The following is a 55,454-nucleotide window of genomic DNA, read 5'->3' as shown; positions in this document are numbered from 1 at the left end:
ATCGACCATCGGCTTATTTCCTTATCAGGTTATATGTTTCGCGCTGGTGTTTCTGTGTGTAAATAAACTACAGAAAATTAGCAGGGAATCTCGGATCTGTTCAGCCTTTAAACCCGCGATAAACGTGTTCGGGCAGTCTCGGGAGGAAGTTAATTAAGCTGATAAATCTAATCTTCAGTAGTGCTTATCATTCTGCAACCATTGTAAGTCAGGATGTTTCACTGGGTATGTGGCGAGAAGGGAGGCAGGCGCTCATATTCGCCCGGCAGTATTTGTGGCAGTAATTTCTCATGATAATTTACCTTATAGGATAAATCTTAAACACAATCTAACAAAACGTTTCTGGGTGAACTATGCGCTGTGCCAGCTTTTTCAGGCGGACAACTGTCGGCCTGACCACCGCTTTTGTCATATTTTGTTCTGTGCCAGTCGCCTTCGCGCTGTCAAACGGCTGCGCCGCGGTAAATGCCCTCTCGGGCTCCTCCATCCTTGACTTCAGCACAAACCGCTACCCGGCTTCTGACTTTGCGACCGGTGATGCCCTGACGCTGAGCTTTACCGACAGCGGTGGGGCATACGGTGGAAGCGCGGCGATGGCTGACAGCGTCAGCATTGCGCGTTACAACCTCAGCAGTTTCCAGACCTACAATGCCGCCAGCTCTCCCAGTAGCTCGCCTCACACCGAGACTATCACCGTGCCCTCAGGCAGCCTTGAGGCAAACGGCGTCGCCCTACGCGCCAAGACGTCGAACGGTCAGATAAGCAATCTGGTGTTCAGCTGCACCAGCGCCTCCGTCATCTCCGCCGACGCCACGCTTTCCGATCTGAAGCTTTCGTCAGGCACGTTGTCACCATCCTTCAGCGTCGCAACCAGCAGTTACAGCGCCTCGGTCGCCAGCAGCGTGTCATCCGTCACTGTCACCCCCGTTGTTACCGAGAGCCACGCCACCGTGACAGTAGACGGCACCGCCGTCGCATCCGGCTCGGCGTCCCAGTCCGTCAGCCTGACATCCGGCAGCACAACCAGCATTTCCGTCGTCGTCACGGCGCAGGACGGTACGACCCGGGCGTATACGCTCAGCGTCACTCGCGCGGAAGCCGCCCCGGTTTCGTCAGGCAGCGCCGCTACCGTAGCCGCTGACAGCACGAACAACGTCATACCGCTCTCCCTGAGCGGCGGAACGGCGAGCTCAGTGACGCTGGTCTCCTCACCGGCGCACGGCAGCGCGACGGTCAGCGGGACCTCGGTGATTTACACGCCCGGAGCCGGCTATTCAGGCAGCGACAGCTTTATCTGGAATGCGTCTAACAGCGGCGGCACCTCTTCCGATGCCACCGTATCTCTGACGGTTACCCCTCCGGTACTAAAGGTGACGCCGGCATCAGGCGCGCTGACCGCTGCCATTGTGGGGAACGCGTGGTCACAGAATCTGACGGTTTCCGGCGGCACCTCTCCCTGGACCTGGTCCGCCACCGCACTGCCCGCCGGGATCACGCTCGACGCATCGGTCGGCACGCTGTCCGGAACGCCCTCTGCCGCAGGCAGCTACAGCCTCCAGGTCACCGCAACGGATGCGAACGGTGCGACCGGCAGCGCCAGCTATACGCTGGTCGTCAGCGCCGCCTCACCGGTGGCCAGCGACAGCACGGCAACCGTGGCCGCCAACAGCAGCAGCAATCCGGTCACGCTCAGTCTCTCCGGCGGAACGGCCAGCTCGCTCAGCATTGTGAGCCCGCCGGCTCACGGCAGCCTGGCCGTTTCGGGTCTGACGGTGTCCTATACGCCTGCCACAGGGTATGCGGGCAGCGACGGCTTTACCTATACTGCCTCCAACAGCAGCGGCACTTCCGCCAGCGCCCGCGTGTCGCTGACCGTGACGCCGGTGCTGCTGACGTTGTCACCGGGCAGCGGCGCTCTGCCTCCGGCCACGTCGGGCAGCAGCTGGAGCCAGACGCTGACGGCTTCGGGCGGCAGCACACCCTATACTTTCAGCGCCACCACCCTGCCCGCCGGCGTCATGCTGAACGCGGCAACGGGGGCGCTGGCCGGAACGCCGACCGCGTCCGGTACTTACCGCTTCCAGGTTACTGCCACTGACAGCCTGGGCAACAGCGGCACGGCCAGCTACTCGCTGGCGGTCAGTGCCGCCGTATCCGCGGCCCTGCAGCTTCAGCCCGCGGGCGGCACCCTGCCAGAGGGAAAAGCCGGGCAGGCATACTCTCAGGCTCTCAGTGTCACGGGCGGCACCGCTCCCTATCGCTGGCAGCTGAGCGGCGCCCTGCCGCGTGGACTGACGTTTAGTGACGGCCAGCTGTCGGGTACTCCGCAAGTTTCCGGGAGAAGCACGTTCAGCGTTCTGGTGACCGATGCCACCGGCAGGGCTCACCAGGCGGGATATTCGCTGGACATTGGCGCGGCGGCATCGTCCGCGGCTGACCATACCGCCATGGTGGCCGCCGGGCAGTCGGTCACCGTCAGCCTGACCGGCGGGGCGACCGGCGGTCCGTTCACCGGCGCACGGTTGCAGGAGCAGCCAGACACCAGTCTGGGTAAGGCTTCAATCCAGGCTTCTGGTGACGGCTATCAGCTACTGTTCACCGCCGCCGCGCAGGCCAGCGGCACCCTCACACTCCGCTATGTACTGACCAGCGCGGTCGGGACCACTTCGCCAGCGCTTATTACCCTGACCATTACCGCGCGCCCTGACCCGTCCAGGGATGCTGACGTCATCGGGCTGGTGAGCGCGCAGTATCAGGCCGCACAGAATTTTGCCCGCGCTCAGTTGCGCAACTTCAGCGACCGCCTGGAGCAGCTGCACCGCGGGACCGACCTGCCTACTGACATGGCCGGCATCCACTTTTCCATGCCCTCCTCCGGGCCTGAGCGCGACGCAGACCGGAATATGTGGACGACGGCCTGGCAGCAGCAGAAACCGGGCCTGACGGACGTGCAGCGCCAGCCTGTCGCTCCGGGACTGCCTTTCGCCAGCGAACAGCAGGCGCGGAGGCTGTCATACTGGACCGGAGGGTATGTTGATTTTGGTGGAGACAATGCGGACGGGGTGCGCTTCAGTCACACCACCGTGGGCGTGACTACCGGGGCCGACTACCGCTTTAGCGGAACCTTTACCGGCGGAGCGGGCATTGGCTTCGGCCGCGACGTCAGCGACGTTGGCGACAACAGCACCCGGACAAACGGTCGCGCGCTCAGCGCCGCCCTCTACGGCAGCTATCATCCGGGGTCCTTCTTTGTGGACGGTTTGCTGGGACACGGCACGCTGAGCTTTGACAGCCGCCGTGCGGTCACGGATTCCGACGCCGTGGCCCGCGGTTCACGGTCGGGACATCAGGTCTTTACGTCGCTGACCTCGGGGTATGAATTCCGTGCGCCCGACGGCTTGGTTTCACCCTATGCCCGTCTGCAGTACACCCGCACGTGGCTGGACGGCTTCAGCGAGTCGGGCGCCGGTGCGTTCGGCTTGGCTTACGCGCCACAGACGGTTGCGCAGGTCTTGACGTCCGCCGGATTGCGTGGAGAACGCACCGTACCGGCCCGCTGGGGCATCCTGCGCCTGCTGGGGCGCATTGAATATGCACAGACTCTCAGCGACGCTGGTACCGCGCGGGTCGGATACGCGGACACCGCTGACGACACCTGGCGCGTGGCGCTGGCGGAGACCAGCCGGCAGGCGATGACGGTCGGCACCGGGATTGATTTTCTTCTGCCGTACAACATCACGCCGGCTATTACCTATCAGGGCACGCTGGGGCTGGACGCGCAGCGCACGCGCGAGCAGATGGTGATGATCCGGTTCAACATTGATTTCTGACGACAGAATAAGCAGGTTCCCACGGGGCCTGCATCACGCAGTTTCATCACTTCCAGAAGGAGTTCAGCACGATGGTGCCGGAAAACGACAGCAGTGACGGAGAAAGCGGTAAGCCACATATCACAGCTTACATGCCGCATAAAGACAGTCATGGCAGAACCCCAGAGGAGAGGCTGGCCAGGCTACAAAACAGTGATGAGATGATAAAGCTCAGCAAAGCGGAGAGAGACGCGGAAGAACGCTATAAGGCTGACGAAAGAGAGGCAGCTGACAGGCGGTCTGCGCTAATGAGTGCTGTCCGGGTCAGCACGCCCGATCTGAGTACGAAACTGTTTGAGGAAATGAAGGCGCTGGCCTCACGAGACAGAAATTTTTCCAGCCGGGATGCAATTGCCCTGATAAATGCCACGGGCGTAACCCTGAACCCCGTGCACGATTTTTACGACCTGAATACCGCGCAGCGAAATGACCTGCTGGATCGCATCGGATTTTACCGGGGAGTGGTGGTTGACCAGACCTCGGCAAATACCGTGGAGTCAGGGTTTCGTGAAGTTCTCAGGCGCCCTGACGCCCAGTTGTCCGGGACTGATGAAGACAGCGAGAGCCTTCCCGCTACACTGTTTTACCGCCGACCTAACTTCTCTGGTTATTTTGAAAGTAACCATACCAGCAATGAATCCGTCCATCAGATGCAGAAAAACGGGGTGACCAATCTCACCTTATCGCTGAACGTCGCGATGGGGTCAATTAAAAGCGCTGCGATTGGAACCGAGTACGGATCGTCAAGCCAGAGTCGGGTCACAGCGGGAGGAATAAACAGGACGCTGTACACGACAGCCAGTTTTTATCTGCCCATGATCGAATTATCCTTTGATGATTCAGAAGTGTGCGCCAGCCAGGCATTTATCCGGGCCTGCCGGACCGCGCTCACAATCCCCCTTCCAGCTTCAGAGGAGCCCGCTAAAGACGATGCGCCAGCAGAAACAGACGCAGATCTGACGGTTCGGCAGGCCAGCGAGGCGCTGAAAGCACGGTTCAGGCGGCTGAAAAAGGTGCTCGATACGTTCGGTCATTTTGTGCCAGTCAGTACCCGGGTGGGCGGGCGCCTGTATGCGACCGAGGAAAAGCAGCTGACGACGAAGGAACAGAGCACCGACCTAACCGAGCGCTTTGCGGTCGCTGTCAAAGCCAGTTTCTCTCACCCGGCTGCCAGCGTCGACGCAGGTATGAAATATGAAAACTCGGTTCAGACGTCCTCGTCAGAGGAGACAGCAAGAGAAGCTCAGCGCCTTATTTTTCAGGCGGTCGGCGGGGAGGGATCTGCAGTTCAGAATGCCAGCCTGTGGGCAGATTCTCTGGCAGATTATCGCCGCTGGTCTGCCATTCAGCGTGAAAATTTAGTGCCTACCGTCAACCTGCTGCCGGAGGCGCTCAGAAATGAGGCGTGGCGCGTGCTGGAACAGTTTTCGCACGTCAGTGATAAGCGTTCTCTTCTGAATGATGAGGATGCCTCGTTTTTATTCTTCGGAGAATATGGAGAAAGAGCGGGTTCAAAAGCGCGGGAAATTTATTTCAGTATTCAGAACCTCGCCAGGCCGGCCGCGGTATCGCTGGGGCTGACTCCTCCGCGGCAGTGGGATGCAGCCGTGCTGTCACACCCTGCCCTCAGTCAGGCGCAGATGTGGCATCTCACTGCCGACGGGCAAATCATCAGCTATATCAGGGTCAAACCCGGGGCAACAGGCAGGCGTGAAGACATCGCTTTTGCCCTGACCGCAGGAGCGGGAAATAAGGACTCGGTCTATGACGTCCTGCTCAGTAAAGCAGGATCCTCCTCGCTTCAGCAATGGCTATGCACAGAGGCGGGTGAGATTATTAATACCGCCTTATCTGATGCTGCTAACCGGTTTGTTCTGACTGCAGGCAACAGTGAGAAACTGACACTGACAAAACAGACGCCAGGGTCGGATCTGACCCAGCTGTGGACTCTACAGGAATTATCGGAGAAAGAGGTCACTGACAGCAAGCCACCGGTTGTTGCTGAACGCAGGGTCCGGTTCACCTGTAAGGACAATAAACTGGCGCTGTCGGTGCTGGAAGGTGCATACCAGAAAGAGCTCACAGACGGGAAACATTACACTGTCTGCGCGCAGCCCTACACAGGCGGGCCACATCAGCTCTGGCAGCAAGACGCGGCGGGGAATATTACCTCCTGTCTGAAAACGAGCACAGGAAAAGACGTCTACCTGTCTTCCACGGACAATGCCGGGGCACCTTATCCTGTCGCCACGACGTATGATGCATTACTGACCCAGCGCTGGAAAAACAACGTCAACGGCCATCTGATGCCAGCGAGCGGCCCACTGACAGACAAGATGCTGTCAGTGGGCGTCGAGTCTGACGGAAGCCAGCCCGTATTTTTGTCCGGGCAGAAAACAGATGTCGATACCGCATGGAAAATGGAGGAGATCTCAGAAAACGAGAGAGCCAGCGAAGCTGAGTATTCCTTGCTGGCCGGTCAGGCATTTGAAGAGAGAGAGGAGGTGTTTACGGTGGACTCAAGGGAGCTGGTGATTAACGGATATATCCGTGAAATCAGTCTGTACGCTGTTGACCGTAAAACGTACAACGTGTCGTTATTCCCAGGTGGACCGGGGATAGGATTCGGCGAGGGCTGGGCCTTACAGATGCGGTTGAAAACGCAGAGAACTGGCGGCGGAGAAGAAATCATTCAACATAAGGGCGCCCCCAACAGTGATAATCAGCTGTTTGAGGACCTGTCACCGGTATACGTTGAGACCGCCATGGTTTTCCTGCCCGACTGGCCCATTTACTCGCTGCGCCTGTCCATCCGGCGAGGCGTGAAAAACGTCCTCTGCTTCGAATATAAATCGAGGAAAGAAAGCGACTGGGTCGGAGCATACTCGGATGGAAGCACCCTCACAGAATGGCAGCCGGGCTATGTGGAGGTAGGCAAAGAGGTAATGAAAAGCAGTGGGACTGGCATCGCCGGTCTCAGCCTTCATTATGAAGGAAATAAAGCCGGTAATGCAGCGCGCATTGCACCTAAAGTGCTAATGAAAAAATAATCATTCTGGTGACAGCTCTCTGGCTGTCACCAGAATGATGTGAAGGTAGAGGCCAGCAGCCATGCTTGAACCAATAATTTACAAATTTATAAAAAATGAATTTGGAATGGATAACCAGCCAGATCAGCAATTTACCGAAATAGAAAGGAAAGGATACCTTAACAAGCTTGCTTTTTTTTTCGAAGAAAAAAAAACGATGTCGTTATGCCCATACTGCAATGAGCCCATCGATCCTGAACATGCTGCTGTCGACCACATTATTCCGTTCAAAACCTATGCGCGCTATCAGTTTCTGACAGACAGCAAAAAGTCTGTTTATACAGTGCTCGATGAGGATGTATTTAACGATGAGAACTTCTGCCTTTGTTGCAATGGGTGTAATACATCGAAAGGAAACAGGCTCGATAAGGATATAATCAGAAACGCCATCACTAATTGTGAGGCCAGAGGAGTTGACACAACAAATTTCATCAACTCCCTGAAGATAGCTGAAGACATCATACATAAACTTCCGATTTATATATCCCTGTACTGTACGGTGGGATGTTACTGGGAAATAGTTTCCGGCGCTGTCAGCCCGGAAGCTGTAGTTGCTAAACTTATTGATAACCCAACCTATACGAGTTTTCGGGAGCGTACAGAAGATGTCGATATCACCGAGGTCGTTCAGTGGCTGTCACAAATCCGTTGCATACCAGGCACAGATGAGATTCAGGGTAGAGGTATGCAAACCGGCTTGACAAAATTTGAGCATCTGTGGACTTACCGTACACCTCCGCAGCCTAAAATCAAAGGCATACCAGTCTATGTATTTAACAATCCCGAGAATAAAGAATCGGGAAAATACATTGAGCCGGTAATTTTTTATGAAAACAGTTTGTTAAATGTGTTAAATAACTTTCATAAAATACTTGAACTCACGCAAAAAAAACAAGAGATTTTTTATTCGGATAGCACTCCTGAAAGGGTAGGCAAGGATGATTTATCATCTGTTGAAGCGCATTTACGTGACAGAATTTTTCCCGACTCATTCAGTGTAGAAGATGACAGACTCAAGGAAGCTTATGAATATCCACACGAAAGTAAAAGCACCAGAGAAAAAATCTCTAAGTCACTGACGAAGGCTACAGCTGAAAAAAACAGGGCTAACGTTAAACAGAATAGATTGATGGGTGGAAAAGATCTGAGAAAGTATCTCGCAACCAGGCAGGGATTTACTGAAGATGGAGTATTGCTGTATCACTGCTGCTACTACTGCCTCGGCTTTTATCCTGCGCAGTCCTTTCAAATTGACCATATTGACCCCACGATTAAGAAAAAAAAGTTCCACGAAAGCATTAACCTTCTGGCGGTATGTCAGGGCTGCAATAACAGTAAGCGTGCTAACAAACTTAATTTGGATTTTCTGGATGATCGTGTTGAACGCAGGCTAAAGAGGACTAATGTTTCAGGTCTTGAAGACCTGATTATAACCTCTTCGTTGTGTAAGAATTCTAAGATTGATATTGTCAAAGGAATTCAGGCTTATGTACTTAAGAAACATATTGTAGTTCAAGAGGGCACTGGACCTTTTGCTGTAAATAAAAGAATAAAGCATTTTCTATCTTCCTTGGATTTTTTATTTAATGAAGGTGAGCTCAAGTCTACTTTAAAAGCCATTGGACTGGAAATGAATGGTGTCTGATTTATTGACAATGACGATTATTATATAATTTTCGGTCAGATCGGGATGTTTCAAATATACATTCAGGCAGCAAAGTTTTCTTAAAGATAACCGGAGCGCTGCATACATTTACCTTAAGCTTCCGGTTAATCTCGCGGCGGCTGTAACTTTTCTTAGCCGGTCTTCGAGCATCAGGTCCGGTACACGCGTGAATTCCCACATGTTACTGGTCACCATACTAGCGCCTGCAACCTTCGCGCGACCGGCGATGCCCGTGTCGCTCTGGCTGATCGGCTTGCCGGCCAGCCTCAGAGCCACTTTGATATGAGCGATGGCGTACACCGCGGGGCGGTCTCACACAAGGATGGCGTCGGGGTGCGTACTACGCCTCAATCAGCTGCGCGTGGCCTGGTGAGGCCCTGAGTCGGCAAATCGCATTTCAGCATTTGTGGTGGCTGAGACCACCACGCGTTTGTTGCGCGGCACCGTCTGCTTCAGGCGTTTATCACACTCTCCGACTGCTCGAGCATGATGAATGAGCAGATACAGGTGTCCAGCATATACGTTTTGTTCACAGGTCAAATCGTCCTTCGTCGCTGACAACGTCCTCGCGCTCCGCCATAAAATCCGGTTCGGCTTTTTCAGGCTCCAGGGGTAGACCAGCAGACATAGCACCGTATTTCTGGCTGGTAAACATCAGACATGCAGCGAAGTATTTATTGGTTCCCCGCGTGACTTTCTGTGACCACGGCGTTTCATGGATATTTATACTGTACGCTGATCGGCTATGCTTTAATCTGTAGGGACGTCAGCACAGCACCTGCTGCGGCAATCTGGCCTGAAAGCTAAGCCTTTCAGGCTGTCCACGGGTAGGGTTATGACACCCCTACCCCTCTGGCAGAAAAGCCTCTGCTTCAGAGAAAATGGCGGCTCTTTTAAGCTGAAAGTGAAGCCAGGGGATTACCACTCCTTCACGAACGGCTCAACGGGCATCAGTCTGACAGCGGCTGAGTATGGGGGCGGGTATTTACTTATGGTCTCAGGAATTTTCATCCTGTTTACCACGATGGCGGTGACAGGCTATCTGAAACGTCAGCAGGCGTAGTGAGATTACCTGCCCTTACGCTGCTGTCTCTGCCCGCAGGTAAATATTTAGCACCGCAGTAAATATCAGTGCCCGAAATCAGGTGTAAAAATCCCTGTACCTGACGGAGGATTAATTAATCCGGCCCAGCTGCCGCATACGGCAGACTCCCTGACTTGCATCAGGATGCAGTAAGGCTCTGAGCAGGATAATCCGGTCACTGAACGAATCTATTCATACCATGCACAAGTCAGCCACATCCTTTTTCGATGTCAGACGGGGCAGGTCTGGTGCGAATTATTTCTGCTGCTTTAATCCGGAGTAAATATGCATTCACGCATGTCCTGCGTTTCAGCAATCCTCGCTCTGGGCATTGCCACCATGCTGGCCGGAGCCACCTTTACCTGGTTTCAGGTCATGCAGTCTGATCTCGACAATACAGACCTGGCAGCCAGAAAGGCTGTCCAGGCGAATGAGCAACTGATTGATGAAGCCCGAAGTGCAGCAACGCTTGCCAGGCCCTATCTGTCACATGCCTGTACTCAGGAAGTCCGGACAGAACTGGGCAGGCTGACGATTGGCATTGCGCATATCCGGGTCATAAGCCTTTTTAAACGCGGCGAGATGACCTGCTCATCATGGAGCGGAGCCCTGGCCGTAAAAGAGGATTTTCCCGCCGGAGCCGGCCACACCCTGATGTTGCTGAACGATGACTACATCACGCCTGGCGTGGGGGTGATGGTACTGCGTACGGATTTTCCCGAAGGGGTGATAACGACCAGCATGGCCACGCAGCCGGCTGCTGAAGCGTTACGACTTCTCAGCATCCATCGCTCACTGTCGCTGCGTGCTGGCGGCATGATCCTCACTGCAGATAACCGGCTACACCCCATCGTCACAGAGAATAAAAGATCCCATGCCGTCAGCTCAGGCCGTTATCCGCTGCGTGTGGAATATGACGGAAGTCGTGCCGTCCCGGTTACCAGGATTATACGTGAGGGCTACGCCTCCCTGGTCATGTCAGCACTGCTGGGGAGCCTGGCTGCGGCAGGACTCTGGCTGTCCGCATTCCGGCGCAGGACACCTTATGAGGAACTGGCCGTTGCGATTGAAAAAGGTGAGCTTGTGCCCTGGTACCAGCCTGTCATTGACTCTCAGGCAGGCACAATTACAGGGGTGGAGGTGCTTGCCAGGATTGTTAAACCTGATGGCACAGTAATAACCCCTGACCGTTTCATTCCCCTGGCTGAGAGTTCAGATCTGATTATCCCCCTCACGCGGAGTCTGATGGTACAGGCAGCCCGTGAACTGTCTGTGTTACTGCAGCCCACAGAGCTCCGCTGGCATGTCGGTATTAACGTGACTCAGGCACATGTACTTGCGGCAGGATTTATCGCTGAATGTCAGGCCTTCGTGAAGGCCTTTGGGCCGGACAGGATCATGCTGACGGTAGAGCTGACTGAGCGGGAACCCTTTAACAACGGTACGGATATGCAGAGAAAAATCAGAGAGTTGCACGACAATGGCATTGCGATTGCGCTGGACGACTTTGGTACGGGTTACGCGAATCTGGAGTACATCAGCGAAGTCAGCGTGGATATTATCAAGATTGACCGGACCTTTGTCAGGCGGATTGGAGAGGGTCAGGCTGGCGAGCGGCTTCTGGCCAGTGTGATTGAAATGGCCAGTGCACTAAATTTACAGATTGTGGCAGAAGGCATTGAGACGAAGGAGCAGGCAGCATGGCTGACCGCCCGGGGGATAATGTGGCAACAGGGTTATCTCTATTCTCCCCCTGTTGACTTTCATCATCTTGTGCCTCTGATCAGAAACTGAAAACTGCCGTTACGTTCACTTTCAGGGCAGGCCGTCAGTGATGAGCCTGCCGCTCATTACCATCAGTCAGGAGAGAAATGTCGGGACGGTGCTGCCAGCCAGAGGCAGGCAGAGTACGTCTGGATGTCGGGCGCCGTGAAGATGACTGAAAACAGGCAACGTCCGCTATGATTGAAAACAGGACCATTCACATCCGGTAGATAGAGGAAAGTTTCATATCTTGACCTGAAGTGTACTTAAGGTTTTAGAGTAAAGCTTTTGGCTATGAATAGGTAAATCAGAGATATGAAAGAGATAGATGTTGGTTTTACGCACGTTGCTTTTGTCGTAAGAGAATTAGATAAAAGTATTGCGTTTTATGAGCGCTATGCCGGTTTGTCTGTTGTCCACCGGCGCGAACCCGATGTTCCGGATGCCCGTAAAGTGGCATGGCTAAGCGATCACACCCGCCCATTTGCGCTGGTTTTAGTTCAGGCAGACAAAGTGACTGATACCCCGTTGGGTCATTTCGGTCATCTGGGCGTTGCCTGTGCCGACCGCGAAGAAATTGACAGGAAAACATGTATGGCCCGGGCTGAGGGCGTGTTACGCAAAGACCCTGAAGATGCCGGAGAACCTGTGGGTTATTACGTTTTCTTCGCAGACCCTGATGGTAATACTCTGGAGCTTTCTTATGGACAGCAGGTTGGTCTTGAAGCAATCCGACGTCGTGCTTTCACATAACACATCGGCCCTGGAATAATTTTTCCTTCACCCCAGCGAATGGTGTGTTGTTTGTTACCTGAGCGCACATCAGAAATTAGACGGGAGACGATCTCGAGGTTCTGCACTGATTGCTCTCCTTTTCACCAGCTATGACCCAGATGTACCATATCTGAGTCGCAAATTTACACAGCGCCTGCAGCTGGCGTTCCCTGATGAAAAACCAGAGTCCAGTCACCATTATCCGAATACAGCCAGCAGGAAGAACGCAATGCAGGACGACTGCCGTCAGCATAAAACGTCCGGTAGTGAAGTATGACGCAACCTTCCCCCATTTCTGTGAGGCGAAAATCGCTGCTGATAATAAGCGATGCAGTTTTCTCGTTTAATATCGACGCGATCGTCTCTGAACGGTCAACCATAACGCCTGAACGTGTTATTTCCAGGAATTCAGGATGGAGAAGCCGCTCAAGCCACTCCCGATTGTTTCGCCTTTCACCGTGAAGGCTGCATTCCAGCAACCTGAGCTTTTCCAGAAGCATTCTGCTTATCCTCAAGTGATCTTAATGAATGCTTTCTTCTAACATAAAAGTGATGCACTGGACCACAGCAGGTCCTCAGTGCGGCTGGAACCCAGAGGCAATTTTGAGTGAAGAGGGAAAGTTAAAAACCCATACTTATCACGAAGTGTCCTGAGCAATGAGCATCCCGGACTCAGATAAGCGGTTAATTCATCATATAACGGCACACAACGGGCATTCGCGCTCATTTCGGCGGACGTAACCACAGAACAGAGGAAACCGCGCACTGCCTCAGCAATTAATGTTTATGATTTGCAGAGCCATGTGTTGTTGAAATTGTGTTATAGTAAATGCGCTCATGTTACTGACGCTTAAAGATAGATCACTATCGGGAAGCATGGGTTATTGCGAGCCGCGCGTCTGGGCATAACTTACTTTCTGGAGATAAGTCATGCCTGATTACGTACATTTTCTTACGTTTGGCCTGGTTGCGTTAGGAATGGTATTAACTCCCGGCCCAAACATGATCTATTTAATTTCTCGCTCCATTTGCCAGGGGAAACGTGCCGGGCTTATTTCCCTGAGTGGAATTGCGCTTGGCTTTGTATTTTATATGCTTTGCGCCGCACTGGGCATAACGGCATTTGTGCTTGCTATTCCTTATGCCTACGACTTACTTCGTTTTGGCGGCGCCGCTTACCTTCTTTATCTCGCCTGGTATGCTTTAAGGCCCGGTGGAAAATCCGCTTTTTGCGTTAAAGATTTGCCGATTGATACCCCTACCAAATTGTTCATGATGGGCTTCATTACTAACGTCGCTAATCCTAAAATCGCCATCATGTATTTGTCATTGCTTCCGCAGTTTATTCAACCGGGTCACGGCAGCCTTCTTGGTCAATCACTGGCGCTTGGATGTGTCCAGATAGCTATAAGCCTGATGGTAAATGGCATGATTGTCATGGTGGCAGGTTCAATAGCTGGTTTCCTTTCAGGTCGTCCTGCATGGATAAAAATACAACGTTGGTTAATGGGGACTGTACTGGCAGGGTTAGCCCTCAAGATTGCTTTCGAGGCAAAGAGATAGTGACAGCTTCCCACTGAAGAACGCACCACTCAATCATGAATGTCCTCATATCACCCATGAGGACAATCACCTAAACTGACCTGTGCCCGGTAGATCCATTCAGACTGTTATTAGCAACGTCCGCTTCTGGCACAAAGCGGACATTTTTACTTCACATCTGGCTGCGGTTATTTAACCCAGTCCTCCAGAATCAGATCCGGCAACGGCTCAAACTCTCTCACATTATTCGTCACCAGCACGGCACCGGTCGCGATGGCATGTCCGGCAATCGCCGTGTCATTCGGGCCAATTGGCGTGCCGGCGAGGCGCAGCGCAACCCGGATTTCCGTGGTGGCGTCCACTGCGGCGCGGTCCCAGGGCAGGACGGCATCGAGCCGGGCGCAGAATTCATCGACCAGCTGCATGTGACGGGGCGAGGCCTCCGTGCCGGTGACGCCGCACACGTTCCGGCACAGCTATGCCATGCACATGCTGCACGCCGGCATACCTCTCAAGATCCTGCAGACCCTGATGGGGCACAAATCCGTCAGCTCGACGGAGGTAAATACAAAAGTCTTTGCTCTGGATATCGCCGCACGCCACCGCGTTCGGTTTGAAATGCCGGGTGAAGAGGCTGTCGCCTTACTCAAGGGCATTCACAAGGGCTGACATACGTTAACGGCTCCCTGCGTCAGCGCGATCTATGACCTGTCAATGGACATAAGGCTCCATCTTTTATATCCGTACAGGCTCTTCTACAGAATTATATCTTTCCCGGGTCGGCTCAAAGCAAAGTTCTATTACACTTCCTGCGCGAGAATATTTCATGCTGTAGTAGCCAGGCGCAAAGCTCAAGGTTTCTCCTTCGATGACATCAGATCCGTCGGGTTCCAGATCGCCTCCGGACGTGTCCTCGCCTGCCCCGATAAAAACGTTGCCTGACGGGAAGTGCAAATTCAGTGCACCTGCTTCACCTTCAACAGATTCCGACACCTTAACGATGTAGTCACCATCAGCGCCCAACCCAAGAAAAGCGATGTTGCCCTTGTTCACTTCAAGGATCTCATTCTCCTCAATGGTCCACCAGTCAGGTGAATCAGGAACTCTGTGCTTAACCGCATCAATGTCAAATACTGAAAGCGTTGCAGTGTCAGTGAATACTGAGAATTCTTTTAACATACAGATCTCATTTAAATATTTACGAACTAATTATAATGGTCATGTACAACTGGCTCGCTCCTTACTGAGCAGCTCAATGTGTTAATCTCCAGTACACCAATCCTATCAGCGACTTACTCACACAGAAAAGGAAACTGTTCTGTATGGCCATGAAACTTGTCCGTAAGAAATCACCTCGGGGTGGTCTCATCCGCTGGCTGGACAAGGACGAAGAAACCGCCCTAAAGAACGTGTCCGGACGGCGGATTTTTACCCGGCGTGATCAGTACGTGCTGGCAGAAAAGATCCTCCTGGAAATGCGGCAAAGGGAAGCCTGGCTGCAGTGTGACTGTGTGCCGGGCGATTCGCCGGAGATGAATAGCGCTAACCTGATGCAGGGCACTGGTACTCTTTTTCTGGCCGGATTTAACCATGAGCATGCGCCTGACTGCGCGATGTTCCGTCCGTTCAATGGAGATACTGATGCTACATCTTCTGGAGCCCGTAAAACAGCAGGCAGCAAGCGCATCAGTTACCGAAGTTTTTTGCCGCCTGACGACTCCGAAACCAGGATTAAGTCTCCGGGGCGTCTGGTCGCTCCGGCAGGCGAGCGTACTCGCCGGACTCGACGTTCGCGTATTGCGCGCCTGCTGCTTTCGCTGATAGAGGATGCAGGACTTAACCGTCTGGCCACGCTACACCCCCTCCCAGTGATTGGAGTGATGGAATCCATTAATGCACTTCGGGCTGTCGCCGAAAATATCGAATTTATCCACGCTCGCAGACTCTCGGAGATTGTACGTTTTTCGCCAGCGATGAGTGAGAACGGCAAGGAAAAGCTAATGCAGGAACTGGAGCGTCCAGACACTCACTGGCCAGCAGGCAAAACGCGGATGTTCTTTCAGATTTTTATGTCCGATCAGGTAACCCGCGATGAAGTCTCGTTTTGTTGGCCGGGTGGAGAGCTGCAGTTTCGTCCGGAGCGCGGCGTAAGTATTAATGGCGAAGCGCAGGATGGTGCGCGCCCCCCCTACTGGGTCATTCTGGCATTTCGCCGGGGGATGCATGGCAGGGTTATCTGCAGCGAAGGATATGCACATGCCTTATTCCGCCGTGGATGTCCGGTACCAGTCGACAGCGGACTTGAGCGCACCACCATCGAAAGCTTGGCTGAAGTTGCGGGCTGGGTTGCAAAAAAACCGGATGCGCCGGCTCTGAGTCTGGAAAAACCGCTTTTTGATTTCGAAGTGACCCTAAACGGCGAAAGAGGGTTTGTTCTGCCGGATTTCATAGTTACAGCCAGTAAGCCGGGCGGAAAACATCATACTATGGTGATCGAAACTATGGGATATACCGACGATGATTACTGCGAGCGAAAGGCGGAACAGCACAAAGGCATGCGTGAGTTGGGTTTACTGCAGACTGATCCTCCCCGCTGGCCACAGGAACTGAATAAAACTTTCTCGAGACACGTTTTTGGCATCTTCATGAATCTTATCGATTAAGGGGTCAAGCCTCCGGTTCACAGCGCGCAGACCACGGGTGCATAGAGATTAGTCTGCCAGGATACTAGCGCTATCCAAGTTCAGTAAAGTAATACCTTCATCCATGCTGCCCACCTCTTCTCACCTTTCCCGTACAATGGTCGATGCAAAACAACATCAGCATCACTACGTGCTCGCGTTCTCTTAATGCTTACCAGTGAGTAAATTCAGCGAAACATAGGCTGATCATTCCGATGTAAATGGAGGCATTTTGCTTGCATCAGGATGATTACCATCATATTTCCTTCATTTGTCTCAATGAAAGCATAAACTGTAGCAAGCATATGCTTACTACAGTTTATGTCACGAGGTATGGCGAGTGAAATGAACCACAGGCTGAGAGGCATAAACTATAGCAAGTTACTATCTCGCTATAGTTTATGTTATTCAGTAGACCTAACTTCCTTTCCTAAACCTAAGCCACTTATTCATTAGCCACCGAGGTAAGCAAGCACTTACAAACGCTAGGAAATAAGCTATAGGGAGCAGAGGTACTTCTGGAATGTTGATACATAAGCTATAGTGAGGATTGTCACGTAATGATGAGTGAAACATAAACTATAGCGAGTAAATAGCAGCGAGAATCGGCTGACCGAAGGGCAGGGTTAGCAAAAGTGCTCGTCAAATAATATGTATAAGCTGTAGTGAGCACTGAACTCGTCGGTACTCACTGGCGATGAGAATTGAATAGGGGTTAATCGCTCACGCTTATTAGGTTACTTATTACGGAAGAGTTTTTCCAAGTCGTCCATGGTGATGCCAAGCTTTTCAAGAACCTGGAGCTTTTCGGTAAGCTCTTGATCGGGAGGGCTTGCTGGACTGCCAGTCAGCTTAGGATTCTCTTCGCTAGCGTCTTTAGGTGCTTTGAGCTTGGGACGACGATAATGTACGTTAAACAGCACGCTGCGTCCGCGCTGCATCTCGGTATAATCAAGGTAGCCAATCTCTTTGAGCTGCTGCATAGCCCGGCGAACGGTCTGATTTTGTGAAAATACTGGTGATTTCAGGCTCAGTCTTGCTCTTAAGCGTGCCAGCGATATGGGGGCAGGATCTTTTGGCAGACTCTCTATAAAGGTATATAGCGCCTGAGCAGACTCGCGGCGCTTCAACGCGTTTATAGCCTTAAGCTGAAGAAGTACTTTTTTATCAAACTCATAAAGTTCGAATAACCGCGGATCCGCCTGAAGAACCACGATATCACGTTCGGTATCATAGAACGCGGACTGTACCAGATGAGTTATATACTCTTTTGTATGCTTTTCAGTCGTGCGGGAAAATGATATTACCGTGCCTGCTATACGCTTGAGTGAGGGGCTGATGCGCTCCCTGAGCTTGCGTGAGGACTGGCTTGATGGGATCCCACAGAGTTTGGCAAATTCAACAAATGATAGCTGAACCTTATCGCCTATCACTTTATGTTTGGCAAAGGAGTGGATAATACCGACCCAAGTTTTAAAGTCATTATCCATATCCAGCCTCGGACCTGTGATCTCGACTTTGTCGAAACCCTCCGCTTTGGCCAAGGACAAACGCGTCAGCTCTTCGGTCGCATCAGTTTTTGATAACGTATTATTTTTACTATTTTTCAGTGACTTGAGTGTTGGAACGAAAACACCAAGTCGCATTAGCGCGACTGGCTGAACCGTATTGTTAGAATTTGGGGTGAGGGTAATAAGTTCACCAGTAGACTTATCCATCTCTTCAAACAGGGTTTTAAGATCTTTATTTTCGTTTTCCAAGACGAGCTCCAGATCTGTGGATCGTTGAGCAACGAAATCTTTCTGATGTAATAAAACACATCGTAGCTCAATGAAAAATAGAGTGGTTTTTAGATACAAGTTATACAGCCGCTTACCGCTGCTATCTGACTATAGCTTATATTGTTTACTGTCTACAGCATAGAGTTATCTCCTTGTAGTTTATATGGTGCTTGTCACAGCTTATCTTCTTCTCTTTATAGCTTATGACAATCACCTCCCAGCCCAGTACTGGCGCGGCTCTCAGCGATCGGGGATCTATTTGGATCTTATAGTGGATCTACTTAGGATCATTATTGTTTGGATCTACCCGGTGGATAAGTGGATAACGTCATAGAGTTACAGTATTTTTTTTAATCTTCTTTGGTCTTATCCAATGGTAAAACAGAGGATCTGCTTTTTGATCAAACTATGCTCAGCCTCAGATTATCTGCGCACAATTAGCTGCACTAACTATTTCACCCTGCAACTAATTCCGGAACTCGATCACCAATAGCCTTACCTTATATAACTACGTTCTGTTTGACCGGTTTCAGGTCACTCTTCTAGGCAGCTTTTTTCTTTTAATCCTGAATGTTTGATCGAGCCAATCTGAAAACCTCGCTCACCAATCCCAATGAGAGCAAACATCTGATCTTTACGCTAAAATTTTGGGTTAAATGTTTACTTTGTTTCTTGTGTGTAGCATTCTTGATTAAATTCATTAATCCTGCATAAAGGGAACTTTTGATGAACAACTCATCACAGTTACTTAAAGTAGCGCAACGTTCTGAAAAAATGCTCATTGGTCTGACAGAACAGATTCGGGCTCAGAAGGAAGAATTGCAAGAAAACGTTTACTATCAAGTATATGCGAAAGCAGCATTGGCTAAACTGCCAAAGCTCACCAGAGCAAACGTGGATTACGCAGTAAATGAAATGGAAGAAAAAGGCTATGTCTTTGATAAACGACCAGCCGGGACATCCTCCAAATATGCAATGTCCATTCAGAACATTATCGATATTTATCATCACCGCGGAGTCCCGAAATACAGGGACAGACATCAGGAAGCATTTACCGTTTTTGTAGGGAATTTAAAAGGTGGGGTTTCAAAAACCGTATCCACCGTTTCTCTGGCACATGCCCTACGTACGCATCCTCATTTGCTCTTTGAAGATCTGCGGATTCTAGTTATTGATTTGGATCCCCAGTCATCTGCAACGATGTTTTTAAACCATACGCAGGCTGTTGGCATAGTCGAAACTACCGCAGCGCAGGCAATGCTGCAGAATGTAACGCGGGAAGAACTGCTTAATGAGTTTATCGTATCTTCTATTGTCCCGGGAGTGGATGTTCTCCCTGCTTCCATCGACGATGCGTTTATAGCATCAGCATGGACAGAACTATGTGCTCAACATCTACCTGCTCAGAACGAGCATGCTGTCCTGAAAGAAAATCTAATAGCTAAGCTCAAGAACGATTATGATTTCATTTTCATCGATAGCGGACCTCACCTTGATGCCTTTTTGAAAAATGCGATTGCCGCAGCGGATTTACTTCTGACTCCTGTACCACCTGCACAGGTAGATTTTCACTCGACACTGAAGTATCTGACCCGTCTACCTGAACTGGTGGATATCATCAGCGAATCAGGTTATCCATGTCACCTTGTTGGCAACATTGGTTTCATGTCCAAGCTTTCTAATAAACCAGACCATAAATTGTGCCACAGCCTTGCGAAAGAAATTTTTGGCGGTGACATGCTGGATGTCGCCCTACCCCGTCTCGACGGTTTTGAGAGATGTGGAGAGTCTTTTGATACTGTCATATCTGCTAACCCATCGACGTATATTGGCAGCAATGAAGCTCTGAGAAATGCCAGATTGGCGGCAGAAGATTTTGCAAAAGCTGTATTTGATCGCATTGAATTTATCCGAGCGAATTGAGGGACTTATGAGCACAAAAAGAGCAACTATTGGTCGGACATTTAATCCATCGGCAATAACCAGTAACTTATCAGACAGCGCGCTTGAGCAAATCTTTACCCTTTCAACTGGACGGAAAGCCGTCTTCACTTTGGAAACCATTCCTGCAAATGAAGTAGAAGGCAAGACGTACGTACTGCAGGAAACAAATGGTCGCGATCAATCTAGTCTGACCCCTGAATCACTGAAAGACATTACATCTACCCTTAGATTGCAGCAGTTCTTCCCGTGCATTGGCATTAAACGTGAAGAAGGCATTGAGATCATCGATGGTTCCAGACGGCGAGCATCTGCCATCCTTTGCCATACAGCGTTGAATATTATGGTGACAAAGTCCCCTATCTCCGCTGATGAAGCGCGGAAACTGGCTAGAGATATCCAGACTGCCAAGGAGCACAATATCCGTGAGATTGGATTACGTCTTTTAACGCTCAAAAACACGGGCATGAGCCAGAAAGATATTGCCAGGTTGGAAGGATTGTCGGAAGCAAAAGTTACGCGCGCTATTCAGGCTGCATCTGTATCAGCTTTGTTAGTTTCGATATTCCCGGTTCAGTCGGAACTAGGATTTACAGATTACAAGGCGTTAGGTGCGCTGGAAGAAATGCTTAAGGGTAAAGACCTTTCTATTGAGGCCTTGCTCGAAACAACTGCACCAGAAATTAATATCATCCTGGCTGATGCCTCGCTTGCTGAAGACGAAGTTAAAAACAGGATTATCAAGATCCTAACCCGTGAAACCGCAGCTATGGCTTCTCTTAAAGGCAAAGACAAAGCGGTTGTAACGAACCTGTGGTCTTTCCCGGACAAAGACCGATTTGCCAGAAAGCGTAATAAAGGGCGCATGTTTGTTTACGAATTCAATCGATTATCGAAAGAACTGCAAGACGAGATCGATGAAGCTGTAGCGAAAGCTCTTCAAAAACATCTTTCTAATGATGCGTAAAGGTGATTCTTCGCCAGTGAAATTACGTATTTAATTGTCTGATTTAAAATGTTTTTTCTTCATAATTTCACTCTGAAATCGCCACAATTTCATTATGTCTTTCCCAAACCGAGCCCGGATTTTCCGGGCTTGCCAAATCCTTCAAAGACGAAATAAAGCCTGCCCAATTGTTTGTGGTTTTCAGTCTTAGTTTTGTTTTTTAGCGGATACTTAGGCGAAGCTTCTCACCATCGGCGTCCGCAGAATGGTAACGGAACGGGCTGCGGATGACATGTAACGCAGAACATAGCTGTAGCTCTCTGGACTCATAATGTGTCTGCAAAATGGGAATTCATTATTCACGCAATCGTACCAGCATGTATTTTTTTACTGTAGGTCATGAAAAATAGCCTTGTCGAGGCTCAACTTGGCCGCCAGTTTTCCGGCCGCAGACTTTCGTCTTACATCTGACGTATATGCTTCAGCTCTGCGGGAAAAGTATCTTCTTATTTCTTGCGTCATTAAGAGAATATAGCGTGCGAAATCCCCTGCTTACGAAAGACATACGACGCCCGGTTGCCCAGTTCAGCCTGCTGTGGGTGAAGAGAATTTGCTCTATGGTGAATCGTATTTTTTCATTGCCACAACTTCTGTTCAGTGAAATATGGATAATGTTGAAATCTTTTTCTGAACGGCACAGGATTTTGGGGCAGAGTCAATTAGGTGAGAGCGCAGTATGGGAAAAACTGAAGAAGTAGAAGAAATATATATCTGGTGACAATAGAACTTAACGCTGAGTGGGAATACATGAGATTAACCGCTTGCTTAAACCCTACTGCCGCGCCCGGAATCCTCCGGGCTTGCCCAACCCGTCATACCCGGACTGAAAGGCCTGTCCGGCTGCACCGGGTTACCGGTTGTGGCCTGTGCGGTTAATCAGATCGGAGCTTCGCACGGCGTCCTGCCGTGCTTGTGTGAGCAGGGTGCCGGAACCACCTGGCTTATCCAATCCGGGCCAGGGGGATCTCTTTCCAGCGTGTGGTGTAGGCAGGACTGAGCATTTCCCGTTTCATTTTCCACTGCGGGGCGATGCCACGGCCGGCAAACCACACCTGACCGAGGCCGGACTGGTTTATGCCGTCCAGAACGTTCATCAGTTCCTGACTGTAGGGGCGGGGCGGCTGCTCATCGAACAGGGACAGCTGGGCCACGCCGGTGGCGGTAAAGTCATTCAGCATGACACCGGCTTTGGCATACCGGTGGCCATCTCGCCAGATACGCTCCAGACCGCGCATGGCGGCCGCAATGATATCGCGGGTGTCCTGGGTGGACGTCACCAGCTTTTCAACCGCCACGTTACCGTAGTAAGGCTCTGAAGCAGCATAGGGTGAGGTCTTGATGAACACTGAGATATGCCGGCAGTACTGACGCTCTGTGCGCAGTTTCTCAGCTGCGCGCTCTGCATACTGGCAGACAGCCTGCCGCATGTCTTCGGGGGTGACAATTCTCTCCCCGAAAGAACGGGAGCAGACAATCTGCTGCTTCGCCGGTGGCGCTTCCTCAAGCGGAATACAGGATTCGCCGTTGAGTTCCCGCACGGTGCGCTCAAGCACCACACTGAAATTCTTCCGGATGAAGGCCGGGTTTGTGCGGGCCAGCTGCAGGGCCGTGGTGATCCCCATTGTGTTCAGGGGGCGGGCAATACGGCTGCCGACGCCCCAGAGCTCCTGAACAGGCTGCAGGGCGAGCAGTTTTTCCGTCCGGGCGGGGTTGCCCGGTGTCAGCGCCAGGACGCCCCGGAAAGCGGGCCATTCCTTGGAGGCCCACTGCGCGGATTTGGCCAGCGTTTTGGTCGGTCCCATCCCGACGCCAATGGTGAGCCGGGTGCAGGCCTGAACGTGCGCGCGCAGCTGCGCCCCGAACGTTTCATAGCTGATGGCCGTTTCCAGCCCCCGCAGATCGAGAAACATCTCGTCGATGGAGTACTGCTCAACGCGTGGCGCCATCTCCTCGAGGCAGGACATGACCCGGTTACTCATACTCGCGTAAAGCTCATAGTTACTTGAAAATACGTGTATTTTCTCTGCGAAGGTTTGTTCGCGGATTTTAAACCACGGATCGCCCATTTTTATGCCCAGGCGTTTTGCTTCCGGAGACCGGGCGATGCAGCATCCGTCATTGTTCGACAGCACCACCACCGGGCAGCCCTTCAGGTCGGGGCGAAAGACCTTCTCGCAGGAGGCATAAAATGAGTTGACGTCAGCTAGTCCAAACACTTCATCACCTCGCGGGTGCGGTGGATGATGTGGGTGACCACGCCGAAAATCTGCAGCTCATCCGGATCGGGATAAATGGGCGGAAAAGCCGGGTTCATGGGCTGCAGACACAGTTTCGGCCGTGTCTGCAGCCGCTTTACGGTAAATTCCGACCCCATACCGGCCACGACGATATCGCCGTGCTCCGGCTTCATGGCACTGTCGACAACCAGCAGGTCCCCGTTAAAGAGGAAACCATCCCGCATGCTGTCGCCGTGGGCGCGCAGGTAGTAGGTCGCGCTGCGGTGCCGTATGCAGTACTCATTGAGATCCAGCTCCTGTTCCACATAGTCCTGGGCGGGAGACGGAAAACCACACGGCACCATCTCCAGAAACAGCGGCAGAGCCAGGGCCTGCGCGCTTTCGGTCGGGGTCAGCATTATCAGATCCATAACGCCACTCCTTGTTATAAATATACTGTATGTATAAACAGTATATTTACCGGTTTACGAAATGCGCAAGGTGAATTGCCGTCCGGCGCGCCAGCGTGCTGTTAAACGGACAAAAATAAATCACATGGATAATAAAGAGCACATTAATATACTCATATTGAGTATTTACTATTGCGTTTTGATTGATGGTGATTATGATATTCTCAAATTGAGCACAATAAAGGATGCAATAAATGAATATCAACTGTGACGACGGTTCCACCAACGTTAAACTGGCCTGGTTTGATGCTGACGGCCTGAAGACGCACCTGTCTGCCAACTCATTCCGTCATGGCTGGAAAGTGGCCGATTTTGGCGCAAACGCGTTCAACTACCAGATTGGTACCCTGAAATATACCTGGGACAGCGTCAGCCGTGACGTCATGCCGACCACCAATGTGGAATACCAGTATGGCGATCTTAACCTGCTGGCTGTTCACCATGCACTGCTGAACAGCGGTCTGGCGCCCCAGGACGTGACGGTGACAGTAACCCTCCCGCTGAGTGAATATTACGATCAGGACTGCCAGAAGAACGAAACCAACATCCGCCGTAAGCGTGAGAACCTGCTGCGCGACATTACGGTGAACAAGCGGGAACGCTTTGTCATCACCGACGTCATTGTCATGCCTGAATCCCTGCCGGCGGCCTACACCCGGTTGTCGGAGCTGAAGCCCGGCGTATCCGAGACCACGCTCATCATCGATCTGGGAGGCACCACGCTGGATGCCGGTGTGATTGTGGGGCAGTTTGATGACATCAGCGCCGTGCAGGGTAACCCTTCAGTCGGGGTGTCGATGGTCACGCGGGCGGCCCGGGCAGCGCTGCGCGCAGCAGACAGTGAAACCAGCCCCCTGGTGGCTGACAGCGTGGTCCGTCACCGGAAAGATCGTGCATTTCTGAACCGCATCATTAATGATGGGAGCAGGATTGATTATGTTACTGACAAAATTGAAGAAGCTATCGACACCCTGAGTGCCAAAGTGGTCAGCGAACTGGCCGGCTACCGGAATGTGAACCGCATTTTCCTGGTCGGCGGCGGGGCTGAACTGATTGAACCTGCTGTACGCCGGGCATGGCCGCTGGCCGCTGAGCGTATTGAAGTGATCAGCGATCCGCAGATGGCGCTCGCAAGGGAGATAGCCCGTTATCAACGTGAGGGCTGACCGTGCCTGCAGGCAAATACTCCTTTTATCTCCACACTGACGACCGCACTGACATGCTGGCCGCCGGCACGCTGGAAACCATATCACAGCCGCTGCGGGGAGATTTTCTCCGCACCGCCGCTGCTGCCGGCAGCGTGCTGTATCACGCCGATAACCGTCTCCCCGCTCTGGTGACAGAGCTTTTTGACGGAAGGCTGCGCTATGGTCAGCTGGCCAGTCTGCTGGCGGCGTTATCGGGGGAGTATCAGACCGGTGCAGCACCGGAGCCGGAGGGACTGCCTGCCGTGACGGGATCGCCGGCTGACTGTAGCGGTAATGCTGCCCGCAGACGTTTCACGCTTCAGCTGACGGATTCTCAGGAATCCCGGCGCGTTGCTGACCTGCTGGAAGGCACCACCTCCCGGCAGCGTGGCGTGCTGCTGCGTAACCTGATCATTGCCGGTTTCGCCCTGCACACGCTCGATGCCCGCCTCCCGCGCCTGCTGACCAGTATGCCGGTTCCGCCGGACAGCATTCCTGCGCTCCGGGCGCTCACCGGGCAGATTGCCGGTGTGACCGAGCCCGCTCATGACACTCGTTCAGAGCCTGTGAAGCCTGCCGGCAGGGCTGACGTCAGCGATGCGCAGCCGGCAGCACCGGCGTCAGCTGTCCGTGACAATATGAAAAAACTCTTTTAACAGGTGGCATGATGGGACGTATTAAACAGAAAGCGGAAGGCGTGACGACGGACCTGCTGCGCCGCGCAGGTGTTCCGGAACAGCAGCTGCACGCCCGGATGCGTAAAACCGGTCGCGGATTTCTGCTGGCCAGTATCCTCTTCCTCATCCCGCTGGTTGCCCTGGACAATGTGCCGGTCGCCGTAAAGGTGGGGCTGCAGATATGCTACGGTCTGATGGTTATCGCGGGCGTCCTGCTGGCGTTTGACGAAGAAAAGCAGCCCCGTCGGTGATAGAAGACCTGTTCCCCTGAACCCGCTCCGGCGGGTTTTTTTATGCGTTTACACGGGCCTGCGGTCCGGTCGCTTCACTGTGCCAGCTGAAAAGCCTCTGTTACCGGAGTTTTAACGATCGGCGCAGACTGGGATTCGGCAGAGTTGGCGTTTTATCGAGTGGCAACAGAGGGCATAAAAAAACCGCCTGACGGCGGCCTCATAAAGTAAAAAACCCGCTCAAGGCGGGTTTTTTACTCTGTAACCTGTGATGCTTCGCGGGCATCCGGAGTACAGCGTGGAGAAATTCTTCTTTTAGCGAGTTAATTATACGTCTTATGACCTACCCATTGCAAATGAGCATTCTATAAGCAGCATTTACCGTTTATAATGCGTCAGCTAATGAAGTAAAACTACGTGGAACCGCCTCTGAACGCAGCCCGATCAAGCTCTTCAAAACTGAATTTGGTAGTGAACAGTACCGGAACTGTCGGCAAGCAGGCAGCTAAGGTATAGCCCTCTTTCGGTTTCGCACCCGGAAGCCTGGGCGGCAGCGTGGTGAAATTCTTCTTTTAGCGAAGTGAATGGCATAGCCGGATTGGGCGGATTAGAGGAAAGGGGACTGCCTAGTAACCTACGCGCCACAGAGATGGAGGTGCGGGGAATGATTGAGCTGATTATCGCTATTCTGACCTTAATTGTTGCTGTACTGCAATTGATCAACTGGTTCCTTTAATGGTGCCGGAGTCTGTGAAGGTGAAAACTTGAACGGGCAAAACTGAAAGGTTTATAGCCGTCCCCAGGGGCGGCTTTTTTCGTTATTAAGCTTAGTTCGGCAGAACAGGGGGGCCCAAAGATGGCAGAGAGACGAAAAAAACCGCCTGGTGGCGGTTTTACAAGATACCCTTTGAGGTGGTCTAACTAATCGTTACCGATCTTTGCCGAATCGATCAGCGCCTGAGCATTGTCTAAAGCGCTTTTTTTCAGAAAATCGCGCGGCGTTTCATTTACTTTGCTGGCAGCCTTACCCATTTTCTCAGCCTGAATAACCCCTAACCCAATTTTATACTGATGGCCTGGGATGGTTTTCTCAAATTTTTTAGCCACTTACATCACCCTCGTTGATTTTTTTTGCACGAAGTTCCGCATTCTTACGGACAAATTTGTTAACTGAAACCGGTTTGGCTGAAAATGCACTGGCGATTTCTCTGCCTTTATCGAGAATCTCTGCCTCTTTTTTTGTGAAAGATACGTACTGCGTTCTTTCCATTTTAAACTGTTCTGCCATTTCTGTGCCTGCATGAAAGGTAAGTGGGGTTGGTGTATATAGGGCCATTTGAATAAAATTCAATTCCCGGCACTTTAAAATCACTGTTAGGCAGTACAAACGCTACGCGATCGACGCGGTAAAGCGCCCTTAACCCGTTCCCTCCGTGTTCGCCGGGCGGGGTTCCCGGTGAATGCGGAGGCCGCCGGCGCGGGCGGCAGGGAGCCCGCTGCCAGTGCAGCGCGCTGGCCACCGCTTCAGTGCCTGAAGGACGTCGCTGCGCTCCACCTCTCTGCCACTGTCCGTCCTGACGTCCGGCCCGTGGCGGGCAGAAAGTGCCGTGCCCTCACGGTAGCCGGGCTGGCTCGCCGGCAAGGGTTCGCTGTCGCCGTCATGCTCGCCCGTTCCCCGCCGTGCGCGGGACATTCAGTCCGCTCCGGCGGCGCGTGCGGCCTGCGCTGACGCCCCTGCCTTCTCGCCCGGACGCCCGTCTGTGTGGAGGTCACGGCACCACAGGGGTGCCCCTACAGACTGAGGAGCAGAACATGTCCCGATTCATGCAGGGCGACAGCGTGCAGCTGATGGCCACCTTTCCGGATTCCAGCATCGATTTCATTCTCACCGATCCGCCGTACCTCGTCGGGTTTAAGGACCGGTCCGGCCGTTCGATCGCGGGCGACGTGAGCGACGAGTGGGTACGCCCGGCCAGTCAGGAGATGTTCCGCGTCCTGAAAAACAACAGCCTGGCCGTGAGCTTTTACGGCTGGAACCGCGTGGACACTTTCATGCAGGCATGGAAAGCCGCCGGCTTCCGGGTGGTCGGTCATCTGGTCTTCACCAAATCCTATGCCTCGAAGTCGGCGTTTGTGGGCTATCAGCACGAAAGCGCCTACGTGCTGGCGAAGGGCCGCCCGGCACTGCCGCAGAACCCGCTCCCGGACGTGATGCCCTGGGAATACACCGGCAACCGCCATCACCCGACAGAAAAGCCCGTCAGCATCCTGCGTCCGCTCATCGAGAGCTTCACACGCCCCGGCGATCTGGTGCTCGATCCGTTCGCGGGCAGCGGCTCAACCTGCGTGGCCGCTGACCAGTGTGGCCGGCGATGGATTGGCATCGAGCTGCTGCCGCAGTACCACGCCGCCGCGCTGCGACGGATCGGGGAGCAACGCGCCCGGTTGCGTCCCGTTGCCGCCTGATATCCGCCCCCCCACATACACGACGGGCGGCACTGTCGCCCGCAGAACCGAATCAGGAAGAGAAAAATCATGATGTACGGCACCCGTAAAGAACTGAATAAAAAACTGAAACGCGCCTTTGGTGACAATGAAAAATTTGCCCTGCTGGTCTGGACCCGTGAAACCATCGTCGGCGCGGCAGAGGACATGACGGAACAGGAAGCGGAAAGCATTCTTGAGCAGATCGGCAGCACCGGCGGCGGCGATCATGCGGAAGAGGGGATTTCTTTTGCCACGGTGCTGGAACTGCTGGCCGGTCTGCGCTCCGCACCGGCGGGGCAGGGCGCTGCTGACACGGCCACGCCGCCGGGTGACTTCATAACGCAGGTGGCGGGTATCGAGGAGGCGCTTTATGAGCTTCATCTGCGGCTGTGGAATCTGACAAAAGACAATCTGTACCGGGATGCGTCCCCGGCACAGAAAATGGCGGGGATGCTGACGGAACACATAGACATGCAGCTACTGGAGGTTTACCGGCGGGCCGCCGAAATGCGTAAGCATCTGGCATAGCAGTGAGGGGAGGTGGCTGATTTATGACCACCTCCTTTTTTTCACTGCCGGCGCGGGCGGCGGGCCGTTATCCACAGGTTAATGCCCGGTCTGTGCAGCCCGGCAGTGGAAAAGGCCGTCGCTGCGCTCCTCCATACCAGGCCGCGCCGTGGCGCGTCCGGAGCTCCCCGCCGTGCCTTCACTGTACCCCGGCGGTCCTGGCCTGCAAGGGTTCGCTTCGCCGTCATCCTCGCCCGTTCCCCGGCATTCGCGGGGCATTCAGCCCGCTCATCCCGGCGCATGCGGCCTGCGGTGTCGCCCCTGCATGCCGGACTGATCACCGGGGTGTCGTGCCGGCACGGCGCAACGGGCGCCGGCACCACAGGAGACGGAAACGTGAACGAAATCATTAACGATCTGACCCTCAGCCAGATGATGGATCTGCTCTGCCATATCCTTCGCTGCCCCGGTACGCACCGCCATCCCGGCAGTTATCTCCAGCCGCAGGGGGCTGTCTGCCTGATGATGGAGAGTCCGGGTGAAACGGTCTGCCTCTGGATGCTGAACGGGTGGCCGGACGCGGTGACTGTCCCTGAAAGCGGTTTTGTGTATGTCACCGGTGCACGCCCGTAACGGATGACCGGGCAGTAATACCAGGTGACCGCCGGCGCGGTCGCCTGTTCTGCAATAAGGCGGTCGTTGCACTCCGCATTCACTGGCCCGGCTCACCGGGCCGGGGCTTCAGTCCGTGCCGCAACGGCAATTGCCGACCTTGATGACTAACTATCCAGGAATGTGCAATTACAATTGCTGAGTTATTGACCCTCTACCATCTGCAAAATTTACTGTTGCATGGACACCATTAAGGATAGAGACCTGGGGAGGTACATGACCTATATCCACATCGTAAAGCACCGTGACAGGAAGATCACTGAGCGAAGCCCTGAGTGCATCAACATAGTTATGCTTTGTGGTGTCATCTGCATCCGGGGCTGCGCTCCTTCCAATTAAAATACCATTCAGATTATTGAACCAACCCTGTAAGCGCAGACTGAATAATGCTCTCGTCATTTCACATGGTCCCATCTCAACATTCTCAAAATAAAGAATTACACCTTCATCTTTGTACCGCTCTTTAAACGTCTGAATATCGCCGAAAGGTGTACCCGCTAATCTGGATATTATCTCAAGGCAACCTCCTATCATTCTTCCCTTGAAACGGACTGAAGATGCCACATCATTGAGATTTTTCCATACTGTACGTTGCGTCAGATTAAACGGAGCATCGCCGGAAGTTCCCCACTGATTTTCTTCATTTTGATAAGCTTCCGATGAGCATTGTTCAATTATCTGTCGCTTTTCTGCCTCCAGAATGTCCCACACTGCCTTTGTCGTGGAATCCGGATTGCTGGCACCAAGATCCATAAGGTTTGGGCCATGTAAGGTCGCCCAGCCAGATAGCGTGACTAAAGGTAAATGCAGAGTGCTCAGATCAGAAAATCCAACGAACCACTTCGGGTCTGTTTTGCGTAGCAGTTCGAAATCCATCAACTCAAGTAGCTCAATAGCTAAGTCACCTCCCCATGGCGGCATAACCGCCTGTACATCGGGGTCAGTCAGGCAGGCCATTAATTCCTTTGCGCGTGTGACTTTGCACGCGCTTTTATTCTTGTGTTGCGAGCGAAGGCATTCGCCCTCCCGGACTCTGAAGCCTCTCTTCTTAAGATTATTAATGGCATGTTCCAGCCGTGTATGCAGGTGCTGCGGTACTCCTGAGGAGGGAGCCGTAACAGCAATCAGGTCCCCGGGAGCCAGCCTGCGGGGAATACGGGTCATCATATTGAAGTCCATGTGTCAGGTTTAAATCGATAGTCCATAAATATGTGCACATTGCCAACCCCCCAGTTTATGACCTGATCAGGCTTCTGACTTCGTTGCGCTGAAAACCACTGACGAAAGGTGCGGTTTACGGCATTTGCCGTGCCTCTACTTTAGCCCGAACGCTCAGGATGCAAGGGCTTCATCCTCGCCCGGTCGCAGTGTTACGAATGACTGAGTGGCGTCTTCCCGTCGTTATCCCGCTCATTTTTCGCGGGATAACCGTCCAGCCACCCCTCGCTTTTTATCTGCGCTGCGGCCTGCGGTGCTTCCCTTGCATCCTTCGCTCGAAGTCGGGCTGACGTGTCGGCACGGCAAAAGCCGGATCTGTACACCACTTTAACGACGGAGGATGTGATGAATACAAAGGCAATGCATACAGAGGCGGTTCTGCTCAGGGGCGCACAACGACTGACATTTTTACCGGCCCTTTTCGGACGGGATTTCGTGATGAGCGAGTCCTCAGTCTATGGCTACGCCACGAAATACATTGATAACTATCAGGGCGGGAGCTGGGAATTTTACCGCCTGCCGGGTGGCGGCGGCTTTATGGTGCCGGAGATGGATTCCGCGTTTTTCAGCAACCCGCATAACGGCTTTGAGTGCGAACTCAGCGCGGAGGCGGCGGGGATCATCATTACCGCTCTGGTGCTCAGTCACCGGACGTTTGTTCATCACCACCACGATCAGGAGGAGTTGTGTCACCTCTTCTGCCAGCGTTACGGCCAGCTGATGGCCTGGGTTGAAACCCACTTTGAGGCAGACTATATCTTCCGCGCGCTGGACTGACAAAACCGGGGGCGTGAGCGCCCCCTTACCGTGCCCTTTGCGGCGTCCGGCGACGGTCTGGCCGCGCGCAAAAGCCTCTGCAGCCCTGCGGGCTGCCGGGAAGGGAGGCCCCGCGCCTGCGGCGCAGCGCCTCCCTGTCCCGAGCCTCTCTTCCGGCAAAAAAAGTCTGGCCATCTTCAGCAAAAAGATTTTCATCCTGCGGGTGCGGGTGCGGGTGCGGGTGCGGGTGCGGGTGCGGGTGCGGGTGCGGGTGAACGAGAAAGTGAAGTTGTGCAGCAACTGCGCGGGTAAAAACCGGACACCGGAAAAACAAAAGAGGATACGGAACAGGCCACCTTCGGCTCCCCGTCCGTACCGGCCGGGTCGTCGGCCCTGCTCCGACTGTCGCCCGCAGGCGGGCTCCGGTCTCCGGCCGAACCCCTGCGGGTTTCGGGCTTCGCCAGGGTCCGATGGAGAAGGTCAGGGGCACCGCCTGCTGCGACCGTACCGGTCGCGCCGCGTCCACCGCCCCGGCGTTGCCGGTGCTTTAAAGTCGCCACGTCGTTCCGCCGTGTCGGGTGCGCGCATTCTCTCAGCGTGGTGATGCCACCCCCTTGCCGGCACTCACGCGGAGGGCTGTCTGTAGCACCGTCATCCGCCTGCCCGCAAGGGCCGCGCCCCTGGCGCTGTCGTCTGCACCCGTTCGCACTCGCCGAAAATCCGGCTCGCTTGCGCTGCGGCTTTGCCGACACCCGTGCGTGCATTCGTCTGCCGTCGCTCCCTTGCCCTTTGCCGCGAGAGTACCAGCCAGGGAGATGGAGTAACCATCACCACAGGAGAAAACCAGAATGCGCACACGAAACGTCAACGGCAAGACCGCCGGAGGAGAAACCGCCGGAAGATGTGATCAAAACATGCAGGAAGACATCGCTTTACAGGCGAAGGCGCTGATCGCCCGGTATCGCCGGTTACAGGACGGCGTGACCGTCTTTACCGCACGGGCATCATCACGCGGGGATGTACAGGTCGAGATACGCCAGTTTGGCCGCCTTGTCTGGCATGCATGGTCTTTTGAGCCGGCGTTTCTGGCCACGCTTGAAAACCGGCTGCGCGATGTGCAGCGAAACCACGACTGATTAAGCGCCGTGACCGGAGGGGGATATCCGGCCACGGCATAACCACCACCGCAACTGAAGAGGTAACAATAATGGTCACCACCCATACTACGGCGAAACCCGCCACACGCAAAGCCCGTACGAAAAAAGCCGCCGCCGCGCCGGCAGCCGTTGAGGCCGCCCTGCAACAGGCACCCGTGGAATACGTGCCGTATTCCCGCCTGACCCGTTCGGACTATAACGTCCGCATCGTGCCCCATACCGACGAGGAAATCGCCGGGTATGCCGCCAGCATTAAGGCGCTGGGGTTCCTGCATAACCTGGTCGTTGTCGACCATCCGGACGGCCTGCTCGGTGTGGTGTGCGGCAGCGGGCGCACCCGCGCGACGGGTGTACTCGTCGCGGAAGGCTTCACCGGGGCTGATGAGCCGTTCGTCCCGGTCAAACGTATCCCGGCGCATCTGGCGGTCGCGGCCTCGATGGCTGAAAACGAAAAAAGCCGCAAAATGCACCCGGCAGAGCAGGTGACCGGGTTCCGCAGGATGGCAGAGCAGGGATCCACCCCGGCGCAGATCGGCGATCTCTTTGGCTTCACTGCCCGTCACGTCCAGCGCATCCTCAGCCTGGCGAATCTCGCCCCGGCGCTGATTGAGGAACTGATGCACGACCGCATTACCCTGGAGCTGTGTCAGGTGATGACACTTGAACATGATCATGCCCGCCAGGTGGACATCTGGAACAGTGCGAAAGAGGCTTTTGGTAGCGGTATGCCGTCGGCAGGGTGGCTGAAGGGGCAGGTGAACAGCATCAAAATGGACATGGCTTCTGCCGCGTTCCGGTTCGTCGGGGAGGACGCCTACGTGGCGGCCGGAGGGGTGGTTGATCGTGACCTGTTCAGTGACGAAGGCCAGGGGTTTGCTGATCGCCTCCTGACGCAGCGGCTGCTGCTCGACAAACTGGCTGCCGAGGCGGCGCGACTTCAGCGCGAAGAGGGCTGGGCATGGAGTGAAAGCCGGATGGATGAAATCACGCTCCGTGATGCACAGACCCTGCGCGTGTGTCTGCCTGAGCCTGAACTGACTGACGAGGAAAGGGCCACGGTGGTCGGTCTTGAGCAGAAGTTACTGGAGAGCGAAACCGAAGAGGACGAAAACGCGCTTCAGCAGCGTATCGAGGATATTGAGAGTGCGGCGCGCGCGCGACTTTTCACCCCGGCCTATAAGGCGGCACACGGCGTGGTGGTCTCCTTTGAATCCGGCGGCTTCTGCATTCAGCGTGGCGTAAAACGCGTCGAGCCTGCTCAGGAAAACGGGGCTGAAGAAGACGAACTCCCGGCAACAGACCCTGCGACAGACCGCGTGATCACCATCAGAACCCCCGGCATCCCGGCAGATGCCTTCTCCGAGAAACTGGTCCGGGCCATGTCCTCCGAACGTACCCTGGCGGTGCAGGCTGCACTGTCCGGCAGACCGCATGTGGCGCTGGCCCTGCTGACCTGGACGCTCTGCCGTAACGTCTTCGGCAGGATCGGGGGCAGGGTTCAGGCTCCCCTCGGTGTCAGCATCCGCGACTGCACCTGGTCCCTCACGTCAGATGCGCCGTCAGGTAAGCAGGGCGCTGGCTGGCGCGTGATGCAGGACATGAAGGGGGCGCTGCTGCTGACCCTGCCGCCGCTGTGGGAAACGGATTTTCGCACCATGCTGGATCTCTCCACAGAGCAGCTTCATACCCTCCTGAGCTACTGCGTGGCATCCGGTATCAACGGGGTGCAGGAACGGCAGTACGGACGCACCGGCGACAGCAGTCTGGAGACCCTTGAATCCGCGCTGGACTTCGACCTGCGCGACTGGTGGCAGCCGGATGCGGACTACTTTGGCAGCATCAGCAAGGATCAGATCGGCGACGCGCTGGCAGAGGCCGGGCATCAGGACCGCGCCCGCGAGGCGATGAAGCTGAAAAAAGGCGAGGCCGCGAAGCTGGCTGCCGCCACCCTCGCGGAAACCCGCTGGGTGCCGGACTGGATGACCCGCCCGCAGCCGGATGTTCCGGCGACGCTGAACGACACCGCTGACGACACTGCTGACCACAACGCCGCATAACCAGGAGACGGTTGCCCCGCCGGGGCAACCGGGAAAACGACCATGAGCATGAAATATACCCCCGCAGTCCTCAACAGCATGATCCCCGCGGAGCTGGAAGCCGTCCGGGAAAGTGGTGATGAAGAACGTCGCCAGCTGAGCGACGCCGTGATGAACACCATCCCGGTTCCGCCAGGCTGGCGCGTGAATGCCGAATACCGCGGTGAGTTCGGCGGCCAGTTTCCTGTCCAGTTGCGCTTCGCCCCGGACCGGTCGGACCGTTACTTTCTCTGCCTGTGCAGCCCCGGTGAAATGCTCCCGGCCTGGACACTGTTCCTGCTGGCGGCAGACGGGGGGCTGGTAAGGATCCTGTCGCAGCGCGACAGGCATGACCCGGTGGCCGTCAGCGCCCTGCTGGCGCAGGTTGCCGGACTGCACCGTTTTAACTGCTCTGCGGCCACCATCGCTGAACTGATGAATGCGGAGGTGATGTCATGATCCCCGCCAGTCTCGCGCTCGTTACCCTGAACCCGGCACGCCAGGCTGCGCTGCAGGCGGTGGCAGAGGTCGAGCTGCGCCGCGAGAACCGCAGGCGCCTGCCGGAAGACAACCCGCATGCACGCGCATTCATGCGCCTGCTGACCGGCGAAAGTCGTCTCAGCAGCCGCACCGCTCAGGCCATTCCGGGGCTGGGCTGGGATCCGCACGTTAAAATCTGGTCCCTGCGCAGGCTTGAGGAGGCGCTCGAAGTCCTGCTGGTCAGCCGGGGTGAGCACTGCCACTCGCCGCTGCCGGCAACGGTGCAGGAATGTCTGTTCCCGGACGTGGTGTTCCGGAATGCATCCCGGAAGGATCAGCGCGGGAAACTGCATCTGCATAAAGCGATCCGGCGTGAAAATAAATGCCTCTGCCGGGAGGAAATTCTGCACCAGAGTCTGGTCGCGCAGGCCCGGACAGAGCTGAACTTCCGGTCACCGGAGAACGTGGGGGCGTGGTACACGCGCTGGTCTGATGAATTGCGTGAGTACGAGCTGGCGGAACAGTTCTGGCAGTGGCAGAAACGTTTTTCGTCTCTGGCAGAGCTGGAATGGCACCGGCATGAACCGCTCTGGTCAGTACTGAACGTGCTGAGGGATGTGGTGAGCGGTATGAGCGCCTGTGAAAAGGCTGCTGATCGCTGGCAGGTGCCGGACAAGCTGAGCCACGCAGGATAAGGGCTGCAGACACTATGACGGGTGACGCCGGGGCCTGGAAGTCAGTATCAGTGGCAAGGACAAGGACAAGGGCAAGGGGAAGGGCAGGGACTGGCCACCTTCGGCTCCCCGTCCGTACCGGCCGGGTCGTCGGCCCTGCTCCGACTGTCGCCCGCAGGCGGGCGCCGGTCTCCGCCGAACCCCTGCGGGTTTCGGGCTGCCGCCAGGGTCCGATGGAGAAGGTCAGGGGCACCGCCTGCTGCGACCGGTCCGGTCGCGCCGCGTCCACCGCCCCGGCGCTGCCGGGGCTTTAAAGTCGCCACGCCGTTCCGCCGTGTCGGGTGTGTGCATTCTGTCAGCGCGTTGATGCCCGTCTCCCTGGCCGTTCTTCGCGGAGGGCTGGCTGTAGCACCGTCGGGTCGTCATCCAGGGGGTGAAATGCACTCCGCCAAAACTTTTTGCGAACGGCCGCAAAAACTTTTGTCTCCGCCCCCTTCCTTCCTCCCTTCGCCGTCGCTCCTTTGCCCTTGCCGCGATGAACTCACCAGGGAGATGGACTTAACCATCAACGAGGAGAAATAAAGAATGCACACACAAAACGTCAACGTCAGAACCGCCACGATTAAATCTTCCAGGAAGATGGGGGGCGAAAACCGTCCTGTTTATGCCTCAGCTGAGTGGTGGGAGAGTGCCCTGCGCAGCGATGGCTTCGTCAGAAACCTCAATTCTTCAGGTGAGCATGACGTCATCTCTGTGAAGTCACTCCTTGACGCTTTTTCAAAGGCTGCCAGCAAGGGGTGTGGACAGCATCATGAAATTTATGAGTTTTTCTTTCTGGACAGGGCGTGCTCATACGCGAATTCACTGCCGCTGTCACACCGCCCGGCCTTCTACGATGCCGCAGCGGCGTCAGGTTTCAATATTTCTGACGATGCGTATGACAGAAGTGAGCGGGCATTTGAAGCGAAGCTGGAAGAGATTAACGAAGAAAACTACTGATTCGCTCTGCATTACCACGCTGCCCGTCCGGGCAGCAGATACACAACGAAATGGCGGCTACAGGCTGCCACCAGGAGGAAAAATGTCAGCACTTGAAGCAGCACTCAGACCCACCGAAATGGCTTTCTTTCAGGTATCGCGGTCGCGCATCTGGGCTTACGCGGTGCAGTCAGGCGGGGAATGGCGTTCGGCATTCGGCGGCCAGACCCTGGCACAGATGCGCGAGGAGATGCCCGATATGGAGCTGATCCCCACCGTGGATGCACTGAAACGTGAGAATGACGGTTACCGGCAGCCCTGGTGCGAAATCAGCGAGGCGCGGTACATCGACCAGCTGGAGGTGCTGCCGCCGATGGACTGGCACCGCAGCGGTGAGTGTGAGTCGTTCAAGTCTTCGGAACGGTATGGCGGGGATGTGACCAGCATTTTTGCCCGCTTCCGTGGGCGCTTCTTCGAGTGCCGCGATCTGGACACGCTGACGCCGGAGCAGATCAGAGAAAGTCTCGTCAGCACGCTTTTTGCCGGGGATTCAGCGAATTCCGGGCATTAAAAAAGCAGGGCAAAGCCCTGCTTAATCAACGGGCAGCACGGTCAAGGTGCCGCCCTCATCAAAAACCAGGAGGTAGTATCCATGAAATTTGACCCGCAAACTGTCGCACATGCGAGGACGTTTGTAAACGCCCTGCGCGCAGGAAAGCCCGCGCACATTCCCGCCATGCCTTTTGCGCGATGGCAGGAGTTTATGACCACGGTTCACTCCGGTCTGGGGGCGTCTGCGGACGCAGATAATGGCAGCAGCGTTTATCCGGCGCTGGGACTGGCATAAGGGAGGCGGCCACCCCTGCGGGGGTGGCCTGCCACTGAAAGGGAGAATAGCGGTGAAAGACAGACTGAATGATACAGCCCCGGATCACACTGCGGCTGAGACAGTTCCGGCGACAGAGCTGGAAGCGCTGGCGGCACAGCTGCCGATCGCGGAGTTTCCCGTGGTGATACACGACAACCGACAACGCGTCAGCCTGGCAGCCGAAGCGCTGTGGCTGTTCGCGCAACGCACCGGCATGGCTGAAGATGGCGAGCCGGTGGGAAGCGTGATCGTCGATTTCATGGCAAGTATGATGCACCTGTGCCACCAGGTGGGGATCATCTCCCCGGCAGGTAACGGTCTGCCGGAACTGCTCAGGGTCGCTGAATTTCACTTTGATGCTGAAGAGGAAGACGATTTCTGAGTCCGTGCCCGGAACGGCAAAAGCCGGGAAGGGCGTTCCCCTCCGGGGAACCGGGCAGAGCGGGAACGCCTGCGGCGTACCCGCATACCACCCTCCGCCTCCTCACGCTCATCTACTCCTGTGTTCTGCTGCCTATGTGGGAGTTGCGCAGGATTAGCCTGGGCTGCTCACCATTGCCGGTTGGTTCTGGCAACAAAATAAAAATCAACTTCAAAATCAAGGGCAAGGGCAGGCCACCTTCGGCTCCCCGTCCGTACCGGCCGGGTCGTCGGCCCTACTCCGCCCGTCGCCCGCAGGCGGGCTCCAGTCTCCGGCCGAACCCCTTCGGGTTTCGGGCTTCGCTAGGGTCCGATGGAGAAGGTCAGGGGCACCGCTTGCTGCGACCGTACCGGTCGCGCCGCGTCCACCGCCCCGGCGTTGCCGGGGCTTTAAGGTCGCCACGCCGTTCCGCCGTGTCGGGTGCGCGCATTCTCTCAGCGTGGTGATGCCCCCCCCTTGCCGGCACTCACGCGGAGGGCTGGCTGTAGCACCGCCGGGTCGTCATCCGGGGGGTGAAATGCACTCCGCCAAAACTTTTTGCGAAGGGCCGCAAAAACTGTTGTCTCCGCCCCCCTCCTTCCTCCCGCGCCGTCGCTCCTTTGCCCTTTGCCGCGAGAGTACCAGCCAGGGAGATGGATTAACCATCACCACAGGAGAAAACCAGAATGCGCACACGAAACGTCAACGGCAAGACCGCCGGAGGAGAAACCGCCGGAAGATATGATCAAAACCTGACAGACAGTCAGATCCTGGATTTGTTTGACTGGGTGGTTTCCGCTGCGTGCGATGAACAGCAGCCGGAGGTGTTCTCTGTTCCCCCTGGTGCTGTTGAGCTGAATGTATTTGTGGAATGCGCCCCGGATTATTACGCCGTGTGGCTTCTGAAAAATATCCCGGTCGCGGCTGCTCTGCCACTGGATAACTTTTACCGTTTATTACCATCCTGAAAGGAGAATAATCATGATCCGTTTATCCACCCGTTACGCTGCCCCGAACACGATGCGTAATACCCGCCCGTTAACGAACGATGAATTACTGCGTGTCGTGCCGAGCGCGTTTTCGGTTGAAAAACATGAGTCGCGCTCTGAACGCTACACCTATATTCCGACCATTACTCTGCTGGATAAATTGCGTGAGGAAGGATTCGAGCCGTATTATGCCGGGCAGTCACGGGTACGCGATCCGGAGCGCCGGGACTTTACAAAACACATGATTCGCCTGCGTCGCGGAAATAACGGCAGCGGGTCAGAGGTGCCGGAAATTGTTTTGCTGAACAGCCATGATGGCTCCAGCAGTTATAAAATGATCCCCGGTATTTTCCGTCAGGTCTGCACAAATGGCCTGGTGTGCTGGAAATCGTTCGGCGAAATTAACGTGCCCCACAAAGGGGATATTGTTTCGCAGGTTATCGAGGGGGCATATGAGGTACTGGGCGTGTTCGATGCCGTCGCCGACAATATGGAAAAAATGAAAAGCATCCAGCTCGACAGCGCCGAACGTCGCCTGCTCGGCGCGATGGCGCTGGAATATAAATATGGCGAGGATAAATCGCCGGTCACTCCGGAGCAGATAATTCAGCCCCGCGCCTGGTATGACAAAGAAACCGATTTGTGGACGTCATTTAATATTGTGCAGGAGAATCTGATCAAAGGTGGCGTGCGTGGCAGAACGGCGAAAGGAAAAAAAACCACGACGCGACCGGTGACCGGGATTGATGGCGACATCAAACTTAACCAGGCGCTGTGGAAAATGGCGGAAGAGTTTGCCCGGCTGAAAAGCTGAATAAAAAACCCGGTTAACCGGGTTTTTTTATATCAGTCTCTCAGCGGCTGCGGCGTTATTTTTGCCGTCAGCTGCGATTCTTCGTCAGGTGCAGAACGTTGTTCAAGTATGGATTTTCTGGCCAGCAGAATGCGGTAAATATTTCTGATATCCTCGGCGTAGGCCCGTCGCTGTTTGATCAGGTTTTTCGACGGCCCGGTATTATACATTCCCACGCTGTCCCAGTTTTTTCCGTATGACCTGAAGTTATGCGCAAGAACCCATCCGCCGGTGTAAACGCACACGCAAGGATCATTAAGCAGATCCGCCCGCGTAATATTAAACTTTTTCAGTTTCCCGTAATGCGAACTGTTTATCTGCATCCCGCATACATCCTCCGAACCGTCATTGTTCGCTTTATTAACAGCAGCGGGCCGCAGTCGGCTTTCCCTGATAGAAATTGACATCAGCAGCAGCGGGTCGATTTGGTAATCCCGCCCTGCCTGGTCGAAACACATTTGCGGTGCTGCGCTGCAGGACATTGAGACGCAGAGCAGAATGAGACCGAATTTATTCATATTTATAACCTTTGCGTTTTGCGCGCGTGGAATGTCGCTGGAGCAGCGCAATAAAAAATACCCCCGCCGATCATTTAAATCAATACCCGCTCTTACAAACGCGCAGAGAGCGCTGCGGGTACGTGCCCGGAGTTAGTCTCTGATATTAAAGAGGCTCTGGTGTCGCTTATTATTGGCCGCTCTTTGCAAACATATAAAACATGACACCCCACGCAAGACTTCGTCTTGCAGGTTTTTCCTTTTGAATCAGGTAGTTGTACCTGTAAAATTGTGCGGATTTTAGAGTAAAACCAAAAGTATCGTACAATCCGACACTATAATGTCGGAGGTTCAGGATACATATATCGGAGGATTGTATTACCTGTTAGTGTCGGTATGTCGCAGGTTTATCGCAGGAATGTGGATATTCTTTAAAACCATTGCGATAGATATCGCACAGTGTCACACTAATGCTGCATTAGTGCTGCTTACGAACACCTGTATAAACCAGATTCCCGCCGGAATCGGTTTTTTCTGCCAGCACACAGCCATTGCATAACCACCGGCTTTTAACATCAGACATTGCTCCGTAGTGTCGCCTGCGACACTACCGAAACTCAGGAATTAATATGGGAAGAATAGGCGTTTACCTGAAAGATAAAATTGAGCGGGAAGTGCGTGATATTGTTCAGAAAGAATTAAATAACGGCGCGTCCCCGGCAGAAGTCAGCGTGTCTTCAACCTGCAATGAACTTATTCGTCTCGGGCTTCTGGTTTATAAAAACAATGATTCAGACGGGCCGAAGTTCGATCTCGAGGGCTACCGGCGCGACCTGATAATGAAAGCCAGCGGCACCCGTGAGGGTATTATGATTCTTACCGCGCTGGTTTGTGAGATGTACGTACAGAACAAAGGAAATGACGCGCAAATTAGCCTTGAAGACCTGATTAATCAGAGCATTTCAGCAATTAATCAGGCCGAGTCAGCAACCGAAGCTCACCATTTTCTGACCAAAGAAGAATAACAACCTGACCGGCTAAGCCGCCGGCCAGACCCGTCACGGTTACTCCGGTTTATTCCACGGAAGCGGCACATCCTCCGCTTCCGATAATTTCTCCCTGAGATACCACTCAAATGCCATGCACAGCACTTTAAGCGCCTGCACATCCTCGTTCTGGTCGAGAAGACGCTCGGTTAAATAACCCATAGAATTCATCAACCTTGTCAGCATTTCATCATTCAGGCTGCGTTTATGCACCCGCGCCATAATTCTTATTTCAGAGGCAAGATTTTCAGGAATGCGCATGCTGTAGCCTGACGTCTTTCCGGGAATTAACACCCGCACACCTTCACGCCACATCCAGGCAGGCTCATCGCGCGCCTTTTCCTTTCTGTTTTCATTTTCATCTTCATTACCATTGCTTAATAAATCACACAGCCACTCTTCAAACTTCACTGCCAGCGAAATTAACCTTTCCCCCTCAACTGTTTTAATAACAGGTACATGCGGCTGATAATTCAGTGAAATAAGCAACCGCGCGATAATTTCATCGTTAACACTCCTCTCACTAATTCGTGCACACACCCGCAGTTCCATCAGCAGATTGTCCGGTGCACGCAGTCGCCACTCCACTGTTTCGCCCGCAGTGAACTTCCGTGGGCGGCCACGCTTTTCCCACAGATTCTCTTTTACTTTCATATTCATAGATCCCTGACATCACAGGCGTCATACCTGCATGACTCAGGATATGTTGCGCCACTGCTCAGATAATTCCTAATGATGTTGAAAAGTGTGACGTAGCTCACAGTTTTTTTTTTTTAGGGTCATGAGATACTTATGCCCGCGTAAACAAGCACTTACGCAAACACATTTTGTTTACTTCCGGAGAAACAAGCATGTTCACTGAGGACAATGCCCTTAAGGTCACAAAGGGATGGGCGGTAGCGTCTTTATTTCGCAAAGCCCGTGAAAATATTCAGATGAGAAAGTATTTAAAAAACGGAGGATTAATTCTCCTTTCTCTTCTGGCCTGCAATTACGCATTTGCGGGTAGCACTGATTTACTGGCCTCACAGTCTTCTACCGTTTCCAGCACTTTCGGTCACGGGTCGTCACTTGAGAAATATTTCTACTACGCGGAAATCTTTATCGCTTTATTCCTGTACATTAAAGCCCGCTCCCCTCTGGTATTTCTCGGTCTCGTCATCGTCATTATTTTTACCCGCATGGGCTTCGCCATCGCAGGCTAAAAATGAACGGGGAAGATGATAAATATTACTTCCCGGAAACCCTCAATCAGCAGGCCCGATTCTTCGGTCTCCCCCTCGACGAACTCCTCGTTATTGCTCCCCTGACCTTACTGGGTATCGTCTGCAATATGTCGACCGCCCTGGGGATAGTTTCGGGCGTGCTGTGGTTAATAGTCAGGTATCTGAAAAAAGGGCAGGGCTCGTTCTGGTTACTGAATTTCTGTTACTGGCACCTGCCCACCTTTATTTTCAGGGTGACCTTCCGGTCAATTCCTGACTCAGGTTTCCGTCACTGGAGGGCGTGAATAAGTGAAAATGGATATCAAGCGAAGCCGGGATAAATACCTGCGACTCGCCTTTATCGGGATGGGCAGTTTCGCTGTTTTATGTACCACTGCAACGATTCTGAGCAGCTCTCTTGCGTGGCACTTTTACAGCACGCAAAGAACCATCACCACGCCCATGTCTTACAACCAGCCTTTCAGCTCCGATGCCTCATCTGCCGATACCGCAGGCATGAATATGTTCGCCACGTCATTCCTGTATCTCAGGCTGAACGTCAGCCCTGAGAACATCGACAGCCAGCAAAAGATGCTGCTCAACTATGTGCCCGCGCAGAGCCGCGACGCACTGAAAAAAGCGCTCGATGTGGAAGCTGACCGCATTAAAAAAGGAGGCCTCACCTGGCGTTACGATGTCCGCGCACTGCGCATGGTCAGCCCCGGCGTGATTGACGCAGACGTCGTACTCCACCCCTCAACCACCAACGGCAATATCACCACCGAACTGAAGGAGCAGGCACGCACTTACCGGCTCCGGATGCGTTATGAGAACGGCATCATCAACCTCGATGAAATGTCCGAACTCATGCCGGTCACCACTAACTGAATCAGGACTGCCCATGAAAAAGCGTTTTTCACCGGCAGCTGCTGCTGTGTTAATGGCAACGGTCATGTTCACAGGCGGCCTTCGGGCCGCCACCGGACCCGTCGCCATACCGTTTGAGAATGACGCATCATTCAGCGTTAATCTCAGTAACACCAACCCCAACAAAATCATCATTGACGGGGAACTGGTGACCAGCATCAGCGGGCCTACAGGTGCCTACGACCAGGACCACACTGCCGATGGCGCATTACTGCTCTCGCCACTCGTCGGTCAGAATTTCACGATATTCATCCAGACTGCCGGCGGTGCGGCGCTGAGCCTCAACGTCACACCGAAACCCGGCACGGGTAAGACACTGCACTTCACCCCGCTCACCGCACCAAAAGTCGCCAATGAGGATGCTAAAGCGTGGGAAGAAGGGCAGAGCTATGAAAAAACCCTCGTCAGCCTCTCCCGTACCATCGCCCTCGGCGATGTGCCGGAAGGATATAAAGAGTTACCCGTCAGCCGCATGCCGGCCTATAACCCGGCTGTCACCGTCAGGCTGACCCCGGAGCGCCAGTTCACCGGCTCCCACCTGCGCGTTGTGCGGTTTCGCATGACAAACCCCGGCGTGGTCACCACGCAGTTGCGCGAGCGTGACTTCTGGCGCAAGGGCGTCCGGGCCGTGATGCTGTCGCAGAACCAGCTTTACGCGAACGGGCAAGGGTATGTGTGGGTGGTGTTCTCTTATGACGGAGAGCCGCGCGCATGAACCTCAATGTGAAAACCCGCCGCACACAGCTCGCCATACTCATCGGCGTCCTGGCCGCTGCCGGCGTCACCACTGCCCTGGTGCTGACCTTCGGCACCGAGGATAACAAAGCACAGCAGGCGCAGAACGCGCCCGCGCCCAACATGACCGGCGTCGTCACCGCCACTTTTGATGAGCAGGTCAACCAGTCTGCGATGGCACAACAGCAGGCCAGAACGTCCGCACTCGAAGCGCAGCTGGCCCAGCTCGCGCAGTCATTTGAGCAGAGCAAAACCACTTTCAGCCAGCAACTGCAGAAGAAGGACGCTGAAATCCAGCGACTCAGCGAGCAGATGCAGACGAAGCCGGGTGCCACCGGCAGCAACGGACAGCCCTCCGGCCAGCAGACACCACCTGCTGCCGCAGACGGCACACCACTGCCGGGTCCCGTTGCTGCCGGTCAGGCCAGACTCCCCCAGTACACTGTAACCCCTGCGACAGGCACACCGGCCGCCACCGGTCCCGCCACCACGCAGGGCGCCGGATTCTATCCGGGCGGCAGTGGTAATCGCATGAGCGGGGGAATGCAGAAAACGTCATTTAATTATGAAAGCCTGAAAAAGAAAGCCACAAAGCTGCCCTGGATATCGTCCGGCTCCTTCTCGGAAGCCGTGCTGATTGAAGGTGTTGACGCCAACGCCAGCGTCACCGGCCAGCAGGACTCAAGACCCGTGACCATCCGCCTGCTGGGCAAAACCACCATGCCGAACAACAAACAGTACGACCTGAACGGCTGCTTTATCGTGGGTGAGGCATGGGGGGATATCTCCAGTGAGCGCGGTAACGTGCGGACACGCTCCATCGCCTGCAACCTGAAAAACGGTAAGGATATCGACATGGAATTCGAAGGCCATGTCAGCTGGCAGGGCAAGTATGGCATCAAGGGCACACCCGTCATGCGTAACGGCAAAATCATCGGGTATGCCGGCGCGGCCGGATTCCTGTCAGGAATTGGCGAGGGCGTCAAGTCAGCTGCCACGCCATCTGTCGGACTGGGGGCAACCGCGAACGTCAGCGCCGGGGATGTGTTTGGGCAGGGCCTGGGCGGCGGGGGAAGCAAAGCAGCTGAAACGCTGAGCCAGTACTGGATTAAGCGCGCCGAGCAGTATCACCCCATCATCGATATCGGTGCGGGTAATGCGGTCACCGTGGTGTTCCAGAAGGGCTTCCAGCTCGAAACCCGTCAGGATATGGAAGAAGCGAAAGTCCTGGCCGAAGCACAGAAAGCCGGCCAGACAGCACAGAATGCCGTCAGCGGAAACACTGCCCAGGCTGTCCCGGCGTCCTCAACCTCCACGACCTCTGTCGGCAACATCGATCCGGATGAAGTCATGCGGCAGGCGCGTGGCCTGAAGATGGGTGACACCATTAACTGAGGCCAAAAGCATGAATGATGACTACAACATCACGATCCTTCGCAAGACTGGCAGTGATATTCAGAAATGGGAGCGCAACGCCTTTACCCCCCGCCAGGTGAGTTTTTATGTGGTGCTCTTTGTGATTGTCATGGCAGTCGCGGCGGGGAACGAGCATATCCCTGTGCTTTTAGGGATGGTTATCGGAGCAGCGACAGGCGTCATGTTCCTTATTCCGGGATGGCGGAATGATAACTGGCCCCGGGCGATACGCCGGCGACTGTCTCACTACCGGCCCCGTAACAAGGCAGCCTGGCAGCACTTTCAGGAGACCATTGAACGGAAATGGCGCATGGACCCGGTCGACCTGCGGACCTGGTATGAAAGCGAATGCATGACCGTCTTTCACCCGGAAAAAACAACGCCGCAGACTCAGGCGAATACGCCGGATAAGGCAACGGTGAAAACATGAGCAAAACACAAAGCAGAAAGCAGCTCCGCAAAATCGGCATGGATATCCAGTTGTGGGAGCATGGTCGCTTTACACTCCGCAGAGCGGCATTTTATGTGGTTGTCCTGATGTTGCTTTTCGCGGTGATGACCCCGGTTGCTTTACTGTTTTACCTTTCCGCCGGGGCTTTAATTGCTGGCTTCTTCATCTGCGCCGGGCTTATCGCATATTTTTGCAGGAAACTTCTGCCCGGATGGGCAGAAGACGACTGGCCTGGTGCGATAGACAGAAAACTGGCCGTGTACCAGCCCTGCAACCATTCTGCCTGGCGATGCCTTCAGGAGGCTGTCAAAAGTAAAGGCGGCATTGAAAAGGACGACCTGCGAACCTGGTATGACGACGAGTACAGGGTTGTCTTCCGGCAAACAGACAAACCACTGCCGCATTTCCTGGAGAACACCCCGGATAAGGCAGAGCAAGAGGATGAGCAGTTGCCATGAATCGTTATGCAATGCACACCCTGATGCTCGTTACGCTGGCCCTGCTCGTCTCCCTTGTGCTGATGGTCAGCGCCACTAAAAGCGAGGCTGCTCAGCCTGACTTCATAACGCCGCTGCAGTGCTGTTCCTGCAGTGTCAATCCACTGGAGGGGTATTCTCATCATGAGCTTAATTAAAAAAGCCGGCTTCGCCATGCAGTGGCTCTGGCTGGCGGTACTGAGTTACGCCTTTGGCCTCACAGTGTATGCCATGCAGATACACAAAGGTCTGGCAGGGTTTTACTGGTCATTCTGGCGGGTCGCGCTGGCCATTACGGTTATCTGGCTGGTGAGTATGGCGATACATCTCAGCGACAGGAAAAGGGATTTATCGGTCGGGGCGGTATTGGCAACAGTCATCCCCTGGGTTGCCTTAGCGTGTGTCTGGCTCATGAAACTGTATTTTGACTGGACGTTCTCGTGGCCCCCTGCGGAATGGGTCCTTATCGCTTTTCTCGGTGTTTACAGTTTTCCGCTTCTCTGTGGCGTCGCGTACCTCGCAAAAGTCAGTCTTTGACCGCCACTTTATAACTGCACTTTCTTACCCATTTTCTTAACCCGGAGTCATCCATGCATAAATTACTGGGTGCTGCACTGCTGTGCAGCGCGCTGACCGGCTGCGCCGGTATGAATTCAGATTTCGACTGTAATGCCACCGCCACCGATAAATGCCTGACCACCGCTGAGGCCAATGCCCTGGCCGCAAAGGGAAAAAGCATTAACGACATCGGTCAGGACGCTGCCGTAAAAAAGCCTGCGGGTGAAACCCTGCCGGCACTGCGTAACACGGCACCGGCGGTCAGTTCTTCCCGCCCCGTATCTGTCGCAGCAACCGGTGTCATCGCCCCGCGCCCGATCGCCACCGTATCGTCACCGGTACGCAGCACCCTGACCGGCCCGACTGCACAGACAACATCGTATGTGTCGCCGGCGAGCTCTGTCAGCGGCGCAGGGCGCGTGACCGCGCAGCGTATCCCCGACGCCACACAGCGACTGTGGATTGCCCCGTGGGTCGACACCGACGACAACTTTCATCAGCCCGCCGTCGTGGAGTTTGTGAAAAACAAATCTCACTGGGATGAGGGGTTCCGCGTTATCGGGGAGGGCGATGAATGAGCCGCAAGTCAGCCCGGCGCGTCTGCCGGACCGGCAACGTTATCTGCACCGGGAAACCGGCTGCCGGTAAAAGCTTCCTGCTGTATTACACCCTTGTTGCGAAAGGCCTGGTGCAACCAGGCGATATCGCAGCCCAATTGCACCAGAATGAAAGGAATTATTAATGTCTGAATTTTTAGAAAGCATGATGGATTTGCTGAAAAAGGGCGGCCAGAAAGATGGCTCCGCGACGGCGAAAGCCAACCTGCAGCAGACCTGGGATTATCCCTCCCTGACCGCAGCCCTGCCGTGGCGTTATTACGATGACGCTAACGACATGTTTATCAATGCCGGCTCAGCGGGTTTTATCGTTGAAGCGGCCCCTCTGCCGGGCGCGAATGAGCAGGTGGTCGCCGCGCTGGATGACATGCTGCGTAAGAAGCTGCCACGCAAAACGCCGGTGACCGTCATCATGGTCGCCAGCAAGTGTGTCGGGGAGCGTATCTCGCACGGCGTCAGCGCCGACATGTGGAAAGGCCCGATGGCCGCACATCTCAACCGCATTACCCGCGCATTCTGGGAAAAATCAGCTGTGGAGGGACTGGCCAATGAACGGGAGTATCCGCTTTACCTGCGAAATTACCGCTTATTTATTGTGTACGGCCGTAAGGCTCGTCACTTCACCCCGAAAATAACGGATGAACTCAAGCAGATCCGCAATACCATCCGCGTGTCACTGAACGCCGCGCGTATCGACTCAGTGAACACCACAGCAAACGACTTCCTCTCGCTCATGCGTGAACTTGTTAACTACCGTTCAGAACAGGTCATGCCTGCCGGTGATGAGTGGAACACCGAGGAGGAGATGAACCGTCAGGTGGTCGATCAGGGTATCGATATCAAGGTTCGCCCGTCGCATATCAGCCTGGCGCTGCCGGACACCATCATTGAAAAGCAGATGCGGGATAACGCCGGTAACGCAACGGAAGTCCGGCAGACGCGCGTGGCGGCCTCATCGTGTCGCGTGGTGAACATGCAGCTGACCAAAAATCCGACGCGTTTTGCACTCTGGCAGGGCGCTGACAACCTTCAGAACCTGCGCTTTCCTGACCTCGGCATCCCCTGTCCCTTCATGCTGACCTGGACCATCGAGCTGGAAGAGCAGACCCGGAGCCAGGGCGAGGCGCTGCGCAAGAATATGGATCTCGGCAAAAAAGCCAGCTCGGCCTACGCCATGCTGTTTCCGGGGGTGAAAAAACAGGCGGAAGAATGGCGGAAAATGCAGATGGAGCTGGGCACCAATGAGGTGTCCCTGTGCCGGTACTATTTTAACCTCACCCTGTTCACGCCGGATAATGACGCAGATGCGCTGTCCTGCGAGCTGGCCGCCATTAACGTATTCCGTAAAAATGAGCTGGAGCTGACCACTATCCAGTATCAGCAGATGCGTAACTGGCTGGCCTCCATGCCGTTCATGATGCAGGAAGGGATGTGGGAAGACCTGAAAGCCACCGGTGCCACACTGCGCGCCAAGAGCTGGAATGCCGTCAACCTGATGCCGGTGGTGGGTGAACGTCACCTGTCACGGCGCGGCATGCCGCTGCCGACCTACCGCAACCAGACTGCTTTCTTCGACATGTTTGATGAGGCGAACGGCAGCACCAACTCCAATATTGCGGTGACTGGCACGTCCGGGGCGGGAAAATCGTTTCTCGTTCAGGGGGTACTGCGTGATGTCCTGAATTCTGGCGGATTTGGCTGGGTCATCGACATGGGCGACAGCTACAAAAACTACTGTAAGCAGGCCGGGGGCGTCTACCTCGACGGGGCCGAACTGCGCTTTAACCCATTTGCCAACATCCGTGATATCAGGGTTTCAGCTGAGGGGATTGTACGGCTTCTTGCCGTACTGGCCAGCCCGACAGAGGCGCTGGACGGCGTATGTGAAGCCATCCTGCAGAAAGCCGTGACCGAGGCATGGGAGAGTAAAGGGAACAGGGCGCGCATTGATGATGTCCATGCCTATCTCACCAGCCCGGAGGTCAACAACGGGTTTCAGGATCGACCAACGATTGTGGCCCGTCTTGCCGAGCTGGCCCTGTTGCTGGAAGCCTACTGCAGCTGGGGTTCATACGGGGAATACTTCAACGCCGAGAAGCCGACGCTCGACGAAGATACGCGCTTCGCCGTGCTGGAGATGCTCAGTCTGGAAAACAAACCGAAGCTGCTCAGTGCCGTCCTGTTCTCGCTCATTCTGGCGATTCAGGAAAAGATGTATCACAGCCCGCGTAACATCAAAAAAGTGGCCATCATCGATGAGGCCTGGCGACTGCTCGGGGGCTCTAACCCGCACGCTGCCACCTTTATTGAGACCGGCTACCGTACCGTGCGTCGTCACCGTGGCGCATTCATCACCATCACCCAGGGTATCAAGGACTTTACCGCCAGTAAGCAGGCGGAAGCGGCCTGGAACAACAGTTCCACCAAAATCACCCTCCTGCAGGATGCAAAGGCCTTCAAACAGTATCTGGCGGAATATCCCGATCAGTTCACTGAAATCGAAAAAGAGGTCATCAAGTACTTCCAGCCCGCCATCGACACCGGCTACAGCTCGCTGTTGATCACGATCGGCGAGCGCAGTTCGTTTCATCGCCTGTTTGTCGACCCGGTCACGCGCGCCATGTTCAGTTCGCGCGGCGAAGACTTCGCGTTCATGCAGGAAGAGCAGAAAAAAGGGGCCAGTTCCGAAGAGGCAGCATACCGGCTGGCAGGCATCAAATATGGTCAGGAACTGGCGGAGCTTGAGGAATGGGTGAAAAAAGCTTGAGTGATAACAAACCTTATGACGCGGAGGTGGTGCGTGACGGTGTGACGCTGGCGGGCAGTATGGCATCGCGCTGGCCGAAGCTGGTCGCGTGCGGCGCGGGCGCGCTGCTGATTGTGACCGGCATCGCCTGGGGCGTGGCCAGACTGGTGACCCCGCAGGTCGTGACGTTCGACATGAAGGGCACGATGGACATCTTCATCCAGCAGTCTGCGCAGCAGAAACTCGATGAGGCGAGGGCGAAAGCCCTGGTCAGTCGTTTCAACCAGGCCATGATCGACAGCCTGGCCGCGTGGCAGCAGAAGCATAACGCGGTGATCCTGGTACAGCCGGCCGTGGTGAGTGTGCAGCCTGACATTACCACGGCCATCCGCAACGATATCGCGGCGCGGATGCAGTCTCCTGGCAGGGAGGTGAAATGAACCTGACCCGCTGTCTGGCCGTGATGCTCCTGGCGGGCATCACGGCCGGTGCCGGGGCAAAAGACCTCGGTACCTGGGGGAATGTGTTTGAGCCGCAGGAGCAGGACATGCTGGTTTTTATCCAGAAGCGCCTGCAGTCGATGGAGCAGAGCGGTGAGCTGAACCAGCTGCGCAACGAGGCGGTTGAGCGCGTTAAGCGTAACGCCGTCAGGCCGCCGCCCGTTGCCGGCCTGACGCCTGCCGAAAAGTACCGCGCCTTCAGTTATGACCCCACCTTTACCGTCAACGAAACCATCACCGATATGCAGGGCAACATTATTGCCCGCAAAGGCGATCAGGTGAATCCGCTCGACCGGGTGCCTTACAGCCAGACGCTCTACTTTCTCGACGGCGACAACCGCGGGCAGGTGGCCTGGATGAAGCAGCAGCTGGGCGGCGCGACGGATTTCAAAATCATCCTGGTGAAGGGAAACATCAAGGAAACCAGCGATGCCCTGAACGAACGCATCTACTTCGATCAGGCCGGCGTCCTGACCACGAAATTCGGGTTTGAGCACACCCCGGTGCGTATCACGCGTGACGGGCGGGTTCTGAAGATTGAAGAAATACGTTTACCGGAGGTGAGTCAATGAATGGCAGTTATCTTCTTATAACTTACACACTGTTGTTAACACCGCTGCCGGCGTGGGTCGTTGCCGGTACGGTCAGGGAAGAAGACCGGCGGCTGTCCATATGTGCCTCAGTGATTACGTTTCTTATCCAGTGTGTTGCTATTGCCATTCTCTGGAAAGACATCACAGCAAAGCCCTTTCTCTTTTTTTTGACGTATACGCTTTGTCAGGTACAGGTCATTTTCCAGATGAATACAGTGAGGGGATGGGGACCAAAAGATGTGTCCAGGCGTTCGCAACCTGCACTGTTCTCAGTCGTTATGAATGCTCTGGCGTACGCCGTACCCTTGTGGCTTATGGCCGGGTATATGTTCAGGCGACTCCCCTGGTAACCAAAAATCCAGCGCTCTTGTAAACCCTCTTTTATTTCTGCCCGTGGTGACAACATGAATGTAACTCACTCGAACAGCAGTACCGGTCCGGTACCTGCTAAGCCGCTGCGTGTCAGCGGCAATCAACTGAAAGAAATTTATCCCGAACTTGATGGCTGGGCCAGTCATCTCGTGACCAAAGCCTTTGTGGGCTGGCAGCGCGCCACCGGCGTGATCGTCAAGGAAGTAGAGAAGCGCGATGAGCGGTTCACGGACTTTCTGATCAATGCGTTTCTTGATAAACACCGGGAGAGCCGCGCATGAGAATTCTTTTCCTTGTCGGCATGACCGTGATTGCAGCTATCTCCCTTTTACAGTTGCAGGCAGCGGGTGCCGATGTGAACTTTCAGCGCCCCCTGATTATGTGGGGGATATTCATGGCGGGTTATTCAGTGCTTTATTATTTTTGTGTAATAAAGGGAAGAACAGTAAAGCAATGGCGCTATGGCACCCCTGTTGAAGCGTCGAAAAACGAGACGCTGACCGATCTCAGCACGGCCATTTATCTCTGGCAGGAAGGTGGCCTCAGTTCGATGCTCCGGATGCTGGAAAGTCTGGAGCACGCGCTTGATGACGCCGGTTATGCACTGACGAGTGAGACCGGGCAGCTGCCCGGAACGCTGTCGATGCAATCCATGCCCTTCGCAGACCGGCAGCAGATTGCCGCCGCCCTTGTCCGTGCCAGGGAACAATACTGGGCACCGGCGCAGACGGAGGAGATGGTGACGGACATTGTCCGGCAGAGCCAGAAAAGCGGCTACGGCGAGAGAATGCTGGAAGAGCTGCTCGAAAGCCTGCGCAAGCGTGGCTGGCGCTTACAGCGGGTTGCGACACCGGGAAAAACCACTACGCCGATGTTCTGGCAGCTGATGCTGGACGTGGAGGCCGGTGAAGGCGTCCCGTATGCCAGTATCTCCCGGGCGCTGGGACGTATCGGCAGCACCTGGCGGGAAGACCGCTCACTCTTTGCGGTTGAAGCACAGACGGTCACCGGCGGGTTTGAGCACAGTGGTATCGCCGGCAATGACGCCTCACCCGTCCGGTGGTCTGTCACTACCCGGCTCTGTACCGGCGGCGCGGGCTTCTTCCCGCAGACCGGCATGATGGCGCTGCCCCCGGCGCTGCAGGAGATAAAGGACGCCGCGCCAGCTCCGGGGCGTTTTGTTGCCCGGATCATCGTGCAGGGGACGGCTCAGGATGACCGGGGCACCATGGCAAACCTGCTGCAGAAGGCGGTTTTTAAAATGAACTGCGGAAGCGCGGAGGACGTTGAAGTTAACGGTGATACCGGTTACGGCTTCACGGCGCACGTCCCTGACGCTATGTACAAAACAGCCTGAAAAGGTGGACCCATGCTTAAAGACCCTGAACGGAGCGGGGCACACAGATTGATCATCTCTTCCGTCAGACATAACGCTGATTCCGATGCCTGTCTGAAAGAGATCCTCGGCGAAAACCCGCTCTACAAAACCTCTGTAGTCATCCGTGCCGCCATTGTCGGGCTGCGCCGGATGGACAAAACCACGCGTGAGCAGCTGATTATCGAAGCCGCGCCAAACGACTGACTTCTCCTTTTATCCGCCCTCCCGCCGTCCGGTGGCCGTGGCATACCCCGCTGAGGCATAACATGAACCTTCCTGAATCTGTCGGGCCGGTGCCGGTTGTCCGCACACCTGACGGCTACTGGTGCCACCCCGCACTGACTGCATTTTACCGTGACCGGGACTGTGTCCCGCAGGCTGAATATGACCACTGGCTGGCGGACAACGGCCTGGAGGACACGCTGGTCTGTCTGGATCCTGACGAAGACACGCCGGCGGCGCAGGCATACGCCCGCAATGCCGATATTTCATACTGGACACCGCCCGTACCTGCAGGTGAGGGCTGGTTTACCGGCGCGATATTCGACGACGAGGATTACGGTCCCGCCTGTATCTGGCTGCGCCGGCGGGAGGTGCCATGCGACGCAGGCTGAGGGCGGTCTTCTTTCTGCTCGGTATTGTCCTGGCTGGTACGGCACTGCCCGTGTCGTCCGCCAGTAATGCCGGGGAAGGGCGCTGGGTGAACCCCATCACGGACGTGTGCTGGAAGTGTCTGTTTCCCATGACGCTCGGTAACATCAAACTGGCCTCCGGGCCACAGCCTGACACCAGTAACCCGTCCAGTCCGCTGCAGATATGCCCGGTCGGGGTGCTTTATCGCGTCGGTCTGGCCATTGGCTTCTGGGAGCCGATGGCCATGACGGACGTCACCCGTGAGCCGGGCGTGATGGTCAATATGGGCGGATTTAAAATCGATCTGGGGCGTACCGGGACCGGCACGGCCGGACAGAGCGACAGACCCGCTGCCGGCGCGTTCTACCATGTTCACTGGTACAAATACCCGCTGATATGGTGGCTGAATATCATCACCAGTATCGGGTGCCTGCAGACCGGGGACATGGATATCGCCTACCTCTCCGAGGTCGATCCCCTGTGGATTGACAGCACGCTCTCGATGCTGATTAACCCGGAAGCCGCGCTTTTCGGCAACCTGGTGGCACAGGCCGCCTGTTCGGCAGATGCCGCTGCCGCGTCCGCCGGTCTGCCGCTGTCGCCGCTGTTCTGGTGCGCCGGGGCGCAGGGGTCGATGTATCCCCTGACCGGGTATACCACCGGGGAATTTTCACCGCTGGAGACGTCAGTTCTGGTGACCGAGCGCATGGCGTTCAAAATGCACCGGGAAGGGCTGGTCTGGAACTCGATCGGTGCCAACAACGCCGTCTGTAACCAGTACCCGTCCCCCATTATTCCCAAAGAGCGCTGGCGCTATCAGATGGTGAACATGCTGCCGGAGGCGTCCAACTGCCACCCGTTCGGGGCCAGTACGCAGCTCTGGGGCACGTCCCACAACTCCCCGTCGTCGAAGAAAAACTTCGGGTATCTCCTCTGGCGTAAACGTAACTGCGTCTTTCTCTGAGGTCTTCCATGAAAAATACTCTTTTCCGGGCGCTGCTTGCCGGCAGCCTGGTGCTCTGCCATTGCGCCGCAGCCAGTGAGCAGGCTGACGTTTCCGCCCGTGACCGGGCGTGGATGAAACAGCAGCAGGATAATTTACAGGCTTTCAAGGACACGCTGTCCGGGCAGACGATGACGCTGCCGGCGCAGCAGCAGGATCTGATGTCGCGTCTTCAGCAGGGGATCGCGGCAGAACATCCTGAAGGTGAGA

At 54.9% G+C, this 55,454-nt stretch carries 58 protein-coding genes, 4 pseudogenes and 1 riboswitch (1 of these 63 only partly in view); of the genes and pseudogenes, 49 read left to right on the top strand and 13 right to left on the bottom strand.

Translation table 11 applies throughout. The features are described 5' to 3' along the window. Positions 1 to 353: 353 nt before the first annotated feature. From BWI95_RS22560 to BWI95_RS22550, 3 genes are all read left to right on the top strand, one after another. Positions 354 to 3,830 carry an autotransporter domain-containing protein gene (locus tag BWI95_RS22560; RefSeq protein ID WP_415859165.1) on the top strand — a complete coding sequence of 1,159 codons (3,477 nt, stop codon included), beginning with the start codon at positions 354 to 356 and terminating at the stop codon, positions 3,828 to 3,830. Between the two features lie 71 nt (positions 3,831 to 3,901). Next, positions 3,902 to 6,919 (top strand): MAC/perforin domain-containing protein, encoded by a 3,018-nt coding sequence (locus BWI95_RS22555; protein ID WP_076770401.1) that lies wholly within the window; start codon positions 3,902 to 3,904, stop codon positions 6,917 to 6,919. Between the two features lie 106 nt (positions 6,920 to 7,025). After that, on the top strand, positions 7,026 to 8,603 hold the full coding sequence (locus BWI95_RS22550; protein WP_076770400.1) for an HNH endonuclease: 1,578 nt from the start codon (positions 7,026 to 7,028) through the stop codon (positions 8,601 to 8,603). 108 nt (positions 8,604 to 8,711) lie between these two features. Here the strand turns inward: BWI95_RS22550 and BWI95_RS23870 are convergent. Both BWI95_RS23870 and BWI95_RS23580 read right to left on the bottom strand, forming a co-directional pair. After that, positions 8,712 to 9,157: pseudogene (locus tag BWI95_RS23870) on the bottom strand (PIN domain-containing protein). Continuing rightward, positions 9,154 to 9,225, bottom strand: a pseudogene (locus BWI95_RS23580) (type II toxin-antitoxin system VapB family antitoxin); the annotation flags it as partial. The pseudogenes BWI95_RS23580 and BWI95_RS23870, both read right to left, overlap by 4 nt. 234 nt (positions 9,226 to 9,459) lie before the next feature. On the opposite strand from BWI95_RS23580, the gene BWI95_RS22540 reads away from it, so the two are divergent. The 3 genes from BWI95_RS22540 to BWI95_RS22530 all read left to right on the top strand — a co-directional run bounded on the left by BWI95_RS22540 (position 9,460) and on the right by BWI95_RS22530 (position 12,225). Then, positions 9,460 to 9,687 carry a hypothetical protein gene (locus BWI95_RS22540; RefSeq protein ID WP_054804295.1) on the top strand — a complete coding sequence of 76 codons (228 nt, stop codon included), beginning with the start codon at positions 9,460 to 9,462 and terminating at the stop codon, positions 9,685 to 9,687. A 306-nt stretch (positions 9,688 to 9,993) separates the two neighbouring features. Next, positions 9,994 to 11,502, top strand: a complete 1,509-nt coding sequence (locus tag BWI95_RS22535; protein WP_076770399.1) for an EAL domain-containing protein — start codon at positions 9,994 to 9,996, stop codon at positions 11,500 to 11,502. Between the two features lie 285 nt (positions 11,503 to 11,787). Then, entirely contained in the window at positions 11,788 to 12,225 is a 438-nt protein-coding gene (locus BWI95_RS22530; protein ID WP_076770398.1) for a VOC family protein, read from the top strand. A gap of 164 nt (positions 12,226 to 12,389) precedes the next feature. Here the strand turns inward: BWI95_RS22530 and BWI95_RS22525 are convergent, their stop codons facing one another. Further along, positions 12,390 to 12,746 (bottom strand): nuclear transport factor 2 family protein, encoded by a 357-nt coding sequence (locus tag BWI95_RS22525; protein WP_076770397.1) that lies wholly within the window; start codon positions 12,744 to 12,746, stop codon positions 12,390 to 12,392. A 329-nt stretch (positions 12,747 to 13,075) separates the two neighbouring features. Continuing rightward, positions 13,076 to 13,158, top strand: a riboswitch (ZMP/ZTP riboswitch). Positions 13,159 to 13,176: 18 nt separating this feature from the next. Between BWI95_RS22525 and BWI95_RS22520 the strand changes: the two genes are divergently transcribed. After that, a complete protein-coding gene (locus tag BWI95_RS22520) occupies positions 13,177 to 13,809 on the top strand; it encodes a LysE family translocator (protein ID WP_054804294.1) in 633 nt (210 codons plus the stop codon). Positions 13,810 to 13,976: 167 nt separating this feature from the next. Here BWI95_RS22520 and BWI95_RS22515 read toward each other — a convergent pair. Further along, positions 13,977 to 14,246: pseudogene (locus tag BWI95_RS22515) on the bottom strand (type II toxin-antitoxin system VapC family toxin); the annotation flags it as partial. Here BWI95_RS22515 and BWI95_RS22510 point away from each other — a divergent pair. Further along, positions 14,230 to 14,457 (top strand): annotated as a pseudogene (locus BWI95_RS22510) (tyrosine-type recombinase/integrase); the annotation flags it as partial. The pseudogenes BWI95_RS22515 and BWI95_RS22510 sit on opposite strands and share 17 nt — an antisense overlap. Before the next feature lie 66 nt (positions 14,458 to 14,523). Here the strand turns inward: BWI95_RS22510 and BWI95_RS22505 are convergent. Continuing rightward, positions 14,524 to 14,967, bottom strand: coding sequence for a DUF6386 family protein (locus BWI95_RS22505; RefSeq protein ID WP_054804292.1), 444 nt, complete (start codon positions 14,965 to 14,967; stop codon positions 14,524 to 14,526). Positions 14,968 to 15,110: 143 nt separating this feature from the next. Here BWI95_RS22505 and BWI95_RS22500 point away from each other — a divergent pair, with 143 nt between their 5' ends. Further along, a complete protein-coding gene (locus tag BWI95_RS22500; RefSeq protein ID WP_054804291.1) occupies positions 15,111 to 16,451 on the top strand; it encodes a hypothetical protein in 1,341 nt (446 codons plus the stop codon). Between the two features lie 755 nt (positions 16,452 to 17,206). Here BWI95_RS22500 and BWI95_RS22495 read toward each other — a convergent pair. After that, entirely contained in the window at positions 17,207 to 18,187 is a 981-nt protein-coding gene (locus BWI95_RS22495; RefSeq protein ID WP_076770408.1) for a RepB family plasmid replication initiator protein, read from the bottom strand. Between the two features lie 789 nt (positions 18,188 to 18,976). On the opposite strand from BWI95_RS22495, the gene BWI95_RS22490 reads away from it, so the two are divergent. After that, entirely contained in the window at positions 18,977 to 20,173 is a 1,197-nt protein-coding gene (locus BWI95_RS22490; RefSeq protein ID WP_415859164.1) for an AAA family ATPase, read from the top strand. A 7-nt stretch (positions 20,174 to 20,180) separates the two neighbouring features. Then, on the top strand, positions 20,181 to 21,158 hold the full coding sequence (locus tag BWI95_RS22485; RefSeq protein ID WP_054804289.1) for a ParB family protein: 978 nt from the start codon (positions 20,181 to 20,183) through the stop codon (positions 21,156 to 21,158). A 980-nt stretch (positions 21,159 to 22,138) separates the two neighbouring features. On the opposite strand, the gene umuC is transcribed toward BWI95_RS22485, so the two are convergent. After that, positions 22,139 to 23,413 (bottom strand): translesion error-prone DNA polymerase V subunit UmuC, encoded by a 1,275-nt coding sequence (gene umuC / locus BWI95_RS22480; protein WP_054804288.1) that lies wholly within the window; start codon positions 23,411 to 23,413, stop codon positions 22,139 to 22,141. Next, positions 23,401 to 23,844 (bottom strand): translesion error-prone DNA polymerase V autoproteolytic subunit, encoded by a 444-nt coding sequence (gene umuD / locus BWI95_RS22475; RefSeq protein WP_054804287.1) that lies wholly within the window; start codon positions 23,842 to 23,844, stop codon positions 23,401 to 23,403. The genes umuC and umuD overlap by 13 nt, the downstream gene beginning before the upstream one ends. 233 nt (positions 23,845 to 24,077) lie before the next feature. Here umuD and parM point away from each other — a divergent pair, with 233 nt between their 5' ends. Genes parM through BWI95_RS22460 form a run of 3 tightly spaced genes read left to right on the top strand, consistent with a single transcriptional unit; the run spans position 24,078 to position 25,998 of the window. Continuing rightward, complete coding sequence (gene parM / locus BWI95_RS22470) at positions 24,078 to 25,049, top strand: plasmid segregation protein ParM domain-containing protein (protein WP_054804286.1); 972 nt, start codon at positions 24,078 to 24,080, stop codon at positions 25,047 to 25,049. Between the two features lie 2 nt (positions 25,050 to 25,051). Next, positions 25,052 to 25,726, top strand: coding sequence for a plasmid partitioning/stability family protein (locus BWI95_RS22465; protein ID WP_076770395.1), 675 nt, complete (start codon positions 25,052 to 25,054; stop codon positions 25,724 to 25,726). Between the two features lie 8 nt (positions 25,727 to 25,734). Further along, positions 25,735 to 25,998 (top strand): hypothetical protein, encoded by a 264-nt coding sequence (locus BWI95_RS22460; protein WP_232374497.1) that lies wholly within the window; start codon positions 25,735 to 25,737, stop codon positions 25,996 to 25,998. Between the two features lie 900 nt (positions 25,999 to 26,898). On the opposite strand, the gene BWI95_RS22455 is transcribed toward BWI95_RS22460, so the two are convergent. After that, positions 26,899 to 27,084, bottom strand: coding sequence for a hypothetical protein (locus tag BWI95_RS22455; protein WP_156884963.1), 186 nt, complete (start codon positions 27,082 to 27,084; stop codon positions 26,899 to 26,901). Beyond that, entirely contained in the window at positions 27,077 to 27,265 is a 189-nt protein-coding gene (locus tag BWI95_RS23480) for a hypothetical protein (RefSeq protein ID WP_054804285.1), read from the bottom strand. The genes BWI95_RS22455 and BWI95_RS23480 overlap by 8 nt, the downstream gene beginning before the upstream one ends. A gap of 524 nt (positions 27,266 to 27,789) precedes the next feature. Here BWI95_RS23480 and BWI95_RS22445 point away from each other — a divergent pair. The 3 genes from BWI95_RS22445 (at position 27,790) to BWI95_RS22430 (ending at position 29,604) form a co-directional block, all read left to right on the top strand. Further along, on the top strand, positions 27,790 to 28,443 hold the full coding sequence (locus tag BWI95_RS22445) for a DNA methyltransferase (protein WP_054804680.1): 654 nt from the start codon (positions 27,790 to 27,792) through the stop codon (positions 28,441 to 28,443). Between the two features lie 69 nt (positions 28,444 to 28,512). Continuing rightward, positions 28,513 to 28,992 carry a DUF1380 family protein gene (locus BWI95_RS23865; RefSeq protein WP_232374496.1) on the top strand — a complete coding sequence of 160 codons (480 nt, stop codon included), beginning with the start codon at positions 28,513 to 28,515 and terminating at the stop codon, positions 28,990 to 28,992. A 375-nt stretch (positions 28,993 to 29,367) separates the two neighbouring features. Continuing rightward, positions 29,368 to 29,604 (top strand): hypothetical protein, encoded by a 237-nt coding sequence (locus BWI95_RS22430; protein ID WP_054804681.1) that lies wholly within the window; start codon positions 29,368 to 29,370, stop codon positions 29,602 to 29,604. A 168-nt stretch (positions 29,605 to 29,772) separates the two neighbouring features. Here BWI95_RS22430 and BWI95_RS22425 read toward each other — a convergent pair whose 3' ends face one another. Further along, positions 29,773 to 30,810 (bottom strand): S66 family peptidase, encoded by a 1,038-nt coding sequence (locus tag BWI95_RS22425; RefSeq protein WP_076770392.1) that lies wholly within the window; start codon positions 30,808 to 30,810, stop codon positions 29,773 to 29,775. Between the two features lie 396 nt (positions 30,811 to 31,206). Between BWI95_RS22425 and BWI95_RS22420 the strand changes: the two genes are divergently transcribed. From BWI95_RS22420 to BWI95_RS22370, 11 genes are all read left to right on the top strand, one after another. After that, complete coding sequence (locus BWI95_RS22420) at positions 31,207 to 31,638, top strand: antirestriction protein (protein ID WP_076770391.1); 432 nt, start codon at positions 31,207 to 31,209, stop codon at positions 31,636 to 31,638. Positions 31,639 to 32,465: 827 nt separating this feature from the next. After that, positions 32,466 to 32,753 (top strand): hypothetical protein, encoded by a 288-nt coding sequence (locus tag BWI95_RS22415; protein ID WP_076770390.1) that lies wholly within the window; start codon positions 32,466 to 32,468, stop codon positions 32,751 to 32,753. Between the two features lie 71 nt (positions 32,754 to 32,824). Beyond that, entirely contained in the window at positions 32,825 to 34,831 is a 2,007-nt protein-coding gene (locus BWI95_RS22410; protein ID WP_076770389.1) for a ParB/RepB/Spo0J family partition protein, read from the top strand. A gap of 42 nt (positions 34,832 to 34,873) precedes the next feature. Further along, positions 34,874 to 35,308, top strand: a complete 435-nt coding sequence (gene psiB, locus BWI95_RS22405) for a conjugation system SOS inhibitor PsiB (protein ID WP_054804686.1) — start codon at positions 34,874 to 34,876, stop codon at positions 35,306 to 35,308. Continuing rightward, complete coding sequence (locus BWI95_RS22400) at positions 35,305 to 36,024, top strand: plasmid SOS inhibition protein A (protein ID WP_054804687.1); 720 nt, start codon at positions 35,305 to 35,307, stop codon at positions 36,022 to 36,024. Before psiB ends, BWI95_RS22400 begins: the two co-directional genes overlap by 4 nt. A 564-nt stretch (positions 36,025 to 36,588) precedes the next feature. Then, positions 36,589 to 37,002, top strand: coding sequence for a hypothetical protein (locus BWI95_RS22395; protein ID WP_054804691.1), 414 nt, complete (start codon positions 36,589 to 36,591; stop codon positions 37,000 to 37,002). A gap of 82 nt (positions 37,003 to 37,084) precedes the next feature. Then, on the top strand, positions 37,085 to 37,552 hold the full coding sequence (locus BWI95_RS22390; protein WP_156884962.1) for a DUF1419 domain-containing protein: 468 nt from the start codon (positions 37,085 to 37,087) through the stop codon (positions 37,550 to 37,552). Positions 37,553 to 37,633: 81 nt separating this feature from the next. After that, positions 37,634 to 37,828 (top strand): hypothetical protein, encoded by a 195-nt coding sequence (locus BWI95_RS22385; RefSeq protein ID WP_054804692.1) that lies wholly within the window; start codon positions 37,634 to 37,636, stop codon positions 37,826 to 37,828. A 52-nt stretch (positions 37,829 to 37,880) separates the two neighbouring features. Then, a complete protein-coding gene (locus BWI95_RS22380) occupies positions 37,881 to 38,231 on the top strand; it encodes a hypothetical protein (RefSeq protein ID WP_054804693.1) in 351 nt (116 codons plus the stop codon). Positions 38,232 to 38,935: 704 nt separating this feature from the next. Further along, the gene (locus BWI95_RS22375; RefSeq protein ID WP_054804373.1) at positions 38,936 to 39,217 is read left to right on the top strand and encodes a hypothetical protein; all 282 of its coding nucleotides are present in this window, start codon (positions 38,936 to 38,938) and stop codon (positions 39,215 to 39,217) included. A 16-nt stretch (positions 39,218 to 39,233) separates the two neighbouring features. Beyond that, a complete protein-coding gene (locus BWI95_RS22370) occupies positions 39,234 to 40,052 on the top strand; it encodes a DUF932 domain-containing protein (RefSeq protein ID WP_076770405.1) in 819 nt (272 codons plus the stop codon). A gap of 32 nt (positions 40,053 to 40,084) precedes the next feature. Here the strand turns inward: BWI95_RS22370 and BWI95_RS22365 are convergent, their stop codons facing one another. After that, positions 40,085 to 40,609 carry a lytic transglycosylase domain-containing protein gene (locus tag BWI95_RS22365; protein ID WP_076770388.1) on the bottom strand — a complete coding sequence of 175 codons (525 nt, stop codon included), beginning with the start codon at positions 40,607 to 40,609 and terminating at the stop codon, positions 40,085 to 40,087. 608 nt (positions 40,610 to 41,217) lie between these two features. Between BWI95_RS22365 and BWI95_RS22360 the strand changes: the two genes are divergently transcribed. Beyond that, the gene (locus BWI95_RS22360; RefSeq protein ID WP_054804372.1) at positions 41,218 to 41,613 is read left to right on the top strand and encodes a relaxosome protein TraM; all 396 of its coding nucleotides are present in this window, start codon (positions 41,218 to 41,220) and stop codon (positions 41,611 to 41,613) included. 39 nt (positions 41,614 to 41,652) lie between these two features. Here the strand turns inward: BWI95_RS22360 and BWI95_RS22355 are convergent, their stop codons facing one another. Continuing rightward, entirely contained in the window at positions 41,653 to 42,288 is a 636-nt protein-coding gene (locus BWI95_RS22355) for an Arc family DNA-binding protein (RefSeq protein ID WP_054804375.1), read from the bottom strand. A 197-nt stretch (positions 42,289 to 42,485) separates the two neighbouring features. Here BWI95_RS22355 and BWI95_RS22350 point away from each other — a divergent pair, with 197 nt between their 5' ends. From BWI95_RS22350 to trbC, 20 genes are all read left to right on the top strand, one after another. Next, positions 42,486 to 42,839, top strand: coding sequence for a type IV conjugative transfer system pilin TraA (locus BWI95_RS22350; RefSeq protein WP_042718119.1), 354 nt, complete (start codon positions 42,486 to 42,488; stop codon positions 42,837 to 42,839). A 2-nt stretch (positions 42,840 to 42,841) separates the two neighbouring features. After that, positions 42,842 to 43,144: a type IV conjugative transfer system protein TraL gene (gene traL / locus BWI95_RS22345; protein WP_054804371.1), complete on the top strand. Its 303-nt coding sequence runs from the start codon at positions 42,842 to 42,844 to the stop codon at positions 43,142 to 43,144. A 10-nt stretch (positions 43,145 to 43,154) separates the two neighbouring features. Continuing rightward, on the top strand, positions 43,155 to 43,727 hold the full coding sequence (locus BWI95_RS22340) for a TraE/TraK family type IV conjugative transfer system protein (protein WP_312200805.1): 573 nt from the start codon (positions 43,155 to 43,157) through the stop codon (positions 43,725 to 43,727). 13 nt (positions 43,728 to 43,740) lie between these two features. Beyond that, positions 43,741 to 44,481 carry a type-F conjugative transfer system secretin TraK gene (traK, locus tag BWI95_RS22335; protein ID WP_076770387.1) on the top strand — a complete coding sequence of 247 codons (741 nt, stop codon included), beginning with the start codon at positions 43,741 to 43,743 and terminating at the stop codon, positions 44,479 to 44,481. Next, positions 44,478 to 45,896, top strand: a complete 1,419-nt coding sequence (gene traB / locus BWI95_RS22330) for an F-type conjugal transfer pilus assembly protein TraB (RefSeq protein ID WP_076770386.1) — start codon at positions 44,478 to 44,480, stop codon at positions 45,894 to 45,896. Before traK ends, traB begins: the two co-directional genes overlap by 4 nt. A 10-nt stretch (positions 45,897 to 45,906) precedes the next feature. Further along, positions 45,907 to 46,347, top strand: coding sequence for a hypothetical protein (locus BWI95_RS22325; protein WP_076770385.1), 441 nt, complete (start codon positions 45,907 to 45,909; stop codon positions 46,345 to 46,347). Next, positions 46,344 to 46,826: a hypothetical protein gene (locus tag BWI95_RS22320; protein ID WP_054804368.1), complete on the top strand. Its 483-nt coding sequence runs from the start codon at positions 46,344 to 46,346 to the stop codon at positions 46,824 to 46,826. The genes BWI95_RS22325 and BWI95_RS22320 overlap by 4 nt, the downstream gene beginning before the upstream one ends. Next, positions 46,823 to 47,002 (top strand): hypothetical protein, encoded by a 180-nt coding sequence (locus BWI95_RS22315; RefSeq protein ID WP_054804367.1) that lies wholly within the window; start codon positions 46,823 to 46,825, stop codon positions 47,000 to 47,002. Before BWI95_RS22320 ends, BWI95_RS22315 begins: the two co-directional genes overlap by 4 nt. Continuing rightward, complete coding sequence (locus tag BWI95_RS22310) at positions 46,989 to 47,381, top strand: hypothetical protein (RefSeq protein ID WP_054804366.1); 393 nt, start codon at positions 46,989 to 46,991, stop codon at positions 47,379 to 47,381. Before BWI95_RS22315 ends, BWI95_RS22310 begins: the two co-directional genes overlap by 14 nt. A gap of 53 nt (positions 47,382 to 47,434) precedes the next feature. Further along, positions 47,435 to 47,980 carry a type IV conjugative transfer system lipoprotein TraV gene (gene traV / locus BWI95_RS22305; RefSeq protein WP_076770384.1) on the top strand — a complete coding sequence of 182 codons (546 nt, stop codon included), beginning with the start codon at positions 47,435 to 47,437 and terminating at the stop codon, positions 47,978 to 47,980. Continuing rightward, positions 47,977 to 48,144 carry a hypothetical protein gene (locus BWI95_RS23475; RefSeq protein WP_156884961.1) on the top strand — a complete coding sequence of 56 codons (168 nt, stop codon included), beginning with the start codon at positions 47,977 to 47,979 and terminating at the stop codon, positions 48,142 to 48,144. Before traV ends, BWI95_RS23475 begins: the two co-directional genes overlap by 4 nt. Then, positions 48,144 to 50,786 (top strand): type IV secretion system protein TraC, encoded by a 2,643-nt coding sequence (gene traC / locus BWI95_RS22300; protein ID WP_076770383.1) that lies wholly within the window; start codon positions 48,144 to 48,146, stop codon positions 50,784 to 50,786. The genes BWI95_RS23475 and traC overlap by 1 nt, the downstream gene beginning before the upstream one ends. Continuing rightward, entirely contained in the window at positions 50,768 to 51,205 is a 438-nt protein-coding gene (trbI, locus tag BWI95_RS22295; RefSeq protein ID WP_076770382.1) for a type-F conjugative transfer system protein TrbI, read from the top strand. Before traC ends, trbI begins: the two co-directional genes overlap by 19 nt. After that, positions 51,202 to 51,837, top strand: coding sequence for a type-F conjugative transfer system protein TraW (traW, locus tag BWI95_RS22290; RefSeq protein WP_054804365.1), 636 nt, complete (start codon positions 51,202 to 51,204; stop codon positions 51,835 to 51,837). The genes trbI and traW overlap by 4 nt, the downstream gene beginning before the upstream one ends. A gap of 425 nt (positions 51,838 to 52,262) precedes the next feature. Further along, the gene (locus BWI95_RS22280) at positions 52,263 to 52,511 is read left to right on the top strand and encodes a hypothetical protein (protein ID WP_054804363.1); all 249 of its coding nucleotides are present in this window, start codon (positions 52,263 to 52,265) and stop codon (positions 52,509 to 52,511) included. Beyond that, positions 52,508 to 53,587: a hypothetical protein gene (locus tag BWI95_RS22275; RefSeq protein ID WP_054804362.1), complete on the top strand. Its 1,080-nt coding sequence runs from the start codon at positions 52,508 to 52,510 to the stop codon at positions 53,585 to 53,587. The genes BWI95_RS22280 and BWI95_RS22275 overlap by 4 nt, the downstream gene beginning before the upstream one ends. 12 nt (positions 53,588 to 53,599) lie before the next feature. After that, the gene (locus BWI95_RS22270) at positions 53,600 to 53,812 is read left to right on the top strand and encodes a hypothetical protein (RefSeq protein WP_054804361.1); all 213 of its coding nucleotides are present in this window, start codon (positions 53,600 to 53,602) and stop codon (positions 53,810 to 53,812) included. A 62-nt stretch (positions 53,813 to 53,874) separates the two neighbouring features. Next, positions 53,875 to 54,222 carry a hypothetical protein gene (locus BWI95_RS22265; protein ID WP_076770380.1) on the top strand — a complete coding sequence of 116 codons (348 nt, stop codon included), beginning with the start codon at positions 53,875 to 53,877 and terminating at the stop codon, positions 54,220 to 54,222. Further along, positions 54,207 to 55,205: a conjugal transfer pilus assembly protein TraU gene (traU, locus tag BWI95_RS22260; protein ID WP_054804374.1), complete on the top strand. Its 999-nt coding sequence runs from the start codon at positions 54,207 to 54,209 to the stop codon at positions 55,203 to 55,205. Before BWI95_RS22265 ends, traU begins: the two co-directional genes overlap by 16 nt. An 8-nt stretch (positions 55,206 to 55,213) precedes the next feature. Next, positions 55,214 to 55,454 carry the beginning of a type-F conjugative transfer system pilin assembly protein TrbC gene (trbC, locus tag BWI95_RS22255; RefSeq protein WP_054804360.1) on the top strand. Its footprint extends 368 nt past the window's final position, so 241 of the gene's 609 nt are visible here — the first part of the coding sequence; its start codon is at positions 55,214 to 55,216; the stop codon falls past the right edge of the window.

Origin of the sequence: Kosakonia cowanii JCM 10956 = DSM 18146, from assembly GCF_001975225.1 — a bacterium.
GTDB lineage: Bacteria > Pseudomonadota > Gammaproteobacteria > Enterobacterales > Enterobacteriaceae > Kosakonia > Kosakonia cowanii.
This window is presented reverse-complemented; position numbering and strand designations above follow the sequence as displayed.

Excerpts from the sequence above, each read along its gene's own strand:
- BWI95_RS22560 (WP_415859165.1), top strand. The coding sequence starts at position 354 with ATGCGCTGTGCCAGCTTTTTCAGGCGGACAACTGTCGGCCTGACCACC.
- BWI95_RS22555 (WP_076770401.1), top strand. The coding sequence starts at position 3,902 with ATGGTGCCGGAAAACGACAGCAGTGACGGAGAAAGCGGTAAGCCACAT.
- BWI95_RS22550 (WP_076770400.1), top strand. The coding sequence starts at position 7,026 with ATGGATAACCAGCCAGATCAGCAATTTACCGAAATAGAAAGGAAAGGA.
- BWI95_RS22540 (WP_054804295.1), top strand. The coding sequence starts at position 9,460 with ATGACACCCCTACCCCTCTGGCAGAAAAGCCTCTGCTTCAGAGAAAAT.
- BWI95_RS22535 (WP_076770399.1), top strand. The coding sequence starts at position 9,994 with ATGCATTCACGCATGTCCTGCGTTTCAGCAATCCTCGCTCTGGGCATT.
- BWI95_RS22530 (WP_076770398.1), top strand. The coding sequence starts at position 11,788 with ATGAAAGAGATAGATGTTGGTTTTACGCACGTTGCTTTTGTCGTAAGA.
- BWI95_RS22525 (WP_076770397.1), bottom strand. The coding sequence starts at position 12,746 with ATGCTTCTGGAAAAGCTCAGGTTGCTGGAATGCAGCCTTCACGGTGAA.
- BWI95_RS22520 (WP_054804294.1), top strand. The coding sequence starts at position 13,177 with ATGCCTGATTACGTACATTTTCTTACGTTTGGCCTGGTTGCGTTAGGA.
- BWI95_RS22505 (WP_054804292.1), bottom strand. The coding sequence starts at position 14,967 with ATGTTAAAAGAATTCTCAGTATTCACTGACACTGCAACGCTTTCAGTA.
- BWI95_RS22500 (WP_054804291.1), top strand. The coding sequence starts at position 15,111 with ATGGCCATGAAACTTGTCCGTAAGAAATCACCTCGGGGTGGTCTCATC.
- BWI95_RS22495 (WP_076770408.1), bottom strand. The coding sequence starts at position 18,187 with ATGGATAAGTCTACTGGTGAACTTATTACCCTCACCCCAAATTCTAAC.
- BWI95_RS22490 (WP_415859164.1), top strand. The coding sequence starts at position 18,977 with ATGAACAACTCATCACAGTTACTTAAAGTAGCGCAACGTTCTGAAAAA.
- BWI95_RS22485 (WP_054804289.1), top strand. The coding sequence starts at position 20,181 with ATGAGCACAAAAAGAGCAACTATTGGTCGGACATTTAATCCATCGGCA.
- umuD (WP_054804287.1), bottom strand. The coding sequence starts at position 23,844 with ATGGATCTGATAATGCTGACCCCGACCGAAAGCGCGCAGGCCCTGGCT.
- parM (WP_054804286.1), top strand. The coding sequence starts at position 24,078 with ATGAATATCAACTGTGACGACGGTTCCACCAACGTTAAACTGGCCTGG.
- BWI95_RS22460 (WP_232374497.1), top strand. The coding sequence starts at position 25,735 with ATGATGGGACGTATTAAACAGAAAGCGGAAGGCGTGACGACGGACCTG.
- BWI95_RS23480 (WP_054804285.1), bottom strand. The coding sequence starts at position 27,265 with ATGGCAGAACAGTTTAAAATGGAAAGAACGCAGTACGTATCTTTCACA.
- BWI95_RS22445 (WP_054804680.1), top strand. The coding sequence starts at position 27,790 with ATGTCCCGATTCATGCAGGGCGACAGCGTGCAGCTGATGGCCACCTTT.
- BWI95_RS23865 (WP_232374496.1), top strand. The coding sequence starts at position 28,513 with ATGATGTACGGCACCCGTAAAGAACTGAATAAAAAACTGAAACGCGCC.
- BWI95_RS22425 (WP_076770392.1), bottom strand. The coding sequence starts at position 30,810 with ATGATGACCCGTATTCCCCGCAGGCTGGCTCCCGGGGACCTGATTGCT.
- BWI95_RS22420 (WP_076770391.1), top strand. The coding sequence starts at position 31,207 with ATGAATACAAAGGCAATGCATACAGAGGCGGTTCTGCTCAGGGGCGCA.
- BWI95_RS22415 (WP_076770390.1), top strand. The coding sequence starts at position 32,466 with ATGCGCACACGAAACGTCAACGGCAAGACCGCCGGAGGAGAAACCGCC.
- BWI95_RS22410 (WP_076770389.1), top strand. The coding sequence starts at position 32,825 with ATGGTCACCACCCATACTACGGCGAAACCCGCCACACGCAAAGCCCGT.
- psiB (WP_054804686.1), top strand. The coding sequence starts at position 34,874 with ATGAGCATGAAATATACCCCCGCAGTCCTCAACAGCATGATCCCCGCG.
- BWI95_RS22400 (WP_054804687.1), top strand. The coding sequence starts at position 35,305 with ATGATCCCCGCCAGTCTCGCGCTCGTTACCCTGAACCCGGCACGCCAG.
- BWI95_RS22395 (WP_054804691.1), top strand. The coding sequence starts at position 36,589 with ATGCACACACAAAACGTCAACGTCAGAACCGCCACGATTAAATCTTCC.
- BWI95_RS22390 (WP_156884962.1), top strand. The coding sequence starts at position 37,085 with ATGTCAGCACTTGAAGCAGCACTCAGACCCACCGAAATGGCTTTCTTT.
- BWI95_RS22385 (WP_054804692.1), top strand. The coding sequence starts at position 37,634 with ATGAAATTTGACCCGCAAACTGTCGCACATGCGAGGACGTTTGTAAAC.
- BWI95_RS22375 (WP_054804373.1), top strand. The coding sequence starts at position 38,936 with ATGCGCACACGAAACGTCAACGGCAAGACCGCCGGAGGAGAAACCGCC.
- BWI95_RS22365 (WP_076770388.1), bottom strand. The coding sequence starts at position 40,609 with ATGAATAAATTCGGTCTCATTCTGCTCTGCGTCTCAATGTCCTGCAGC.
- BWI95_RS22360 (WP_054804372.1), top strand. The coding sequence starts at position 41,218 with ATGGGAAGAATAGGCGTTTACCTGAAAGATAAAATTGAGCGGGAAGTG.
- BWI95_RS22355 (WP_054804375.1), bottom strand. The coding sequence starts at position 42,288 with ATGAAAGTAAAAGAGAATCTGTGGGAAAAGCGTGGCCGCCCACGGAAG.
- BWI95_RS22350 (WP_042718119.1), top strand. The coding sequence starts at position 42,486 with ATGTTCACTGAGGACAATGCCCTTAAGGTCACAAAGGGATGGGCGGTA.
- traL (WP_054804371.1), top strand. The coding sequence starts at position 42,842 with ATGAACGGGGAAGATGATAAATATTACTTCCCGGAAACCCTCAATCAG.
- BWI95_RS22340 (WP_312200805.1), top strand. The coding sequence starts at position 43,155 with ATGGATATCAAGCGAAGCCGGGATAAATACCTGCGACTCGCCTTTATC.
- traK (WP_076770387.1), top strand. The coding sequence starts at position 43,741 with ATGAAAAAGCGTTTTTCACCGGCAGCTGCTGCTGTGTTAATGGCAACG.
- traB (WP_076770386.1), top strand. The coding sequence starts at position 44,478 with ATGAACCTCAATGTGAAAACCCGCCGCACACAGCTCGCCATACTCATC.
- BWI95_RS22325 (WP_076770385.1), top strand. The coding sequence starts at position 45,907 with ATGAATGATGACTACAACATCACGATCCTTCGCAAGACTGGCAGTGAT.
- BWI95_RS22320 (WP_054804368.1), top strand. The coding sequence starts at position 46,344 with ATGAGCAAAACACAAAGCAGAAAGCAGCTCCGCAAAATCGGCATGGAT.
- BWI95_RS22315 (WP_054804367.1), top strand. The coding sequence starts at position 46,823 with ATGAATCGTTATGCAATGCACACCCTGATGCTCGTTACGCTGGCCCTG.
- BWI95_RS22310 (WP_054804366.1), top strand. The coding sequence starts at position 46,989 with ATGAGCTTAATTAAAAAAGCCGGCTTCGCCATGCAGTGGCTCTGGCTG.
- traV (WP_076770384.1), top strand. The coding sequence starts at position 47,435 with ATGCATAAATTACTGGGTGCTGCACTGCTGTGCAGCGCGCTGACCGGC.
- BWI95_RS23475 (WP_156884961.1), top strand. The coding sequence starts at position 47,977 with ATGAGCCGCAAGTCAGCCCGGCGCGTCTGCCGGACCGGCAACGTTATC.
- traC (WP_076770383.1), top strand. The coding sequence starts at position 48,144 with ATGTCTGAATTTTTAGAAAGCATGATGGATTTGCTGAAAAAGGGCGGC.
- trbI (WP_076770382.1), top strand. The coding sequence starts at position 50,768 with ATGGGTGAAAAAAGCTTGAGTGATAACAAACCTTATGACGCGGAGGTG.
- traW (WP_054804365.1), top strand. The coding sequence starts at position 51,202 with ATGAACCTGACCCGCTGTCTGGCCGTGATGCTCCTGGCGGGCATCACG.
- BWI95_RS22280 (WP_054804363.1), top strand. The coding sequence starts at position 52,263 with ATGAATGTAACTCACTCGAACAGCAGTACCGGTCCGGTACCTGCTAAG.
- BWI95_RS22275 (WP_054804362.1), top strand. The coding sequence starts at position 52,508 with ATGAGAATTCTTTTCCTTGTCGGCATGACCGTGATTGCAGCTATCTCC.
- BWI95_RS22270 (WP_054804361.1), top strand. The coding sequence starts at position 53,600 with ATGCTTAAAGACCCTGAACGGAGCGGGGCACACAGATTGATCATCTCT.
- BWI95_RS22265 (WP_076770380.1), top strand. The coding sequence starts at position 53,875 with ATGAACCTTCCTGAATCTGTCGGGCCGGTGCCGGTTGTCCGCACACCT.
- traU (WP_054804374.1), top strand. The coding sequence starts at position 54,207 with ATGCGACGCAGGCTGAGGGCGGTCTTCTTTCTGCTCGGTATTGTCCTG.